General features: G+C 72.3%; 54 protein-coding genes. 20 read left to right on the top strand and 34 right to left on the bottom strand.

The window, feature by feature from the left end:
* Window positions 1-221: 221 nt before the first annotated feature.
* Entirely contained in the window at window positions 222-1,085 is an 864-nt protein-coding gene (locus tag DEU32_RS14810) for an NAD-dependent epimerase/dehydratase family protein (protein WP_114851224.1), read from the top strand.
* Window positions 1,086-1,180: 95 nt separating this feature from the next.
* Here the strand turns inward: DEU32_RS14810 and DEU32_RS14815 are convergent, their stop codons facing one another.
* From DEU32_RS14815 to DEU32_RS14830, 4 genes are all read right to left on the bottom strand, one after another.
* Window positions 1,181-1,369, bottom strand: coding sequence for a zinc transporter permease (locus DEU32_RS14815; RefSeq protein ID WP_114851225.1), 189 nt, complete (start codon window positions 1,367-1,369; stop codon window positions 1,181-1,183).
* A gap of 61 nt (window positions 1,370-1,430) precedes the next feature.
* Window positions 1,431-1,610 carry a hypothetical protein gene (locus DEU32_RS14820; protein ID WP_114851226.1) on the bottom strand — a complete coding sequence of 60 codons (180 nt, stop codon included), beginning with the start codon at window positions 1,608-1,610 and terminating at the stop codon, window positions 1,431-1,433.
* Between the two features lie 46 nt (window positions 1,611-1,656).
* Window positions 1,657-2,220, bottom strand: coding sequence for a M23 family metallopeptidase (locus DEU32_RS14825; protein ID WP_181819309.1), 564 nt, complete (start codon window positions 2,218-2,220; stop codon window positions 1,657-1,659).
* A 309-nt stretch (window positions 2,221-2,529) separates the two neighbouring features.
* Window positions 2,530-3,483 (bottom strand): DNA-3-methyladenine glycosylase, encoded by a 954-nt coding sequence (locus DEU32_RS14830; protein WP_114851316.1) that lies wholly within the window; start codon window positions 3,481-3,483, stop codon window positions 2,530-2,532.
* A gap of 79 nt (window positions 3,484-3,562) precedes the next feature.
* Here DEU32_RS14830 and DEU32_RS14835 point away from each other — a divergent pair, with 79 nt between their 5' ends.
* The 4 genes from DEU32_RS14835 to DEU32_RS14850 all read left to right on the top strand — a co-directional run bounded on the left by DEU32_RS14835 (window position 3,563) and on the right by DEU32_RS14850 (window position 7,339).
* Window positions 3,563-4,591 carry a 6-phosphofructokinase gene (locus tag DEU32_RS14835; RefSeq protein ID WP_058741596.1) on the top strand — a complete coding sequence of 343 codons (1,029 nt, stop codon included), beginning with the start codon at window positions 3,563-3,565 and terminating at the stop codon, window positions 4,589-4,591.
* 202 nt (window positions 4,592-4,793) lie between these two features.
* Complete coding sequence (locus DEU32_RS14840; RefSeq protein ID WP_114851228.1) at window positions 4,794-5,771, top strand: MDR family oxidoreductase; 978 nt, start codon at window positions 4,794-4,796, stop codon at window positions 5,769-5,771.
* A 108-nt stretch (window positions 5,772-5,879) separates the two neighbouring features.
* Window positions 5,880-6,545 (top strand): GntR family transcriptional regulator, encoded by a 666-nt coding sequence (locus DEU32_RS14845; RefSeq protein WP_114851229.1) that lies wholly within the window; start codon window positions 5,880-5,882, stop codon window positions 6,543-6,545.
* Window positions 6,545-7,339: an ATP-binding cassette domain-containing protein gene (locus tag DEU32_RS14850; RefSeq protein WP_114851230.1), complete on the top strand. Its 795-nt coding sequence runs from the start codon at window positions 6,545-6,547 to the stop codon at window positions 7,337-7,339. The genes DEU32_RS14845 and DEU32_RS14850 overlap by 1 nt, the downstream gene beginning before the upstream one ends.
* Before the next feature lie 110 nt (window positions 7,340-7,449).
* On the opposite strand, the gene hemL is transcribed toward DEU32_RS14850, so the two are convergent.
* The 11 genes from hemL to hemE form a co-directional block, all read right to left on the bottom strand.
* Window positions 7,450-8,814 (bottom strand): glutamate-1-semialdehyde 2,1-aminomutase, encoded by a 1,365-nt coding sequence (gene hemL, locus DEU32_RS14855; RefSeq protein ID WP_114851231.1) that lies wholly within the window; start codon window positions 8,812-8,814, stop codon window positions 7,450-7,452.
* Window positions 8,811-9,866: a porphobilinogen synthase gene (gene hemB / locus DEU32_RS14860; protein WP_258554891.1), complete on the bottom strand. Its 1,056-nt coding sequence runs from the start codon at window positions 9,864-9,866 to the stop codon at window positions 8,811-8,813. Before hemB ends, hemL begins: the two co-directional genes overlap by 4 nt.
* Window positions 9,863-10,417, bottom strand: a complete 555-nt coding sequence (locus DEU32_RS14865) for a uroporphyrinogen-III synthase (RefSeq protein ID WP_229666932.1) — start codon at window positions 10,415-10,417, stop codon at window positions 9,863-9,865. The genes hemB and DEU32_RS14865 overlap by 4 nt, the downstream gene beginning before the upstream one ends.
* 285 nt (window positions 10,418-10,702) lie before the next feature.
* Window positions 10,703-11,782, bottom strand: coding sequence for a hydroxymethylbilane synthase (hemC, locus tag DEU32_RS14875; protein WP_373286876.1), 1,080 nt, complete (start codon window positions 11,780-11,782; stop codon window positions 10,703-10,705).
* Window positions 11,779-13,017, bottom strand: coding sequence for a ferrochelatase (locus DEU32_RS14880; RefSeq protein ID WP_180225874.1), 1,239 nt, complete (start codon window positions 13,015-13,017; stop codon window positions 11,779-11,781). Before DEU32_RS14880 ends, hemC begins: the two co-directional genes overlap by 4 nt.
* Window positions 13,014-13,739 (bottom strand): hydrogen peroxide-dependent heme synthase, encoded by a 726-nt coding sequence (hemQ, locus tag DEU32_RS14885; RefSeq protein ID WP_058741589.1) that lies wholly within the window; start codon window positions 13,737-13,739, stop codon window positions 13,014-13,016. Before hemQ ends, DEU32_RS14880 begins: the two co-directional genes overlap by 4 nt.
* Before the next feature lie 70 nt (window positions 13,740-13,809).
* Complete coding sequence (locus tag DEU32_RS14890) at window positions 13,810-14,040, bottom strand: hypothetical protein (protein WP_114851233.1); 231 nt, start codon at window positions 14,038-14,040, stop codon at window positions 13,810-13,812.
* 38 nt (window positions 14,041-14,078) lie between these two features.
* A complete protein-coding gene (locus tag DEU32_RS14895; protein ID WP_114851234.1) occupies window positions 14,079-14,510 on the bottom strand; it encodes a phage holin family protein in 432 nt (143 codons plus the stop codon).
* A complete protein-coding gene (locus tag DEU32_RS14900; protein WP_114851235.1) occupies window positions 14,507-14,761 on the bottom strand; it encodes a hypothetical protein in 255 nt (84 codons plus the stop codon). Before DEU32_RS14900 ends, DEU32_RS14895 begins: the two co-directional genes overlap by 4 nt.
* Before the next feature lie 98 nt (window positions 14,762-14,859).
* Complete coding sequence (locus DEU32_RS14905) at window positions 14,860-16,188, bottom strand: NAD(P)/FAD-dependent oxidoreductase (protein ID WP_114851236.1); 1,329 nt, start codon at window positions 16,186-16,188, stop codon at window positions 14,860-14,862.
* Window positions 16,185-17,327 (bottom strand): uroporphyrinogen decarboxylase, encoded by a 1,143-nt coding sequence (hemE, locus tag DEU32_RS14910; protein ID WP_258554892.1) that lies wholly within the window; start codon window positions 17,325-17,327, stop codon window positions 16,185-16,187. The genes DEU32_RS14905 and hemE overlap by 4 nt, the downstream gene beginning before the upstream one ends.
* Window positions 17,328-17,416: 89 nt before the next feature.
* Here hemE and DEU32_RS14915 point away from each other — a divergent pair, with 89 nt between their 5' ends.
* Together DEU32_RS14915 and DEU32_RS14920 are read left to right on the top strand one after the other, a co-directional pair.
* On the top strand, window positions 17,417-18,727 hold the full coding sequence (locus DEU32_RS14915; protein ID WP_114851237.1) for a glutamyl-tRNA reductase: 1,311 nt from the start codon (window positions 17,417-17,419) through the stop codon (window positions 18,725-18,727).
* 29 nt (window positions 18,728-18,756) lie between these two features.
* Window positions 18,757-19,155: an NUDIX domain-containing protein gene (locus DEU32_RS14920; protein ID WP_258554893.1), complete on the top strand. Its 399-nt coding sequence runs from the start codon at window positions 18,757-18,759 to the stop codon at window positions 19,153-19,155.
* A 16-nt stretch (window positions 19,156-19,171) separates the two neighbouring features.
* Here the strand turns inward: DEU32_RS14920 and DEU32_RS14925 are convergent, their stop codons facing one another.
* Together DEU32_RS14925 and DEU32_RS14930 are read right to left on the bottom strand one after the other, a co-directional pair.
* A complete protein-coding gene (locus tag DEU32_RS14925) occupies window positions 19,172-19,453 on the bottom strand; it encodes a hypothetical protein (RefSeq protein WP_114851239.1) in 282 nt (93 codons plus the stop codon).
* Window positions 19,454-19,553: 100 nt separating this feature from the next.
* Window positions 19,554-20,201, bottom strand: coding sequence for a hypothetical protein (locus DEU32_RS14930; RefSeq protein ID WP_147281491.1), 648 nt, complete (start codon window positions 20,199-20,201; stop codon window positions 19,554-19,556).
* Window positions 20,202-20,345: 144 nt separating this feature from the next.
* Here DEU32_RS14930 and DEU32_RS14935 point away from each other — a divergent pair, with 144 nt between their 5' ends.
* Window positions 20,346-21,062 (top strand): DUF4232 domain-containing protein, encoded by a 717-nt coding sequence (locus DEU32_RS14935; RefSeq protein ID WP_114851241.1) that lies wholly within the window; start codon window positions 20,346-20,348, stop codon window positions 21,060-21,062.
* A gap of 31 nt (window positions 21,063-21,093) precedes the next feature.
* Window positions 21,094-21,510: a GNAT family N-acetyltransferase gene (locus DEU32_RS14940; protein WP_114851242.1), complete on the top strand. Its 417-nt coding sequence runs from the start codon at window positions 21,094-21,096 to the stop codon at window positions 21,508-21,510.
* Window positions 21,511-21,531: 21 nt separating this feature from the next.
* Here the strand turns inward: DEU32_RS14940 and DEU32_RS14945 are convergent, their stop codons facing one another.
* Together DEU32_RS14945 and DEU32_RS14950 are read right to left on the bottom strand one after the other, a co-directional pair.
* The gene (locus DEU32_RS14945; protein ID WP_114851243.1) at window positions 21,532-22,491 is read right to left on the bottom strand and encodes a serine hydrolase; all 960 of its coding nucleotides are present in this window, start codon (window positions 22,489-22,491) and stop codon (window positions 21,532-21,534) included.
* Entirely contained in the window at window positions 22,491-24,503 is a 2,013-nt protein-coding gene (locus DEU32_RS14950; RefSeq protein WP_114851244.1) for a M13 family metallopeptidase, read from the bottom strand. Before DEU32_RS14950 ends, DEU32_RS14945 begins: the two co-directional genes overlap by 1 nt.
* Before the next feature lie 97 nt (window positions 24,504-24,600).
* Between DEU32_RS14950 and DEU32_RS14955 the strand changes: the two genes are divergently transcribed.
* Window positions 24,601-25,938, top strand: a complete 1,338-nt coding sequence (locus tag DEU32_RS14955; RefSeq protein WP_114851245.1) for a uracil-xanthine permease family protein — start codon at window positions 24,601-24,603, stop codon at window positions 25,936-25,938.
* A 107-nt stretch (window positions 25,939-26,045) separates the two neighbouring features.
* Here DEU32_RS14955 and DEU32_RS14960 read toward each other — a convergent pair whose 3' ends face one another.
* Complete coding sequence (locus DEU32_RS14960) at window positions 26,046-26,708, bottom strand: GAP family protein (protein WP_181819310.1); 663 nt, start codon at window positions 26,706-26,708, stop codon at window positions 26,046-26,048.
* A gap of 31 nt (window positions 26,709-26,739) precedes the next feature.
* Here DEU32_RS14960 and DEU32_RS14965 point away from each other — a divergent pair, with 31 nt between their 5' ends.
* Window positions 26,740-28,083, top strand: a complete 1,344-nt coding sequence (locus DEU32_RS14965) for an MATE family efflux transporter (protein WP_114851247.1) — start codon at window positions 26,740-26,742, stop codon at window positions 28,081-28,083.
* Window positions 28,080-29,291: a lipopolysaccharide biosynthesis protein gene (locus tag DEU32_RS14970; protein ID WP_114851248.1), complete on the top strand. Its 1,212-nt coding sequence runs from the start codon at window positions 28,080-28,082 to the stop codon at window positions 29,289-29,291. The genes DEU32_RS14965 and DEU32_RS14970 overlap by 4 nt, the downstream gene beginning before the upstream one ends.
* A gap of 14 nt (window positions 29,292-29,305) precedes the next feature.
* Here DEU32_RS14970 and DEU32_RS14975 read toward each other — a convergent pair whose 3' ends face one another.
* From DEU32_RS14975 to DEU32_RS15005, 7 genes are all read right to left on the bottom strand, one after another.
* Entirely contained in the window at window positions 29,306-29,770 is a 465-nt protein-coding gene (locus DEU32_RS14975; RefSeq protein WP_114851249.1) for a hypothetical protein, read from the bottom strand.
* 393 nt (window positions 29,771-30,163) lie between these two features.
* Window positions 30,164-30,778, bottom strand: coding sequence for a hypothetical protein (locus tag DEU32_RS14980; protein WP_114851250.1), 615 nt, complete (start codon window positions 30,776-30,778; stop codon window positions 30,164-30,166).
* A gap of 1,003 nt (window positions 30,779-31,781) precedes the next feature.
* Window positions 31,782-32,270, bottom strand: a complete 489-nt coding sequence (locus tag DEU32_RS14990; protein WP_114851252.1) for a hypothetical protein — start codon at window positions 32,268-32,270, stop codon at window positions 31,782-31,784.
* A 250-nt stretch (window positions 32,271-32,520) separates the two neighbouring features.
* Window positions 32,521-32,901, bottom strand: a complete 381-nt coding sequence (locus tag DEU32_RS16980) for a hypothetical protein (RefSeq protein WP_181819311.1) — start codon at window positions 32,899-32,901, stop codon at window positions 32,521-32,523.
* On the bottom strand, window positions 32,898-39,725 hold the full coding sequence (locus tag DEU32_RS14995; protein ID WP_114851253.1) for a PA14 domain-containing protein: 6,828 nt from the start codon (window positions 39,723-39,725) through the stop codon (window positions 32,898-32,900). The genes DEU32_RS16980 and DEU32_RS14995 overlap by 4 nt, the downstream gene beginning before the upstream one ends.
* 282 nt (window positions 39,726-40,007) lie before the next feature.
* Window positions 40,008-41,108, bottom strand: coding sequence for an esterase family protein (locus DEU32_RS15000; protein WP_147281493.1), 1,101 nt, complete (start codon window positions 41,106-41,108; stop codon window positions 40,008-40,010).
* Between the two features lie 72 nt (window positions 41,109-41,180).
* Window positions 41,181-42,332, bottom strand: coding sequence for a LacI family DNA-binding transcriptional regulator (locus tag DEU32_RS15005; protein WP_114851255.1), 1,152 nt, complete (start codon window positions 42,330-42,332; stop codon window positions 41,181-41,183).
* An 84-nt stretch (window positions 42,333-42,416) separates the two neighbouring features.
* On the opposite strand from DEU32_RS15005, the gene DEU32_RS15010 reads away from it, so the two are divergent.
* The 4 genes from DEU32_RS15010 (at window position 42,417) to DEU32_RS15025 (ending at window position 46,562) form a co-directional block, all read left to right on the top strand.
* The gene (locus DEU32_RS15010; protein ID WP_258554894.1) at window positions 42,417-43,823 is read left to right on the top strand and encodes an MFS transporter; all 1,407 of its coding nucleotides are present in this window, start codon (window positions 42,417-42,419) and stop codon (window positions 43,821-43,823) included.
* 9 nt (window positions 43,824-43,832) lie between these two features.
* Window positions 43,833-44,528 (top strand): endonuclease NucS, encoded by a 696-nt coding sequence (gene nucS, locus DEU32_RS15015; RefSeq protein WP_058741572.1) that lies wholly within the window; start codon window positions 43,833-43,835, stop codon window positions 44,526-44,528.
* A 121-nt stretch (window positions 44,529-44,649) separates the two neighbouring features.
* Complete coding sequence (locus DEU32_RS15020; RefSeq protein WP_114851256.1) at window positions 44,650-45,315, top strand: HAD hydrolase-like protein; 666 nt, start codon at window positions 44,650-44,652, stop codon at window positions 45,313-45,315.
* On the top strand, window positions 45,312-46,562 hold the full coding sequence (locus DEU32_RS15025; protein ID WP_114851257.1) for a CynX/NimT family MFS transporter: 1,251 nt from the start codon (window positions 45,312-45,314) through the stop codon (window positions 46,560-46,562). Before DEU32_RS15020 ends, DEU32_RS15025 begins: the two co-directional genes overlap by 4 nt.
* Before the next feature lie 114 nt (window positions 46,563-46,676).
* Here DEU32_RS15025 and DEU32_RS15030 read toward each other — a convergent pair whose 3' ends face one another.
* From DEU32_RS15030 to DEU32_RS15040, 3 genes are read right to left on the bottom strand one after another with little or no spacing between them, the layout of a single operon-like run.
* The gene (locus DEU32_RS15030; RefSeq protein ID WP_114851258.1) at window positions 46,677-47,510 is read right to left on the bottom strand and encodes an SDR family oxidoreductase; all 834 of its coding nucleotides are present in this window, start codon (window positions 47,508-47,510) and stop codon (window positions 46,677-46,679) included.
* 38 nt (window positions 47,511-47,548) lie between these two features.
* Window positions 47,549-48,178, bottom strand: a complete 630-nt coding sequence (locus tag DEU32_RS15035) for a nucleoside/nucleotide kinase family protein (protein ID WP_114851259.1) — start codon at window positions 48,176-48,178, stop codon at window positions 47,549-47,551.
* A gap of 52 nt (window positions 48,179-48,230) precedes the next feature.
* Window positions 48,231-49,970 (bottom strand): alkaline phosphatase family protein, encoded by a 1,740-nt coding sequence (locus tag DEU32_RS15040; RefSeq protein ID WP_114851260.1) that lies wholly within the window; start codon window positions 49,968-49,970, stop codon window positions 48,231-48,233.
* Window positions 49,971-50,040: 70 nt separating this feature from the next.
* Between DEU32_RS15040 and DEU32_RS15045 the strand changes: the two genes are divergently transcribed.
* Window positions 50,041-50,409, top strand: a complete 369-nt coding sequence (locus tag DEU32_RS15045; protein ID WP_114851261.1) for a VOC family protein — start codon at window positions 50,041-50,043, stop codon at window positions 50,407-50,409.
* On the opposite strand, the gene DEU32_RS15050 is transcribed toward DEU32_RS15045, so the two are convergent.
* Complete coding sequence (locus DEU32_RS15050) at window positions 50,396-50,737, bottom strand: hypothetical protein (RefSeq protein ID WP_114851262.1); 342 nt, start codon at window positions 50,735-50,737, stop codon at window positions 50,396-50,398. The genes DEU32_RS15045 and DEU32_RS15050 overlap by 14 nt on opposite strands.
* Before the next feature lie 31 nt (window positions 50,738-50,768).
* Window positions 50,769-51,209 carry an NUDIX hydrolase gene (locus DEU32_RS15055; protein WP_114851263.1) on the bottom strand — a complete coding sequence of 147 codons (441 nt, stop codon included), beginning with the start codon at window positions 51,207-51,209 and terminating at the stop codon, window positions 50,769-50,771.
* A gap of 274 nt (window positions 51,210-51,483) precedes the next feature.
* Between DEU32_RS15055 and DEU32_RS15060 the strand changes: the two genes are divergently transcribed.
* The 3 genes from DEU32_RS15060 to DEU32_RS15070 all read left to right on the top strand — a co-directional run bounded on the left by DEU32_RS15060 (window position 51,484) and on the right by DEU32_RS15070 (window position 55,094).
* Window positions 51,484-52,785, top strand: coding sequence for an esterase family protein (locus DEU32_RS15060; RefSeq protein WP_114851264.1), 1,302 nt, complete (start codon window positions 51,484-51,486; stop codon window positions 52,783-52,785).
* Window positions 52,785-53,537: a DUF4184 family protein gene (locus DEU32_RS15065; RefSeq protein ID WP_181819312.1), complete on the top strand. Its 753-nt coding sequence runs from the start codon at window positions 52,785-52,787 to the stop codon at window positions 53,535-53,537. Before DEU32_RS15060 ends, DEU32_RS15065 begins: the two co-directional genes overlap by 1 nt.
* 66 nt (window positions 53,538-53,603) lie before the next feature.
* Complete coding sequence (locus DEU32_RS15070) at window positions 53,604-55,094, top strand: hypothetical protein (protein ID WP_114851266.1); 1,491 nt, start codon at window positions 53,604-53,606, stop codon at window positions 55,092-55,094.
* Window positions 55,095-55,184: 90 nt separating this feature from the next.
* Here DEU32_RS15070 and DEU32_RS15075 read toward each other — a convergent pair whose 3' ends face one another.
* Together DEU32_RS15075 and DEU32_RS15080 are read right to left on the bottom strand one after the other, a co-directional pair.
* Window positions 55,185-55,763 (bottom strand): TetR/AcrR family transcriptional regulator, encoded by a 579-nt coding sequence (locus DEU32_RS15075; RefSeq protein ID WP_114851267.1) that lies wholly within the window; start codon window positions 55,761-55,763, stop codon window positions 55,185-55,187.
* Between the two features lie 82 nt (window positions 55,764-55,845).
* Window positions 55,846-57,165 carry a carboxylesterase family protein gene (locus tag DEU32_RS15080; protein WP_114851268.1) on the bottom strand — a complete coding sequence of 440 codons (1,320 nt, stop codon included), beginning with the start codon at window positions 57,163-57,165 and terminating at the stop codon, window positions 55,846-55,848.
* Between the last annotated feature and the right edge of the window lie 99 nt (window positions 57,166-57,264).

The following is a 57,264-nucleotide window of genomic DNA, read 5'->3' on the forward strand; positions in this document are numbered from 1 at the left end:
GTGGTCGCGCTCGGCGCGATATCCCTGTATGCGCGCCGAACACACCCCACATGGGGGTGGAGAACCAGCTGACTGCGGCTGGTGAGCGCTCCGGGGTTTTCCCGGCTGTTGCATCTGATTCGGGAGCCTACGGACATCGGTTTGGCCGAATTCAGCGACGTTACCGTTCTGTTACCAAACCGGGGGACGAAGGCGCTCGACGGCCGTGGCAAGGTCGAGGGGTGCAGCACACGAAGACCGCCGTCATCGCCGGGTGCGGGGACCTCGGGACCGAGGCCGGACTCCGCTTCGCCGACCAGGGGTACACGGTGGTCGGGCTCCGGCGCCGAGCCGAACGGATCCCGGCGCCGATCACCGGCCGGAGCGTCGATCTGCGACGGGAGGCGCCGACCATCGACGCGGACACGGCCGTCGTCGTCGTGGCGTTCGCCGCAGGCTCCCGTGACGTCGACGAGTACCGCGCGACCTACGTGGACGGGCTGCGGAACGTGCTCGACGGCGTCGAGGCGTCCGGGGCCTCGCCTCGGGTGGTCGTGGTGTCCTCGACCGCGGTGTACGACGAGTCCGACGGCGGCGAGGTGTCCGAGGAGACCCCGGCACGTGCGGGGACACCGACCGCGGGCGTACTGCTCGAGGCCGAGGAGTTGCTGCGCGCCCGACGCCAGGACGCCGTGCTCGTGCGGCTCTCCGGGATCTACGGACCCGGGCGGGAACGGTTGGTCGACCAGGTGCGGGACGGCTCCGCACGACTGGCCCCCGTCGCGGGCGGCTCACCGCACACGAACCGGATCCACCGGGACGACGCCGCCGCGGCGCTCGTGCACCTGGCGGCCGTCCCGGACCCGGCGCCGACGTACCTGGGGACCGACGACGAGCCGGTCCGGCTCGACGACGTCCTCGTGTTCCTGGCCGGCGAGCTCGGCGTGCCGGAGCCGCCGCGTGCCGAGGCGTCCGGGCGGCAGGCGGGCGGCGACAAGCGGCTGTCGAACGCGCTGCTGCGGTCGACGGGCTGGGAACCGCGGTACCCGACGTTCCGCGAGGGGTACCGCGCGGTGCTCGCGGGCGAGGGCGTCCGGCACCCCTGACGTCGCCGCAGCGACGCGCGTCGGTCGTCGCGACCGACGGGAGGCCGTGGCGACTCCGCCACGGGCCTCCCGTCCGTCAGGTCGCGCTCCGGCGATCAGTGCTCGTCGTAGTGGTCCCCGTGGCGAGCGTGGCGGTGGCCGTCGTGCACGAAGTCGACGTGGTCGCCGTGCTCGACGGTCTCGTGCTCACCGCCGTCCTGCTCGTGGTCGTGCGCCGCGACGTCGTGCTCGGCGACGCGGTGCTCGTCACCCTCGGCTCCGGGGGTGGTGTTCGGGTCGGTCATGGTTCCTCCTGAGATCGGTTCTCAACAGGAGGCTACGCCGTGCTCTGGCATCCGTCCGGGATCAGGCGGTGGTTCCCTGCAGCGCGATGGCCTTCCACACGTCGAACTGACGGTCGTTGCCGATCACCGGCTGACCCCAGGCCATGGTCGCGGCCTGGAGTTCCTCCTGGTTCTTGAGCCCCCGGAAGTACCCGGGGCCGACGACTGCGATGCCGCGGTTGGTGGACTGGATGAGCTTCATGGACTTCTCCTCGTGGTGGGTGCTTCGTGCTTCTCGGTGGAGCGGCTCAGGCCGCGACGGTGCCGCTCAACGCGATGGACTTCCAGACGTCGAACTGGCGGTCGTTGCCCTCGACCGCGGGCCCGGCGAGCGAGACGGCGCACGTCTCGAACTCCGCCGTCGGCAGGGCGCGGAAGTACCCGGCGCCGATGATGGCCGCGCCGCGGCCCGGTGACTTGATGAGCGTGAAGTCGTCGTCGCGCGGTGTGGCAGGCGCGGTCGATCCGTCCGACTTCGGGGCGCCGAGGATGTACGGTGCCGGATCGATGAACGTCGAGCTCGACCCGGTCGACAGGCCCAGGTGCAGGTGCGCACCGCTCGAGATGCCCGTCGACCCGACCTTGCCGATGTACTGACCCGCGGTCACCCGCTGCCCGACCTTCACAGCGATGGAGCTCTGGTGGCCGTACCAACTCATGTACCCGTCGTGCTGGATCCGGGTGAGGTTCCCGAAGGCCCATCCTGCGAGCGGCCCCGCGGTCACCACGGTGCCAGACGACACCGCGTGGATCGGTGTGCCCGCACTCGCAGCGAAGTCGATGCCCTGGTGGTACGAGCTCCCACCTTCCACGGGCGGCACCCTCGGACCGAACTCGCTCGAGATCGGGTACGCCTGATCGAACGGGTACCGCCACGACGGAGCAGCCTGTGCCGAGGCTCCTCCGGTCACCGCACCACCGAGCGCCGCGACTCCCGCCGCTGCGCCCGCGTAGGCAAGGACCTGGCGCCGCGTCGGCCCCCTACCGAGTTCCGTGTCGTCCACGGTTCCCCTCTCCGGGGACGACCCCTTCGCCCCCGGAGCCGACGCTAGCGGCGCGGCCTGGCTCGCAGAAGTCGGCAGTCCGACGGACGAACCTGTACCCCCGCTCAGCCTCGGGTCTCAGTGGAACCGGTGGTCCTGGATCGTCATGCGCGGCCCGAACGCCGGCTTCCGGAAGCCCGAGCCCCCGATCAGCCGCACGACCCGCTCCCGGTGCCCACGCCAGGGTTCGAGGAGCTCGAGCATCCCGTCGTCGTCCACCGGCGCCCCGGTGAGCGCCCACCCGACGAGCGCCGGCACGTGGAAGTCCCCGACGCTCGGCGAGTCCGGGTCACCGTGCGCACGCTGCGCGGTCTCGGCAGCCGTCCACCGGCCGATCCCGGGCACCGACTGCAGCCGCTCGGCCACGACCGCTCCCCCGCGGCCGAGCCCGAGGGTCCGCTCGAGCGCCGGGGCGACCCGCATCGCCCGCATCACGGTCGCCGACCGACCGGGTTCGATGCCGGCCCGGTGCCACTCCCAGCTCGGGATCCGGGCCCACTGCTCCGCGGTCGGCTGCACGAACATGCCGTCGGGCGCCGGCCCGGGTGCGGGTTCACCGAATCGCCGCAGCAGGTACCGCCAGGCGCGCCAGGCCTGGCGCGAGGTCACCTTCTGCTCCATGACCGCCGGCACGAGCATCGCGACGACCGTGTTCGTGCGGAGCAGGCGGAGCCCCGGTTGGCGGTGGCGCGCCTCGGCCAGGAAGGGGTGCGCCCGTACGTCCAGGTCGGACCAGTCGTCGCCGCGGCCGAGCAGGTCCGGGGCGTGCTCGACCGCCCACCCGGCGCCGTCGCCCCACGCCGACACCGCGACGGCGTCCGCGCCCGCCCGCCGGACGAGCACCGAGGCCGCGCCGGTCGGCGTGCGCAGGGCGAGCCACGTGTCGGCGCCGACCACCTGGAAGGCGGGGTCGCCGGAGCCGCGCTGCAGGGGCCGGAGGGTCGCGCGGACGTCCAACGCGCCTCCAGGCCGGTAGACCGTGTCCACGCGACCGGCCGCAGCCGACGGGGCGGCGGCGACGGGAGACGGCAGGGACACACGGGGATGGTAATGCCACACCACCGTCGGACATGATGGGACCGTCCCCGCACCACCCGACAAGGGAGTCTCCATGCGCATCGGCATCCTCACCTCCGGAGGCGACTGCCCCGGCCTGAACGCGGTCATCCGCGGCATCGTGCTCAAGGGCATCGCGATCCACGGACACGAGTTCGTGGGGTTCCGCGACGGCTGGCGGGGCGTCGTCGACGGCGACATCGTGCCGCTCGGGCGCAAGGACATCCAGGGCATCGCGAAGCAGGGCGGGACCATCCTCGGCACGAGCCGGACGAACCCGTTCGAGGGGCCGAACGGCGGCGTCGAGAACATCACGGCGACGCTCGAGCGGCACGGCATCGACGCGATCGTCGCGATCGGCGGTGAGGGCACCCTCGCGGCCGCGAAGCGCCTGACCGACGCGGGGCTCAAGATCGTGGGCGTCCCGAAGACCGTCGACAACGACCTCGGCGCGACCGACTACACGTTCGGCTTCGACACGGCCGTCGCGATCGCGACCGAGGCGATGGACCGCCTGCGCACCACCGGCGAGTCGCACTCCCGCTGCATGGTCGCCGAGGTGATGGGCCGCCACGTCGGATGGATCGCGCTGCACTCCGGGATGGCCGCCGGCGCACACGCGATCCTCATCCCGGAGCAGAAGACGAGCATGGAACAGATCGCCGAGTGGGTGCGGTCGGCCTACGACCGTGGCCGCGCCCCGCTCGTCGTGGTCGCCGAGGGCTTCGTCCCCGACCACGAGGACAACGCGCACACCGAGCGCGGGCTCGACGCGTTCGGGCGGCCGCGGCTCGGCGGCATCGGGGAGCGCCTGGCGCCGATGATCGAGGAGCTGACGGGCATCGAGACGCGGGCGACGACCCTCGGGCACATCCAGCGCGGCGGGACGCCGACCGCGTACGACCGGGTGCTGTCGACCCGGCTCGGGCTCGCGGCGATCGACTCCGTCGTCGAGGGTCGCTGGGGCCGGATGGTCGCGCTGCAGGGGACGGACATCGTGCACGTCTCGTTCGAGGACGCGCTCGGGGAGCTCAAGACGGTGCCGCAGGACCGCTACGACGAGGCCGCGATCCTGTTCGGGTGAGCGGCGGGTGCCGTTCCGCGCGCGGGGTGCCGTTCCGCGCGTCGGAGGCCGATCCGCGCATGGTGGGGCGTTCCTTCCGGCCCACCACGCGCGGATCGTCCTCCCATCGCGGACGCGATGGGCCGGAACGACGGGTGATGGGCCGGAACGACGGGCGATCGGCCGGGACGACGGACTGGAGGATCGGGGTAGCGTCCGACGCATGACGCGCGCAGTCCTCGTCTCCCGTTCCACCCCGCCCGCCGTCACGCAGGTCGACGTGCCCGAACCCGACGAGGGCGAGGCCCTCGTCGACGTCACGTACTCGAGCGTGAACTACAAGGACGGCCTCGCCCTCGCCGGCAACCCCGGCGTCGCCCGGGTCGACCCGCTCGTCCCGGGCATCGACGTCGTCGGCACGGTGTCCGCGCTCGGCCCCGGGGTGCACGACGTCGCGATCGGCGACCGGGTCGTGTGCAACGGCGCGGGCCTCGGCGAGACGCGGCACGGCGGCTGGGCCGAGCACGCGGTCGTCCCGAGCGGGGCCCTCGTCGTGCTGCCGGACGGCATCGAGGACTCCTTCGCCGCCGCGATCGGCACGGCGGGCTTCACGGCGATGCTGTCGGTCCTCGCCCTCGAGCGGCTGGTCGCGCCGGACGACGGCCCGGTCCTGGTCACCGGCGCCTCGGGCGGGGTCGGCACGGTCGCGATCGCACTGCTCGCGGCGCGTGGGTACCGGGTCACCGCCTCGACGGGGCGCACGACGAACGAGGCCTCGCTCCGCAGGCTCGGTGCGACCGAGGTCGTCGACCGAAGCACGCTCGCCGAGCTCGGGAAGCCCCTGCAGCGGGCGACGTGGGCGGGCGCGGTGGACAGCGTCGGCGGCGCGACCCTGGCGAACGTCCTCGCCGCTACCCGGTGGGGCGGCGCCGTCACGGCGTGCGGTCTGGCGCAGGACTCGGCGCTCCCGACGACCGTGATGCCCTTCATCCTCCGCGCGGTGTCGCTCCTCGGCATCAACTCCGTCGAGGCCCCGCTGCCCCTGCGGCAGCGGGCGTGGGACCGGCTCGCGACCGACCTCGACCCGGCGCTCCTGGCGGACGTCACGCGCACGGTCGACCTCGAGCACGCGATCGGCGTCGGCGCGGACGTCGTCGCCGGGCGGGTGCACGGCCGGACGGTGGTCGACCTCCGCGCCTGAGCAGCGTCGGCGCGGACGTCGATTCGGCTCGCAGGTGATTTGCCAAACGCTTGCGCACTGACACGCTAGGTTTGGTACACGGCACACACCGGACCCGTGAGGAGCACCATGCCCGTCCCCAAGTCGACCGTCGACAACTCGCCCCGCAAGCTCCTGCGGGACGTGGTGCTCGAGAAGATGCTCGCCGCGATCCAGGACGGCACCCTGCAGGCCGGTGAGCGCCTGAACGACGACGAGCTGGTGTCCTGGCTCGGCGTCAGCCGCACCCCGATCCGCGAGGCGATCGCGAAGCTCGTCGACTACGGCCTGGTCGAGATGGAGGCGAACCGCTACACCCGCGTCGCGTCACCGACCCGCGAGCAGTTCGACGACGCGCTGCAGCTGTACTACGGCTACGCCGAACTCGCGGCACGCTGGGCGGTCCCCCGCCTCGACGACGCCGCGTCGAAGAAGGCCCTGAAGCTCCTCGACGAGCTGGCCCGCCGCGCCGCCGCCGAGGACCCGAAGGTCTTCGCGACCCTCGACGAGCTCCTGCGCTTCTTCGTGGCGAACACCGGCAACGCGCTCATGGGGCAGCTCGGCGAGTCGCTCATCGTCCGCACCCAGTTCGTCATGCTCACCGAGCCGCAGTTCATGTTCTGGGACGCCGGCTCGGGCATCGACACCCTCGCCGCCGCGGTCCGCTCGAAGGACGGCGACGCCGCCGGCGCGGTCATCCGGGCCCTCGGCACGGCGCTGTTCGCCCACCTGCGCGAGGTCCGCACCCCGGCATGATGGAGGGCGTGACCGACGCCCTCCTCCACGCCACCGGTCTGCGCGTCACGCGCTCCGGCCGCGACCTGCTCCACGACGTCGACCTGACGGTCCGGAGCGGCGAGCACTGGGCGCTGCTCGGGCCGAACGGCGCGGGCAAGTCGACGCTGCTCGCGGTCCTCGGTGCGACGAGCCACCCCTCCGCGGGCACCGTCGACGTGCTCGGCCGACGGCTCGGACGCGTCGACGTCCGGGAGCTCCGCGAGCACATCGGGCACGTCGACCCCCGACACCGGGTGACGTCGCCGCTGACCGTGCTCGAGGTCGTGCTCACCGGCGTCACCGGGACGACCGACCTGATGATGCGGTGGTCACCCACCGCCCAGCAGCTCGCCACCGCACGGGGTCACGTCGCGGACGTCGGCCTGGAGGCACGGGTCGACGCACCCTGGCCCGTCCTGTCCCAGGGTGAGCGGGGTCGTGCACTCATCGCCCGCGCGCTGATGTCCGAGCCACGCCTGCTGCTCCTCGACGAGCCGGCCACGGGACTCGACGTCGCCGCACGGGAGCACCTGCTCGACACCGTCGACGCGCTCCGACTCCGGCGTCCCGGCCTCGGCAGCGTGATGGTCACCCACCACCTCGAGGACCTGCCGACGTCGACCTCGCACGCGATGCTGCTCCGGGACGGGGCCGTCGTGGCGCAGGGTCCCGCCGATCGGGTCATCACGTCCTCCGCGGTCTCGCACGCCTTCGACTTCCCGCTCGCCGTGGTGCGGACCGAGGGCCGCTGGCACGCCCGCCGGGCGGCCTGACCACCGATCCCGCCCCCCGCAAGACGCAACGTCGGCGAGTTCGCGCAGCGGAATGTCGCTGCGAGAAACCGCCGACGTTGCGTTCTGCGAACGCCGCCGTCGATCGGCCCCTACGCCGTCGCGGCAGCGGCCGCCTTCGCCGCTGCCGGCAGCGCCTCGAGTACGCGGCTGACGGCACGGTCGTCGTGCGCGGCCGTGACGAACCACGCCTCGAACACGCTCGGCGGCAGGGTCACGCCGGCGTCGAGCATCGCGTGGAAGAACGGCGCGTACCGGAAGGCCTCCTGCGCCCGGACGTCGTCGTAGTTCCGCGGCGCCTCGTCCAGGAACGCGAACGAGAACAGGTTCCCCGCGTGCTGCACGGTGTGCGCCACCCCCTCGGCGGACAGCGCGGCGCTCGTGGCCTCGGCGATCGTCGCCGCGGTCCGGTCCAGGTGCGCGTACACCTCGGGCGTCGCGGCCCGGAGCGTCGCGGTGCCGGCGGCGACGGCGAGCGGGTTCCCGGACAGCGTGCCCGCCTGGTACACGGGGCCGAGCGGGGCGAGGAAGTCCATGACCTCCCGACGGCCGCCGAGGGCCGCGAGGGGCATGCCCCCGCCGATGACCTTGCCGAACGTGACGAGGTCCGGCTTCCACCCGATGCCGTCCGGCACGGTGTTGGACGCCTCGAGTCCCCACCAGCCGGCGGGGCCGACCCGGAAGCCGGTGAGGACCTCGTCGACGATCAGCAGCGCGCCGTTCGCCTTCGTGATCTGCGCGAGCGCCCGGTTGAAGCCGCGCTCCGGGGCGAGGACGCCCATGTTCGCGGCGGCGGCCTCGACGATCACGGCGGCGATGCGCTCGGAGTGCTCGTCGAACGCACGGCGCACGGCGTCCAGGTCGTTGTACGGCAGCACGAGGGTCTGCGCGGCGGTCTCCGCGGTGATGCCCGCGCTGCCGGGGAGCGCGAGCGTCGCGACGCCCGAGCCCGCCTCGGCGAGCAGGGAGTCCGAGTGCCCGTGGTAGTGCCCGGCGAACTTCACGAGGAGGTCGCGGCCGGTGTACCCGCGCGCCAGACGGATGGCGGTCATCGTCGCCTCGGTGCCCGTGGACACCATGCGGAGCTTCTCGATCGGCCCGTCGCCGTCGACCTGCACCCGCTGCTTGACGAGCTCGGCGAGCTCGGTCTCCCCCGGGGTGGACGCCCCGAAGGACAGCCCGCGGGACGCCGCCTGCTGCACGGCCTCGACCGTGCCGGGGTGCGCGTGCCCGAGGATCGCCGGACCCCACGACGCGACGAGGTCGACGTACTCGCGCCCCTCGGCGTCGGTGACGTAGGCGCCCTTCGCGGCGGTCAGGAAGCGCGGGGTGCCCCCGACGGAGCCGTACGCACGGACGGGCGAGTTCACGCCGCCGGGGATGCTGTTCTTCGCTCGAGCGAAGAGCTGGCCGTTCGCTCCGGACTGCGCTGCCGTGGTCGCCGTCGTGGTGGTCATTCGGGGGCCTTCCCGGTCGAGGCGACGCCGGACACCGCCGCGGTGCTGCCGGTCGTGCGCAGGCCGGCCTCCTGGTTGAGCTGGCGCGCGACGTCCACCGCGAAGTAGGTGAGGATCGCGTCGGCACCGGCACGCTTGATGCCGACGAGGGCCTCCATCGCCGCGGCGTCGCGGTCGATCCACCCGTTCTGGGCGGCTGCCGTGATCATCGCGTACTCGCCGGAGATCTGGTACGCCCACACGGGGACCTCGGAGACGTCGGCGGTGCGGGCGAGCACGTCGAGGTAGCTCATCGCGGGCTTCACCATGACGATGTCAGCGCCCTCCTCGATGTCGAGCAGGACCTCGCGGAGCCCCTGCCGACCGTCGGCGGCGTCGATCTGGTAGGTCCGGCGGTCGCCCTGCAGGGTCGACGCCACGGCCTCGCGGAACGGCCCGTAGAACGCGCTCGCGTACTTCGCCGAGTACGCCAGGAGCGCGGTGCCGCTGTGCCCGGCGCTGTCGAGGGCGTCGCGGGCGGCGGCGATCTGGCCGTCCATCATGCCGCTCATGCAGACGAGCTCGGCGCCGGCCTCGGCCTGGGCCACCGCCATGTCGCGGTAGCGCAGGAGCGTCGCGTCGTTGTCGACGGAGCCGTCGGCCGCGAGCACACCGCAGTGGCCGTGGTCGGTGAACTCGTCGAGGCACAGGTCGGACTGCACGACGAGTGCGTCGCCCACCTCTTCCTTCGCGATGCGGATCGCGACGTTGAGGATGCCGTCGGGGTCGGTCGCGCCGGACCCCTCGGCGTCCTTCGTCGTCGGCACGCCGAACAGGTTCACGCCGCCGATGCCCAGCTCCGCGGCCTCGTTCAGGGCGCGGCGGAACGAGTCGAGGGAGTGCTGCTGCACGCCCGGCATGCTCGAGATCGGGATCGCGGATGCCGTGCCCTCGCGGATGAACATCGGCAGCACGAGCTCGGCGGGGTGGAGCCGGGTCTCGGCGACGAGTCGTCGCATGGCGGGGGTGGCGCGCAGCCGACGGGGGCGGACCTGCGGGAAGCGTCCGGTCACGATGACCTTCCTGTTCTGGGGTTCGGGTGGAGGGTCTCGACGACGGCGTCGAGGAGGGCTGCTGCGGACCGACCGCGGGCGACGACCTGCACGGGCAGCCCGGCTGCACGGGCGGCGTCTGCGGTGGCGGGTCCGATGCACGCGACGAGCGTGCGGGGATCGAGGGGGGTCATCCGGCGGACGACCTGCTGGGCGACGCTCCCGCTCGTCACGAGCACGGCGTCGGGTGGCGGGACGAGCACGACCGGGTCGTCGCCCGTCCCCACGGTACGGTACGCGACCACGTCCGACACGTCGATGCCGCGGGCCCGCAGTCCGTCGACGACCGTGGGTGCGGCGATCTCGGAACGCGGGAACAGGACCGGCCCGGCGGTGTCCGGCAGTGCGGCCACCAGCCCCGCGGCGGACTCGTCGTCCGGCACCAGGTCGACGGGCCAGCCGGCCTCGCGGGCGGCGCGGGCGGTCGCCTCGCCGACGCAGGCCACGGCCACCCCGGCCGGGAGGCGCATGGTGCGTCCGGCGACCACACGGACGGCCGTCGCACTGGTCACCACGAGCCACGGGGCACCGGGCGCGACCCCGTCGTGACCGGTGCGGTCCGCGGGCCGCGCGCCGAGCCTCCTGTCCGGATCCGCCCCGAGGCGGGCGAGGGCCGCGTCGAGGGCTGCCGGGTCCGCCGGCGGTGCGTCCGTGATGAGCGGGACGACGACGGGCTCGAGCCCGCGTGCACGGGCCGCTGCGGCGACCTGGTCGCCCCACGCACCCCCGCGCGGGACGAGGACGACCGGGGGCCGTGCCTCGTCCGCGACGTGGGTGCTGTCGTCCGTGGTGACCGCCTACTCCGCGGGGGTGGCCAGGCCGGGCCCGGCCGAGTGGTCGCCGTCGGCCGGCTCTCGTGACACAGACGAGGCGAGGTCGGCCAGCTCGGCCGCACCGTTCTCGAGCAGCTCCGCGGCGACACGACCGGCGACCGCGAGGGCCTCGTCGAGCCGGTCCTGCGCCGAGCCGTCGAGGTGGGCGGCGTGCGACGCCGTGCGGTACTCGGACCCGTCCGGGCGGTAGACCGTCGCGGAGACGAGCAGCAGCTCGGCGTCCACGACCGCCGTCGCACCGATCGGGGCGGAGCAGCCGGCCTCGAGCTTCGCGAGGACCTCGCGCTCCGCCGTCACCGTCAGGCGCGTCGGGGCGTGGTCGAGCTTCCGGAGTGCGGCGAGCAGGTTCTCGTCCGTCTTCGCCGTGCTGGTCAACACCTCCGTCCGGATCTCGACCGCCAGCGCACCCTGTCCGGGCGCACTCGGCCAGAAGCCGAGGTCGAGGAGCTCCGTCGCGGCGTCCAGCCGGTCGATCCGACCGAGACCGGCGGCGGCGAGCACGACCGCGTCGAGGTCGTCCTCGACCCGGCCGAGCCGGGTGTCGATGTTCCCGCGGATGTCCACGACGTCCAGGTCCGGCCGCTTCGCCCGGAGCTGCGCGACCCGGCGGGGCGAGCCCGTGCCGACCTTCGCGCCCTCGGGCAGGGTGTCGATCGTCGCGGCGTTCCGGGCGACCAGGACGTCACGGGCGTCTGCACGCTTCGGCACCGACGCGATCGTCAGGCCGTCGTACGGCGCCGTCGGGAGGTCCTTGAGCGAGTGCACGAGCACGTCGACCTCGCCCGCGACGAGCGCCTCGCGCAGGGCGCTGGCGAACACGCCCGTGCCGCCGAGGCTCGCGAGCGACGCACGGTTCGTGTCGCCCTCGCTCGTCACCGTGACGAGCTCGACGGGCCGACCGGCGGCCTTCGCCAGCCGGTCGGCGACGTCCTGCGACTGCGCGACCGCGAGCCGGCTGGCGCGGGTGCCGAGCCGGATCGGGGCGGGGCCGTCGGACGCTGCCGAGCCGTCGGTCGTCGTCGGCGCGCTGTCCGCGTCCGTCACGGTGCGACGCCGGCCGCCGCGGGCTTGAACCCGGCGCGGACGTTCTCGCAGCAGCCCGGACGGCACACGTCGTACCAGGGGCCGATGTCGGTCAGGTGCGGGCGCTCGCTCGTCGGCGTGCCGTTGACGCGCTCGAGCACGAGGTCGACCAGGCCGGACACGTACGCCGGGTCCACACCGGGCGTCTGCGTGCGGAGCGACCAGAAGCCGAGCTCACCGGCGGTCTCGGTGGCCTCTTCGTCGAGGTCCCACATGACCTCCATGTGGTCGCTCACGAAGCCGAGCGGGACGATGAGCACGGCGCGGGTCGGGCCGCCCTGGAGCTCGTCGTTCATGTAGTCGTTGATGTCGGGCTCGAGCCACGGCTGCGACGGGGGGCCGGAGCGCGACTGGTAGACGAGCTTCCAGGCCGGCTTCGACGTGCCACGCAGGTGCGCGTGCTCGGGCTGCTCGAGCAGTTCGTTCCACGCCTGCTCGAGGACGACCTCGGCCACGGCGAGGTGCTGCGCCTCGTACGCGCCGTGGTCGTCGAACCCGCGGAAGTCCGGGCCGGACTTCGCGGCGTCCGAGGACGGGATGGAGTGCGTCGAGAACAGGACGTGCAGCTCGGTGGCGACGTCGAGTCCGTCGTTCTCGGCGATCGCGCGGGCCATGCCGTCGCGGACGCCGTCGACGAACGGCCGGACGAAGCCCGGGTGGTCGAAGAACTGGCGGACCTTGTCGACCTGGATCGTGTCGATCAGACCGGTCTCGGTGAGCACGCGGGCGTAGTCCTCGCGGTACTGGCGGCAGCTCGAGAACGACGAGTAGGCGCTCGTGGCGATCGCGATGAGCTTCGTGAAGCCCTTGTCGGCGGCCTCGGTGAAGGCCTCTTCGAGGTAGGGCGCCCAGTTCCGGTTGCCCCACAGCACGGGCAGGTCGATGCCGCGCTGCGCGAGCTCGGCCTCGAGCGCCGCCTTGAGGGCACGGTTCTGCGCGTTGATCGGGCTGACACCGCCGAAGTGCCGGTAGTGGTGCGCGACCTCCTCCAGCCGCTCGTCCGGGATCCCGCGGCCGCGGGTGACGTTGCGGAGGAACGGGATGACGTCGTCCTGGCCCTCGGGACCACCGAAGCCGGCCAGCAGGATCGCGTCGTACGCGGTCGGGACCTCGACGTGCTCGGGGCCGTCGGCCGCGGCGGGCGTCGCGGCGAGGACCGTGCCCCGCCCGTTCGAGATCTGACTGGTGTCGGTCACGACAGCACCTCCGGCAGTTCGGCGGTCGTCACCCGACGACCGGTGAAGAAGGGGACCTCTTCGCGCACGTGCAGGCGCGCCTCGGTGTAGCGCAGGTCGCGCATCAGGTCCACGAGGTCGACGAGCTCCGGGCTCTCGAGCGGCAGGATCCACTCGTAGTCGCTCAGGGCGAACGTCGCGATGGTGTTGGTGAGCACCCGGCGGTACTTCGCGCCGGCGATGCCGTGGTCGCGGAGCATCTTCGAGCGCTCTTCCTCCGGCAGGAGGTACCACTCGAACGACCGGACGAACGGGTACACCGTGATCCAGGCCTCGGGGTCCTTGCCGCGCAGGAACGCGGGGGTGTGGCGTTTGTTGAACTCGGCCTCGCGGTGCATGGCCATGACGTGCCAGACCGGTTCGGCGTCCTGGAACAGGCCGGTGCGACGGACCTCGCGCAGGACCGCCTGGATCGCCTGGGCGTCGTCACCGTGCAGCCAGATCATGACGTCGGCGTCCGCGCGGAAACCGGACACGTCGTAGAACCCGCGGATCGTGACACCGCGCTCGGCAGCAGCGGCCACCACTGCGTCGAGTTCGGCGACGGCGTCGTCACCCGGACGGTGGACCGGGCCGAGCGGCCGGCGGAAGACCGCCCACAGGGCGTACGCCGTCAAGAGGTTCGGGTCGATGCCCGAGGAAGGGTCTGTCTCGTGTGCGGGGGACTGCACGTCGGAGCTCATGGGTCCTTGTCCTGTCGGTTGCCTGGGTCGTGGCTGCGCGCCGCGTCCGGAGGACCACCGATGGGGCGGTCTACCGCCGTCGGAGCACCGCTACGACGATACTCCCGACCACTGCCACACCGGCTGCGAGCCCCGCCAGGTAGGGCACGGGCTTCTCGTCGATCCCCCGCTTGACCTTCGACGCGGCGATGCCGAGCTGCTTCGGGACGTTGAGCTTGTCCTCGATCGCGTCGAGGGTCTCGAAGAGCTGGTCGCGGTCCGCCTGGACGCGCTTCGCCAGGTCGTCGTGCTGGTCCGTCACGGTTCCTCCGTCGGGGGTGCTGGTCGCGGTCGTGCTCGTCAGGACCGGATGCCGGGTCGGCTCGAGGGCTTGTTGCCCATGCCCTTCACCGCGTTGATGTCGTCCTTGACGCTGTCGATCGTGCGCTTCGGGGTGAGCGGCAACGCCTTCTGGAAGCGCTTCCACCCGATCAGGCCGAGGATCCCGGCGACGATCAGCATGACGACGGCGACGATCAGCGCGGCGAGCCACGCCGGCATCACGACGGCCAGGCCCATCACGGCCGCTGTGAGCAGGACGCCGATCGCGTAGAGCAGGACGACCAGGGCGCCGATGAGCAGCCCGGCGGCGAGGCCGATGATCTTCGCCTTGCCGATGAGCTCGGCCTTGAGCAGGTCGATCTCGCCCTTGACCAGGTTCTTGACGAGCTTCGGGACGTCCCCGACCAGACCGAACAGCGAGCGGGACCCACGGGAGCGGGTGTCGCTCATGAGGTGCGGGCGTCCTTCTTCTGACCGACCTTGCGGACGACCTTCTTCGTCTGCTCGCCGACGAACTCGGCGACGTCCGGGGTCTTGTCCTGGATGAAGTCCTCGGCGACGTGCACGCCCTTCTGGACGCCGTTGCTGTTCCAGATCTTGCCGCTGACGGTCTTGATCTGCTCGTACCGCGCCCGTCCGGCTCGCGATCCCAGGACGTACCCGAGTGCGGCGCCGGCGACGAACAGGAGCTTGCCTCGCATGTGCGAATCCTCCGTGGTTTCGGTGTGCGGTGGTCATGCGCCGAACGGAATACGTCCGGCGTCCCACCACAGTAGCCCTCGGGGGGTCCCCGGTCCGCTCAGGATCCCAGGACGCGCTCAGCGGACGCCCGGGCCGCCGCCACGATGCCCGCGAGTCCGCGGCCGCTCGAGGCCTCGCCGATGCCCTCGACGCCCTCGGCCAGACCGGCCGCCGTCAGGTCCGGCCCGTACCAGCGGACGCGGGCCGCGCCGGCCACCCGGTCCGGGGTCACCGGCACGCCGAGCAGGGCGGTGGCGTCGCGGGTGGCGCGGGTCCCGACCGCGTCGTCCGGATCGACCGGGAGGCTCGTGGCCACGCCCGCCGGGTCCGTCGCGTCGTCGTGCGGTGCGGTCGCGTAGCTGAGGCGCAGGACGTGGCGCCCGCCGGCTGCCTCGGCGAGCCACGGCCACTTCGCGGTCGCGTGCGTCAGGGCCTTCGCGCTGACGCCGTCGGCCTCCGGGTGCACGAGCATCCCGGTGCCGCGCGGCGCGGCGTCGAGCTCGGGCTGGTCGACGACGAGCGTGACGAGCTCGATGCCGGTGCGGTCGGGAGCGGCGGTCCGCATCGGGTCGGCGGTGGACGACAGCACGACCTGCGCCGGGATCCGCTCGCGGGTGCCGCGGGCGGTGACGACCTCGACCGCGTGCCGCTCGACCGCGGTCGCCCGTGTGCGCATCCGGACCTCGACGCCGTACGTCTCGGTGTCCGCCACGAGTTCGTCGACGAGCCGGACGATGCCGCCGCGGATGCCCTGGACCGCGGAGCCGGCGGCGGCACGGGAGCGCAGGGCCAGCACGGCGCGGGCGAGGGACCCCTCGCGCTGCAGAGCCGCTCGGAGCCCGGGGGCGACGCGGTCGGGGTCGAGCTGGTCCGGGTGGGTCGAGTACACGCCGCCCGCGACCGGCACCACCAGGTCGTCGAGCACGCGCTCGCCCATGCGCTTCCGGACGAGGGCGCCGAGCGACGTCGCCTTCGCGCCCACCGGGGACGGCAGCAGCGAGTCCATCTGCGCGCGGAAGCCCCCGCCCTGGCCGATCACCGCGGTGACGTCGGCGGCCATCGGGGTCCCGGGGATGCCGAGGAACCCGGTCTGCGGGATCGGGGCCGTGCGGCCGTCGCGGGTCATCAGCCAGGCGCCGCGGGGGTCGGGCGACACGATGTCGTTGCCCAGGCCGAGCTCGGTCGCGAGCCGCGCGACGGCGTCGGTCCGGGTCGCGAACGACTCCGCGCCCATGTCGAGGTCGAGGCCCGCGACCGTGTGCCTGCGGAGCATCCCGCCCAGTCGGTCCCCCGCCTCGACGAGCACCACGTGCGCTCCGCCCTTCGCGAGGTCGCGAGCGGCGACCAGGCCGGCGACCCCGCCGCCGACCACGACGACGTCGGTCACGCGGCGGTCTCCTCGCCGTCGCCAGCGGCGTCGGCCGCGCCGCTCCCGAGCGAGTGGACGAGCTCGACGACGCGGGTCAGCACGGACGGGTCGGTCTCCGGCGGGACACCGTGCCCGAGGTTCACGACGTGCGCCCGGGCCGCCCCGCCGCGGCGCACGACGTCGCGGACGTGGGCCTCGAGCACCGGCCACGGGGCCGCCAGCATCGCGGGGTCGACGTTGCCCTGCACGGTCACGCCCGGGCCGACGCGGCGGACGGCCTCGTCCAGGGGCACGCGCCAGTCGACGCCGACCGCGTCCACCGCGAGCGTGTCCGCCGGCTCGCCCATCGTCGTCATCTCGTGCAGGACCTCGCCGCTGCCGACGCCGAAGTGGATCCGCGGGACCCCGAGGTCGGCAACGTGCGCCAGCGCCGTGGCGGAGTGCGGGGCGACCGAGGCGACGTAGTCCGCACGCGAGAGCGAACCGACCCACGAGTCGAACAGCTGCGCGGCGGACGCCCCGGCGGTGACCTGCGCCCGGAGGAACGCCCCGGAGACGCCCGCTGCCCAGTCGAGCAGCCGGGCCCAGGTCTCGGGCTCGGCGTGCATCATCGTGCGGGCGCGGATGTGGTCCTTCGACGGGCCGCCCTCGACCAGGTAGGCGGCGAGCGTGAAGGGCGCCCCGGCGAACCCGATGAGGGGCTTCTCGCCGAGCTCCGCCACGGTCCGCTGCACGGCCTCGGTGATCGGTGCGAGCGCCGCCGGGTCGAGCGGCTCGAGGGCGTCCACGTCGGCCGCGGTGCGGATCGGCGAACCGAGCACCGGCCCGCGCCCGGGGACGATCTCGACGTCGACCCCCGCGAGCTTGATCGGCACCACGATGTCGCTGAAGAAGATGCCGGCGTCCACACCGTGGCGGCGCACCGGCTGCAGGGTGATCTCGGACGCGAGCGCCGGGTCGAGGCACGCGTCGAGCATCGCGGTGCCGACCCGCAGCTCCCGGTACTCGGGCAGCGACCGACCGGCCTGCCGCATGAACCACACCGGGAGCGTCTCCGGCCGGTCCCCGCGGAGCGCCCTGACGAGCGGCGACCCCGAGGTCCGACCGGTCACGAGCGGGTGAGTGTCGGGCAGCGCAGGGGTGGTGGCGTCGGTCACCGGACGATTCTCCCATCGGTCGCGGGGCTGTCCATGAGCACGCGGTCAGCGAACAGCCCGCGCAGCGATCGCGGGTTACGATGGAAGACGTGCTCATCTGTCTCACGGCGTCGCACCGCAACGCCAGCTTCGATCTCCTGGAGCGACTGAGCATCGGCGCACCGACCGCCGCGAGCCGTCTGGTGACGGACTCCGACGTGCTCGACGGAGCCGTCGTCCTCGCCACCTGCAACCGCTTCGAGGCCTACCTCGACATCGCGGGCGGCGACCGCGACTCCGCCGTGTCGGCCACCGTCGACGCCGTCGCGACCGCGAGCGACCTCGTGCCCGCCGAGGTCGCCGAGTCCGTCCAGGTCCTGGGCGGCGGGGACGTCGTGCAGCACCTGTTCGCCGTGTCGAGCGGGCTGGAGTCCGTCGTCGTCGGCGAGACCGAGATCTCCGGCCAGGTCCGACGCGCGCTCGAGGACGCCCGCGCGAACGGCACCACGACCTCCGAGCTCGAGCGGCTCTTCCAGGAAGCCGCGCACACCTCCCGCGGCGTCAAGACCCGCACCCGCATCGGCGCCGCCGGACGCTCGCTCGTCCGCCTCGGCCTCGAGCTCGCCTCCTCGCGCATCACCGACTGGGCGCACACCCGCGTGCTGCTCGTCGGCACCGGCAGCTACGCCGCCACGACGATCGCCGCGCTGCGCGACCGCGGTGCCGCGAACATCCAGGTCTTCTCGCCGTCCGGTCGCGCGCCGTGGTTCGCCGCCAAGCACGACCTCGTCGCCGCCACCGACCTGCGCGGGGCGATCGCGTCGAGCGACGTCGTCATCACGTGCACCTCGAGCGAGGTCCCGGTCGTCGAACCGGCCGACCTCGACGACGGACAGCGCCGGATCGTCATCGACCTCGGGCTCCCCCGCAACGTCGACCCCGACGCCGCGGACGTCGACGGCGTCGAGCTCCTCGACCTCGAGACGATCAGCATCCACGCGCCGATCGCCGAGCTGAACGCCGAGTCCGAGGCGCGCCAGATGGTGGACGACGCCGTGTCGCGCTTCCGTGCCCAGGCGCTCGAGCAGTCCACGACCCCGGCGCTCGTCGCGTTCCGGAAGCACGTCTTCGACATCCTCGACGACGAGATCGAGCGGGCGAAGCGCCGTGACGCCGACCCGGAGTCCGTCGAGCAGACCGAGCGCGCACTCCGGCACCTCGTCGGCGTCCTGCTGCACCGCCCGTCCGTCCGCGCCCGCGAACTCGGCCGTGCCGGGCGCGGCGAGGAGTTCGTCGGCGCCCTCGACGCCCTCTACGGCGTCCACCCCGAACCCGAGGCCGAGCTGCCGTCCCCCGTCGTCCCGCTGGCCGACCGGACCGCACCCGTCGCGGACCGGCGCGACGAGGCGGACGCGAGCTGAGCCTCCTGTCCGGCCCGCCCACGCTGCGCGTGAGCGCGGTGCTGCTCGTCCGTGACCGGCGCGTCCTGATGGTGCGTGCGCGCGGCCGCGACGTCCTCTACCTGCCCGGTGGCAAGGCGGAACCGCACGAGACCGACGTCCAGGCCGCGCTGCGCGAGGCCGACGAGGAGATCGCGGTGCGGCTCACCGCCGCCGACCTCGAGCCCTTCGGAACCGTCACCGAGCCGGCGCACGGACAGGCTCCAGGGACGATCGTCGCGATGGCGCTCTTCCTGGTCCGGCCGGGAGGCACGTCGGACTCCGCCACGCCGGTCGCCTCCGCGGAGGTGGACGAGGTGGAGTGGGTCACGTCCGCGGACGCGGACCGGTGCCCGCCGGCGGGCATCGAGACGCTCCGCCGGCTGGTCATCGCCGACCTGGTCGACTGAGCCCGACCGCTGCGGGCTACTGGTCCTTGTCGGTGTAGTGCCCCGCTGCCTCACCCAGGGTCGGCTCGGCCTCGCCCGGGATGTCGGACTCGACGTACTCGCCCTCGTCGCGGCCGTCACCGGCGCCCTGGGGTCGGGTCTCGCCGGGGATGTCGCTCGACACGAACTCGCCGGCGGGCTCGTTCGACGTGACGTGCTCGTCGCCGGGGATGTCGCTGTCGACGAACGCGCCGGCGCGGGGCTCGACGCCGTCCGCGCGGCCCTCGTCGCCGCGTGCCTGTTCGTGCTTGCCTGCCATGTCCGACCTCCGTCGCTCGTGTGGCGTGGCTGGTGCCTCGTCGTCGCGAGCATGCTCGGCGCGGCTGGACACTGCCCGAGACCCGTCCCCGCGTCGAGGGTCAGGCAGCGGTCACCGGGATCGTGACCCAGTCGCCGCCCCACGACGAGTACGGACCGACGGTCTGCTTGACGAAGACCTGGTCACCTGCGTGCAGACCGGCCAGGACGGCGGAGTAGTGGCCGCCGGCGTCGCCGGTCAGCCAGCGCTCCTCACCGTTCGGGAGCGAGACCCAGAGCGCGCCGTCCGGCTGCGCCTGGACGGACAGCTCCGCCTCGGGGCCGCGCTGGACCGCAGTGCCCTCGGGGACGTACGCGTGGGCCAGGAACTCGAGGCGCACGGCTGCGCGCTCGGTCCCCGCCGCGCCGTCGACCTTGATCCAGGCGATGCCGCCCCCCACCGACGCGGCGTCCGCAGTGCAGGTGATCGTTCCGCCGGCCTCGACCTCTCCCGAACAGATGTCGCGTCCCCCGAAGGACATCGTGTAGTGACCCGCCACGGTGCTCGTCGCCGTGATCTCGGGCACTCGGTCGTGGGTGGTCCACTCCAGCGGACCGGTCTTGACGGCACCGGACACCGTGGTGATCGCGACGGGCTCGCTCGCAGGGGCCGGGTCGCCCCAGGCGAACGCAGACGTCGGGACGGCGACGGTGGCGAGCGTCGCGGCGCCGGCCAGGGCGAGGGCGGCGCGACGGATGGGCTGTTTCACGGTGATCCTCCTCAGGATGTTCACGGTCGGCGACCATGCTGGCCGAGCGCGGCTGTCGATATTCCGTATGTCAGGTGATCCAGAGGACGGAGCAGCTGGACGCTCCCCGAGATCCGTCCCCCAGACCGGGTGTTGCGTTGCGGCATGCAGCGCAACGTGAAGACGATCGTCGTGTCCACCGTCACGGGTCTGCTCGCCCTGGGCGTCCTCGCCGGGTGCTCGTCCGGCGGGAACGCCGCGCCGACCGCGACCAGGACGGTCACGGCGACGGCGAGCGCACCTGCCGCGACGCCGACCTCGGGCGGGTCCGGTGGGGCAGACGGTTCCGGCGGATCGTCGGCGGCCGCGGGGTCCTCGGGTTCAGCGGACACCGCTGGCTCGTCTGGGTCCTCCGGCTCGTCCGGGTCCTCGGCCGACGGGTCGACCTGTCCGGCGTCGTCGCTCGCCGGCGGCACCGAGGCCGGCAGCGGTGGTGCCGCCGGGAGCACGATCATCCAGATCACCCTGCGGAACACCGGCTCGACGACGTGCACGCTCCAGGGCTGGCCGGGCGTCTCGTTCGTGGGCGACGGCGACGGGACGCAGATCGGGGCCGCCGCAGCGCTCGACCGGTCGTCCGCGCACCCCACGGTGACGCTCCGGCCGGGCCAGATCGCGGTCGCGCCGTTGAAGATCGCGAACGCGGAGGACTTCTCGAACGCGGCCTGCTCGCCGGTCGCCGCGGACGGGTTCCGCGTCTACCCGCCGGGGTCGAAGGAGTCGCTGTACGTACCGGCCCGCGGCTACACCGCCTGCGCCGAGTCGAGCGCAGCCTTGCTCGACGTCCAGGGGCTCGTGCCCGAGGGTCAGGCGGCCGACTGAGCCCCACCCGCCGATCTGTCACGATGGCCGGGTGACGTCGATCTCCTCGGAACGGCCGACGACCGACGAACTCGTCGACCTGTACGACGCCGTCGGCTGGACGGCGTACACGCGTGACCCGGCGGTCCTGCGTCGTGCGGTCGACGGCTCGCACCGCGTGCTCGCCGCGCGGGATGACGACGGCGTCCTCGTCGGACTCGTGCGCGTCGTGTCGGACGGCGCCACGATCGCGTACGTGCAGGACCTGCTGGTCCGCCCGGCGGCGCAGCGGACCGGTGTGGGCGGGGCGCTGCTCGACGCGGTGCTCGAGCGGTACGGGCACGTCCGGCAGACCGTGCTGCTCACGGACGCCGAGCCGGGACAGCGCGCGTTCTACGAGTCCCGCGGGTTCACCGAGGCACACGACGTCGAGCCGTCGTCGCTCCGGGCGTTCGTCCTGCTGCGCTGAACCCCTGCGGGCGGTCGGCGATCAGCGGTAGGACGGGGCGTGCACGACCTCGAGCACCTCGGTACCGAGTGTCCGGAGCGCCTCCACCACGCCGAGGCGTCGCTGGAGCGAGTCGTCGTCGAACGTCACGGTGACGGCGTAGCTCACCGACGACCCCGGCCCGCGGAGGATGCCGGCCTCCGCCCGCACCCCCGTCGACGACCCCGTGACGACGACCGCCTGCAGGCCGTGGTCGAGCGCCCGGTGCGCCAGGGGGTCGAGGCCGAACGAGCCTGCGACGAGGGACAGGTCGCTCGCGAGGGACAGCCAGCCGAGCACCCGGTTCGACACGGCCTCGTCGACGACCTCGCCGAGCGCCAGACCCCGCATCAGCCAGGCGAGCTCGCCGGTGGGCGCCACCGAGGCGTCCGGGGCGTCGTCAGGACCACGACGGTCCCGCACGCGGTCGATCAGGGCGGTCCGCTCGATCCCGAGCCCCTCGGCCCGCTCGCGCACGGCGTCGATGCCGACCGTGGAGAGCAGCGCGTTCATCGCCCAGGAGTCGGCCGTCGCCCCGACGAGCGTCGCGAGGTCGGGGACCTGCATGGTCGGCTCCTGCAGGAACTGCCAGAGGCCAGCACCCGTGGCGGTGTCCCGCGCCATGCGCTGCAGCCGGTCACCGTGCAGGCGGCCGTCCTCGAGCTGCGCAGCGGTCTCGATGAGGAGCAGGACGCGTCCGAGGCTCGCCACGGGCTGCACGAGCGTGTCGTCCACCGCCAGCAGGGCCTTGCCGGTCGAGGTGTCGATGACGGACGCACTGACGGACGCACCGTCCCGGGCCAGCGCACCCAGTGCCTCCAGGCCGGCCGCGAACCGCTCGTCCGCACCACCGCGGTGCCGTCCGCGCGCACGGACGCCGACCGCGGCGTCGACGTGCTGTCGACGCCGCGGACGGCGTGTGGAACCCGGTTCGGAGGACGCGGACGCGTCCGGTTCGGTCATCACCAGATCGCGACGCGCTCTGCCGGGTCGAGGTACATGGCGTCCTGCTCGGTCACACCGAAGGCCTCGTAGAAGCCGTCGATGTTCCGCACGACCTGGTTGCAGCGGAACTCCGTGGGCGAGTGCGGGTCGATCGAGAGCAGTCGTGCTGCCTCTTCCGGGCGGATCGCCATCCGCCAGGCCTGGGCCCAGCTGAGGAAGAACCGCTCGGCGCCGCTGAGGCCGTCGACCACGGGCGGCTCCTGGCCGTCGAGGGACAGCAGGTACGCCTTCCACGCGATCGACAGGCCGCCGAGGTCGCCGATGTTCTCGCCGATGGTGAGCGCGCCGTTGACGTGGCCGTCCGGGACCTCGGTCGGGACGAGGGCGTCGTACTGCGCGATGAGCGCCTTCGTGCGGTCCTCGAACGCGGCACGGTCGGCCTCGGTCCACCAGTTCTGCAGGCGGCCGTCCCCGTCGTACTGCGAGCCCTGGTCGTCGAAGCCGTGCCCGATCTCGTGGCCGATGACGGCGCCGATCGCGCCGTAGTTCGCGGCGGCGTCGCGGCCCGCGTCGAAGAACGGGAACTGCAGGATCGCCGCGGGGAACACGATCTCGTTGAAGCCCGGGTTGTAGTACGCGTTGATGGTCTGCGGGGTCATGAACCACTCGTCGCGGTCGATCGGCTGACCGATCTTGCCGAGCTCGCGGTCCACCTGGAAGGACGCGACCGCGCGGACGTTGCCGAGCAGGTCGGTCGGGTCGACGGCCAGCGCCGAGTAGTCGCGCCACTTCACCGGGTAGCCGATCTTCGGCGTGAACTTGTCGAGCTTGTCGAGCGCGCGGGCGCGGGTCTCGTCGGTCATCCAGTCGAGCGCGGTGATGCTCTGGCGGTAGGCCTCGACCAGGTTGGCGACGAGGTCGTCCATCTTCGCCTTGGACGTCTCGTCGAAGTGCTCCTGCACGTAGATCCGCCCGACGGCCTCGCCCATCGCACCCTCGACCAGGGAGACGCCGCGCTTCCAGCGCTCGCGCTGCTTCGGCGCACCGGTGAGGGCCGTGCCGTAGAACGAGAAGTTCGTCGCGGACAGCGCGCTCGTCAGGTAGGCCGCGGATCCTCGGACCACCTGCCAGCGGAGCCAGTCCTTCCACGCCCCGACCGGCTCGCGGTGCAGGAGCGCGACCAGCCCCGTGATGAACGAGGGCTCCCGCACGACGACCGTCTCGAAGGCGCCGGCCGGGGCGTCGATGGCGTCCACCCAGTGCTGCAGGTCGGTGCCGTGGACGAGTCCGGCGATCTCCGCCCAGGGCATCTTGTTGTAGGTCTTCTGGCTGTCGCGGGTCGTCACGTTGTCCCAGTGCTCCGCGGCGAGCGCCGTCTCGAGCGCGATCACGTGATCGGTGCGCTCCGCCGCGTCGTCGAAGCCCGCGAGCGGGAACATCGCGGCGACGAACTCGCGGTACTTCGCGCGGATGTCGGCGAACCGGTCCTCGCGGTAGTACGACTCGTCGGGCAGCCCGAGGCCGGACTGCTCGAGGAACACGACGTACGACTCGGGGTCGCCCGGGTCGTTGTCGACGAAGAGCTGCAGGAACCCGGGAAGCCCGAGCCGTTCGAAGCGGCCGACCATGCGGACGACGTCCTCGACGGAGTCGACCGCGTCGACCTCGGCGAGCAGGGGCTCGATCGGCTCCGTGCCGAGCGACTCCAGGTGCTGCTCGTCCGTGAAGGACGTGTAGAGGTCGCCGACCTTCCGCTCCTCGGTCCCCGGAGCGGCCTGCTGGGAGCGCTCGACGATCGCGCGGACGGCTTCCTCGGCAGCCTCGGCCAGCACCGTGAACGAGCCGTACCGCGCCTTGTCGTCGGGGATGGGCGTCGCGTCGATCCACGAGCCGTTCACGTGCCGGTACAGGTCGTCCTGCGGTCGGACCGCGGGGTCGAGCTCGTCGGTCGTGATCCCGGAGCCGAGGGCTCCCGAGGTCTGCGTGGTGCCCGTGCTCGGGTTCCCTGGCGTGGGTGCGACGTCCGTCATGCGTCCACGATAGCCACCACCACCGGCTCGGCACCCGGTCAGTGGCCACCCCTGTGGACGACCCCACAGGGTGCCGGCGGCCCGGTACGGTCATCGCATGGGACTCGGCTGGAAGCTGCACGGGGACGGCGCGACCGTCTCCGCCTCGACGATCGTGGCGCCGGACGAGCGCCTGAGCTGGGGGCGGACGATCGGCCTCGGTGTCCAGCACGTCGTCGCGATGTTCGGCGCGACCTTCCTGGTCCCGCTGCTGACCGGCTTCCCACCGTCCACCACGCTGCTCTTCAGCGGTGTCGGGACCCTGCTGTTCCTGCTCATCACGGGCAACCGGCTGCCGAGCTACCTCGGTTCCTCGTTCGCCTTCATCGCGCCGATCGCGGCCGCGACGAAGATCGGCGGCATCCCCCTCGCCCTGTCCGGCATCATCGTCGTCGGCGCCCTGCTCGCGCTCGTCGGCCTCGTGGTGCACCTGGCCGGTGCGGGCTGGATCGACCGGCTCATGCCACCAGTGGTCTCCGGTGCGATCGTCGCCCTGATCGGGTTCAACCTGGCGCCGGCCGCCCGCGACAACTTCACGAAGGCACCCCTGACCGCGGTGGTCACCCTCGCGGCGATCATCCTGGTGACCGTCCTGTTCAAGGGGCTCGTCGGCCGCCTGTCCATCGTGATCGGTGTCGTCGTCGGCTACGTCGTGGCCGCACTGTCCGGGCAGGTCGACCTGTCGAAGGTGTCCGAGGTCCCCTGGGTCGGCCTGCCGACCTTCACGGCGCCGGCCTTCGACCCCGGGCAGCTCGCCGTGTACCTGGGCTTCGTGCCCGTCGTCCTCGCGCTCGTGGCCGAGAACGTCGGTCACGTGAAGGGCGTCGGGCAGCTGACCGGACGCGACCTCACGCCGCTGACCGGACGCGCGCTCATGGCGGACGGCCTGTCGACGGTGCTCGCCGGCGCCGGGGGCGGTTCGGCCACCACGACCTACGGCGAGAACATCGGCGTCATGGCCGCCACACGGGTCTTCTCCACCGCCGCGTACTGGGTCGCGGGCATCGTCGCGATCCTGCTCGGGCTGTCGCCGAAGGTCGGGATGGTCATCTCGTCGGTCCCGGCCGGCGTGCTCGGCGGTGCGACCACGGCGCTGTACGGCCTGATCGGCGTCATCGGCATCCGCATCTGGGTCGAGAACAAGGTGGACTTCGCCAAGCCGAAGAACCAGCTGACCGCGGGCATCGCCCTGATCATGGGCATCGCCGACTTCACGTTCTCGTTCGGTGGCGCGACCTTCGGCGGCATCATCGTCGGCACCGTCGCGGCGATCGCCGTCTACCACCTGATGGACCTGGTCGGCCGGGCACGGGGCACGGAACTGGTCGCGCCGAAGGCCTCGGACGCGGCGCACGCCGCGACCGGCGCGGTCCCGGCGGAGCCGCGCGCGGACTGACGCACGGACCACCGGACGGGAGGATCGTGGCCAGCCCGCCACGATCCTCCCGTCCGGCGTCCCGCCAGCCCGTCAGCCCACCTGCCCGCCTGCCGGGACCGGCCGGGTCAGCGGAGGCCGGTGAGGCCGACCACCAGCTGGACCACCGCCAGCACGACGAGCACCACCACCAGGCCGACGGTGCCCCACCGCTCGATGCCCACCCGCAGGGCGGACAGGGGCCGGTGCGCACGCGGACCGGCGGCAGCCGCGAGGACGACCGGCGCAGCGACCGTCGAGGCGGCGACGACCACGAACAGCACGGCCGCCACGACGGCCTGCCCCGGCGCGGGGTCAGCGTCGCCGAACGCCAGTCCCGCGGTGAGCGCGAGCACGAGCGCCTTGGGGTTGCAGAACAGGAGCAGGCCGAGGCCGAAGCCGTGACCGGTGCCGAGCCGCTCGACGGCGTCCGACCACCGGGCACTCGACGGACGCCCGTCGGGCAGGCGCCGTGTCGTCCACTGCCAGACGGCGAGTCCGGCGAGCACCGCGGCGGCGGCGAGCGCCACGACGGCCTGCACCGACGACCCGCCGGCGGTCTCGAGCGGGAGCCGCTCGCCGACGAGGACCGCGACCACGAGCGCCACGGCCACCGCCGTCGCCCACCCGACCAGGCAGGCGATCGCGGGTCCGTACCCGCGGCGGTGCCCGAGCAGGAAGACGACCGACGCGATCGGCAGGGGGCTCAGGGCGATCCCGACGGCACCGGGCACGAGGGCGGTCAGGTCCACGGTCGGAGCGTACCGCCACCAGAATGGTGCGGTGCCCCGTCCTCCCGCGTCCGCCGAGCGCCCTGCTCGCTCCGAGCAGCGCGGGGTCGACCGGGACATCGTCCGGCTCGCGGTGCCCGCCCTCGGGGCGCTCGTCGTCGAGCCGCTCTTCCTGCTGACGGACACCGCGCTCGTCGGGCACCTCGGGGCGACCTCCCTCGCCGCGGTCGGCCTGGCGGGCGCCGTGCTGCAGACCGTGACGGGGCTCCTCGTCTTCCTGGCGTACTCGACGACCCCGGCCGTCGCCCGGGCCCTCGGTGGTGGGGACCGTCGCGGCGCGGTGCACGCCGGTATCGACGGGATGTGGCTCGCGCTCGCGCTCGGCGTCGTGCTCGCGCTCGTCGGGTGGCCGCTGGCCGGGCCGCTCGTCGACCTGTTCGGCGCCTCGCCCGCGGTGTCGGCGGCCGCGACGGCGTACCTGACGGTGTCGCTGATCGGCCTGCCCGGGATCCTCGTCGTGACCGCCTCGACCGGACTGCTGCGCGGTCTGCAGGACACCAGGACCCCGCTCGTCGTCGCGACCGTCGGCTTCGTGGCGAACGGGCTGCTCAACGCCGTGCTCATCTACGGCGCGGATTGGGGCGTCGAGGGCTCGGCGGCCGGCACCGTCATCGTGCAGTGGGCCATGGCGGCGGTCTACGTCGGCATCGCGGTCCGCGCAGCCCGGGCGTCCGGTGCGCCGCTGCGGCCGGGAGCGTCCGGCGTCGCACGCGCGCTGCGGTCGGGGGCGTGGCTGTTCCTCCGCACCGCCTCGCTGCGGGTCGCGATGCTCGCGACCGTCGGGACCGCGGCGGCGCTCGGGACCACCGGGCTCGCGACGACGCAGGTCGGACTCACCGTCTTCTCGACCCTGGCGTTCGCGCTCGACGCCCTCGCCATCGCCGGACAGGCCCTCGTCGGGCACGGCCTCGGCGCGCGCGACCCCGACCGGGTACGGCTCGTCACCCGGCGGCTGGTGCTGCTCGGCATCGCCGGGGGCGTGCTCCTCGGGCTCGTGACGGTGGCGGTGAGCGGCCTGCTCGGACCGGTGTTCTCCGACTCCGCCGCGGTCCGGGACGCGCTGCCCGTCGTGCTCGTCCTCATCGCGGTCGGGATGCCCGTCGCGGGCTACGTCTTCGTGCTCGACGGCGTGCTCATCGGCGCGGGTGACGCCCGGTACCTGGCGATCGCCGGCGGGGTCAACCTGGTCGTGTACCTGCCGCTCCTCTGGTGGGCGGGCGGCACGCTCGCGGGGCTCTGGGCGGCGTTCACGCTCGGGTACATCGGGGTCCGGGCGGTGACGCTCGGGCTCCGGGCGCACCGACGAGGCTGGATCGAACAGGCGCTGGCCCGGTGACGCGCTCCGGGGAAGGGACCGCGGTCGCGTCCTCCGCGGTGCTCGCGACGGTCGGCATCGGGGTGCAGGGGGTCGCGAAGCTCCTGGTCACGGTCGTCGTCGGCCGGGTGTTCGGCACCGAGACGCTCGGGCACACCACGGCCCTGCTGTCCCTGTCGGTCTTCGCGGCGCTGCTCTGGCCGAACGCGGCGGGGAACACGGCGTCGCGGTACCTCGCGGTCGCGCTCCGGGCCGGCCGGTCGGACGCCGCGGTGAACCGACTGCTCGGGGCTGCGACGGCGGTGTCGAGCGTCGTGCTCGCCGCGCTGACCGTGCCGATCGCCGTCGCGTGGGGCAACGGGCCGTGGACCGTCGTCGGCGGCGTCGCGGTGGTGGTGGCCTACGGCCTCTACTGCCACGCGCGGGGTGCGCAGCTCGGCTACGGTCGTGCGCCGCTGACCGCGCTGTGGGACACCGTCACGAGCGTGCTCGCGCTCGGGCTGCTCGTGGCCGTCTGCGTCGCCCGGCTCGAGGCCCTCGTGCTGCTCCCCCTGGCCGTCGGCTACACGGTGTTCGCGGTGGCGTGCTGGCCGCGGGGCAACCGGGCCGCCGGGCCGCCGGAGCCGACGACCGGGGTGCTCGGCTTCGCGCTGTGGAACGTCCTGGCCGTGACCACCGCGAACGGCCTGCTCCAGCTGACGATGATCGCGGCGCAGGTGAGCGTCTCCGCGCGCGAGGCCGGGGTCTACGCCGCCGCGTTCACGCTCGCGACGCCCGCCTCGATGCTCGGGCAGGCCCTGGGGCAGGTGCTCGTCCCCGCCTTCGCGCACCGGACCGACGGCGGGTCGCTGCGCTCCCGCGGCGCCGCCGTGCTCGTCGGGGGCTTCGCGGGCGGGACCGCGGTCGTGTTCGGACTCGTCGCCCTGCTCGCCGGGTGGTTCCTGCCGCTCGTCTACCCGGCCGAGGGGGCGGCAGCCGTGGCGGACCTGCGGTACCTGATGGTCGGCGTGTGGGTGTTCACGGTCGGGCTCGTGCCGGCGGCGCTCCTGCTCGCGGCCGGTCGGTCGCGGGCGGTGGCGCTGGCCTCGGTCGCGGGGTTCGTCGTGGGTGCGGTGCTGATGGCCGTGCTCGCGCCGGTCGCCGGGGTCGCGGGTGGGACGACCGGGTTCCTGGTCGGCAGCGCGGTGAACCTGGTCGCGGTGCTCGGACTCGGGCTGCGGCGGCGCTGAGCACGGCTGCCCCGTCAGTCGAACGTCGGCGTGGTCGCCGAGCACCGCACCGGCTCGCCCGGCGCACTCGAGGTGTCGGAGGCGATCTCGCGCCCGCCGTCGAGCAGGATGTGGCAGGTAGCGGTCGCCCCGGCGGCGGGCGTCGCCCGGACCGAGGCCCGGTCCTCCGCGAGCACGACGAGCTCCCGCGTCCAACGCGATCCGCCGTCCGACGCCTTCCGGGTCTTCCGGTCGCCGAGGTCGACCTCGCGAGGCGCGTCCCCGCGGCCGTCGGCGCCCTCGACGTGGACGTCCGCGAGCGTCGCGCCGACGGGCTGGTCGACCGTCACCTCGTACGTCACGGCCCACGCGTCGCCCAGCTGCTGGTGGACGACGCTGCAGCCGGTCAGGAGCCCGATGGAGGCGGCTGCGGCGACGAGGGCGGTGGAACGACGGACGGTGGTGCGCGTGCTGGTGCTGGTGCTGGTGCTGGTGCTCATGCTCCGAGCCTGTCCGGTCGGCGCCCGGGGATCGTCCGCCCGCGGTCTCGACGGGGTCGGCCGACGGGACGACCGTCGGTCATCCCCGCGACGGGTCCGCTTCATCGGCGGCCGAGGGGACCCTCGATGGTGCGGAGGGCGCATCCTGGTCATCCACGAGCGGAGCGGGCGGTCGTCGCGGAGACCGACGGCATCGGGGGAGCAATCATCGAGAGCACTGGGCGCGACAGGCTTCTTGACCACCTGCGAGCAGCACCCCCGGAAGTGTGATCCAACGTGGTACTCAGCCCCAAGGGGATGATTCCGGCCGCGGGCCGAGGAATCAAGGCCTTGCGCTTCTCAACTCCCGGAAAACATCCGGCATAAGATACATCCTTGGCGAAACTCGGCGCGCTATCTTCGTCTTTCTGGTTCGCCTGGACCGCGATCCTGTTCGATCGAGCGGCAGAGCCGGTCGACGGCGTCCCGTCCGTCGGGCACGTTGAACACACTGGTGCTGTGCGCCACCGGCACGGTGAGCACGCACTGCCGGAACACGAGTTCGACCGCAGCGACGCGGTTCGCCGCGTGGCGCACCGAGGTCGCCCGCGGCATGAGGTCCTCGCCGTGCGACTCGACGACGAGGACCGGGCGGGATCCGCCGCGCCACAGCGAGGTCCGATCGGGCTCGAACAGGAGCGTCGCGGTGTACAAGCGCCGCAGCTCGTCCTCGAGCCGGAGTCGCCGCCGCACCTCGGGCGTCACGATCACGTGCACCAACGCTGCCCCAGGATGCGCCTCCCGGAGGCGCCGTCCCCGCCGCCGCGCGACAGCGGAGAGGAGACCGAGCAACACCACGGCGACGGGCGCGCCGAACACGACGGCGAGGGAGACCGCCGCATCGATCGGGTCCGTGGCGAGATCGCGTAGCTCGCTGAGGACGAGGACCGGGAATCCGACGGCGGCCGCCACGACCCCCGCGCCGAACGGGGCGAACGCTCCTGGACGCTGCTCGTCGCCGGCAGTCACCCGCACTCCTCCCGTTGCACAGTGCCGAACTCACATGAGTTGGCAGAGTCCTCAGCGCTATCAACGCACATCTTGTCGAACGCGGTGCTCGCGGCGCGCAGAACCATTGTTCACAAACCTACGCGAACGCTCTCCTTTTCCCTGCGCGTTGTAGCATTCCTAAGCACGCTCTTGGTAGCACTGCGGATAGTGACCTGCCGACCGCATGATCACTGTACTCACGGCATCCGCTTCGGGGGGCTGAAGTGCTTCCTCAGATACTTGAGAAATCGCCGGTCCTTGCGAGGAAGACTGGCGCGTATCCGCTCGTCCATGTCGGCGAGCCACTTGTACGCCCGTTCTATGTCATCCGCCTCTACGGACCAACGAAGAGGGAGATCTCTCCGCATGATCTGAAGGACGTCTGCGCTGCCATCCGCCTGAGGAGAATGCTCAGCAGGGAGCAAGATCGGGGCCCCGTTGTCGAGCGATATAGGCAGGTCTACCGCGATCACGCGATAGTGTTCCGGATCCGCATCCCCACACATGGAATCGACGGCTTCAACGACCACCCAGTGGCCCCGAAAGGGGCCACTTTCGTACTGTGCGACAACAACGCCGTCAGGCCACTCACTCGGCATCGACGAACTCGCGAAGCTACTCAAAAAAATCTCCGAGTCCCGTGCATCACGTGCACGTTGCGCATCTGGGCACCCTGTCCATAACCATTCCTGCCTGACATGATGTTCGATTTCCACACACCGGCGTGCTTAACAGGCGCCCTGTATGCCAAGTCGCCGGAGCGCGAAACCCGATACCACCCCCTTCCATTCTTCAGTGGCAATTTCGAAGTGCCTCGACCCAACGCTGCCCTCATGCCAATCCGCGTCCCCATAGCTCAGCGCTGCGGCGTCCACGACGACCTCAACAACTCCGCAGACCAGGCCTTCTCGGCCGGTCGCCCGGCACAGACGAACCCCGCCAACCTCGACCCTCACTGGTCTCTCGGGCTTGATCCTGGTCGTCACGCATGCGCGGCACCCTCCAGCCAAGCAGAGATCTCCCTTGTCTGCTGTGCGGCACGGGTTGGGCCGCACAACGTCCCCAATGGATGGCGCAAGCGGACTGACCCCTCGTCATCCCTGATGCCGAAAGCCATCACCTTGAGGAATCGGCCACTTCCGTCGAGGTTCCCGGCGTTCAAGAAGCCTTCGTAACTCACGACCCGGTAACTCGTTATCGCAGCACGATTCCATCGTGATGTACGGAACCAGCTCCGAACAACAAGGACCTGCCCGTTGATGTAGATACCCATGAACAGGCTCCTCATCAGGAAATACCCCATGGCGGACACCACAACACCGAGGATCATCCCGGCCGGAAGAGTGCGCGGCACCGCGGTGCCACTGAGGAGATTCAGAAGGATGACGGACAACGTAGTTGAGTAGAGCGGCAACGCAATCCATCGGGCGGTGTTGCCTGAGTGAGCGACGCGTCGCATTACCTTCTCCATCGGTTCAACTCGTTCGAACTGTCGCCCGGTGTGCTTGAGGCGGGGCCACTGCCGGTACGTCAGAGGGACGCTTCGGAGTCTTTACAAGGTTGCAGCTCGGGATTCCGTCGTCTCTCGTGGATGCGGGACCAGGTCGAGGCGCCGATCCGTCGACAACGCCCTCCCCTTCCCGCCCCGTCACAGCCTCACCGGGCTGCCCCTCGAATGCTGCGATGAATGTTTCAGTTTCGCGAAACAGCATGGTGGGACCTTATTGGAAAACGAAAGAAAGGACAATCAGGATACCGATCAACGCCACACTCCCATAGATCAGATAGATCACCCCTTGATCCGTAGGATTTATCAATCCAAGTACGTAATCGTAGAGCCTTCCTGACCTCGTGATCGCAGCCGAATGCTTGCCTTGTGATGCCCCCGCCTCTTCACGCGACGTGTTACTGCGGCGAGCGTTGACAACCACTCCGTTACCAATAAACAGGACCAGCGACATGAGACCCAGAATAATCACTATAGATAGCATGATCTTCGAGTCAGTTACCCTCTCGATGCCGACCATTGCGACAATGCCGGCATCAGTCGCAGCAACTATCCAGCCGATTACCTCGAGTCGAGATACCGGAACCTTCTTCACCATTTTCTCCTTGCCGCACGCTGGGTTGCGTGTGCCCTGCGAATGAGCGCAGATGTTCCCAACCAAGTTTTGGTGCGCGCCGACGAACGAGTCGCCCTCATTCCGAACGCGCCGCGAACATTTCGAAGTTTCAACGCACGGGCAACCTTCGCATTTGCCACTCCCTTGAATGCTGCACCTGCACCTTCGACTGCCCCAAGCGCGATGTGCCTTCCAATTGGGTCTCTGTGGTGGTTCACGCGCCAATTCAACGCCCCCAGCCCTGCTCCAAGCGCCGCACCGAGTGCGATGCAACTGAACGGGTTCGTGCAGGCGACGGCGAGCACTAGGCCTATAGCGATCGTGCGAACAGTTGAGTTATCAAGTGCTCGCTTCCCCCATTTCAGGGCATCCTTGCCGAACTGCTTCCAAGAGTACTGTCCGCTCAGATCGAATGCGTTGATTGGGTCGTTGACGTACGCGTAGGCGTTGTCGGTGCCGCCCTCCACAGGGTCGACCTGCAGGAACCGCCCCAGCGCAGCGACGTACTGCCGTGCCCCCATTTCGATCGTGGCAATGGACCCGAGGTGTTCGGTGAGTTTCTGGTGCTGCCCGAGCCAGCCGTAGTCCGCGTTGCCTTGCTGCGTGTCCGGCCCGGACTGGTTGGCCGGCACGGTCCCGAACAGTCCGGTGGTCGGGTCCATAACCTGACCGAACGGTTCGTACACCGGCAGTGTCGTGCCTGCGAGCTGCCCGGCGGCATCAGCCGTGGCGATGATGTCGCCGTGGATGTTCGGGTACGACCACACGGCGCTCGTCCCGCGGAGCTCGACCGTGACGCCACCCGCGAGCGGAAGGTCCCACTCGGTCAGCTTCGATGAGCCGTCGTAGACGAAGTCCGGGGTGTCGCCGTCACCGGTGAATCCGTACCGGGTCACCGTCTTCGTTCCGTCCGCTGCCTGTTCGGTGCGCTGCACAATGCGGTTCGCCGCGTCACGCACGTACGTGACCTTCGACCCGTCGTCGAGGACGGTCTGCACATGCCGGTCTTGCCCGTCGTACACGAGCGTCTCGTCCGCCAGGGTGGTCGTGTTCCCGTGCGCGTCGTACACCAGCTGCGAAGCCGTCAGCGACTGGTTCACCGGCGTTGCTCCGGCAACCGGGTTCGTCACCGTCGTCCCGAGCAACCGGTCCGCTGCGTCGTAGCAGGACGCGACCTGCGCCGCCGCGCCTACCTGGTTCCCGGAAGCGTCGAGGAGCTGATCCGACGAAGACGTCCGGTTCCCGTTCTTCCCCGCCGCAGCGACCGCACCCGCCTGCGCGCACGCGGCCTGACCGAACCCGTACGTCATCTGGTGCCTGGGGATGGCCGCAGCCACGAGCCGTCCGGCCGTGTCGTAGGAGTACGTCGACGTGTTCGACGTCGCACCGAGCGCGGTGGTGTCCTTCAGGACGTCACCGGACTGAGACCGGACGACCTGATCGGTGAGCTGCGGCTGGTTGTTCGGGAACGACCACGCCAATCCGGTCAGCTGCCCAGCGCCGTCCTTGGTCACCGTCGCGGACGTGCCGTTGCCGGCGTTGCCGTCCCCGGACGGGTACGAGACCGACGTGACGTCACCCTGCTGATACGTGGGTACGGCGACGACCTTGCCGTCAGCGGTGAACTGCGTCACCTTCGAGTCGATGTCGTACGACTGCCCCGTCGAGTGCTGCACACCGTCCGCCGTCACCGCCAGCGTCGAGGTGACGCGGCCCGCCTGGTCGTAGGACGTGGTCGTCGTCGTGCCCCACACGTCGACGTACTTCGTGACCTGGCCGAGGAGGTTCGACACGGTGGTGATCTTGGACCCGTTCGGGGACCCGGCGACGCTGTCGTCGGTCACCACGGTGGTCAGACCGTCCGCTGAGAACGACGTCGTCTCGGTGGTTCCGGGCTGACCGCTGAACGCCGAAGTGGTGTCCTTCACCACGCGTCCACGGGCGTCGTAGACGGTGCAGGACCAGTCGTCGTCCCCGGACTGCTTGGTGCCCGCGGTACGACCCCAGATGTCGTAGAGGTACGAGGTCGTGACCGCGCTCCCGGTCGCCGGGGTGGCTCCGGTGGTGGTCTTCAGCTGTCCGTACTGCGGCGTCGACACGTCCACGCCGCAGATCTGCCCGTCCGTGGTGCCGTACGCGGCCTTGATCGTTTCCGTGTCACCGAAGTACGCGTTCGTCGAAGCTGCAGCTGCCTGGGCCGGCAGGGTGCGCGTGAGCTGGCGGAGGTAGCCGGAGTTCTGGGGCTCGTAGCTCGCCGTCTCCTTCAACGCGAGTCCTGACGGGTCGGTGATCGTTGCGGTGGACATCCCGAGCCACGGCTTGTCGAACACCGTCGCGGACGTGGAACCACTGATCTGCGATGCCGAGATGCCAGCGACACCGGTCGGCGCCTGATCGTCCGTCTTCGACGTCGTGGCCAGGCCGTAGTCGGGCGTCAACGCGGTTCCCGGGATCACCGTCGTGGTGCCGCCGTTGATCTTCCACTCGAGCGCCAGGGATGCGTCGACGGTGACCTCGCGGTACTGCAGACGGATCTTGACCGACTGCCCTCTCGCAAGGGTCACCTTCTGGTTTGCTGCGGTCTCCGTCGCGGAGTGGGGGCCCCAGTCGTCGATGAGCGGTACGTCGTCAACCCAGAGCTGGGCGCCGTCGTCGGACTTGGTCAGGAACGTGTAGTCCGCCTTCGCCGGGTACGCGCTGGTGTCCGGGATCGTGATCAGCCCGGTCAGGCGGACGGAGAAGTTGTCGGTCGTGAAGCCGGCGCCGGCTGCTGCCGGGCTGCCCTTGGCCCAGGTCTGGTTGATCGAGCCGTCACTGTTCCCGACACCGAGCCCGTAGGACTTCGGCGCTCCCGCGAGGCGGTCGTTGTCGTACCAGGTCGCGTTCAGACCACGGAGCGGATTACCGCTCGCGTCCTGGTCGTATCCGGTGCTGGAGTGCGCAGTGGTCGGGCGGCATGCGTCGGTGGGCTGTTGGTCGTCCGGGAAGCACGACGCCGGCGCGGGCCCGTAGCTGTCGGTCGGACGGTCCTGCTGGTTGTAGATCGTCGTCGTCTTCCGACCCTGCGGGTCGGTGGAGGAGATCACCTTGTCCGGCTCTGCCCACTTCTGCGAAGCCGTCAGCCCGGACGGGCTCGTGGTGGTCAGCTGCCGCCACGCGGCGTCGTAGGTCACGGTGGTCGCGTGGGTGCCGGACGGCAGTCCCAGCGCGAGCACGTCGACGAAGGACGTTCCGGTTCCGTACGTGTAGGTCTTCGCCGGTCGGGAGGCGCTCGTCACCCCGTCCGGGGCGGGCAGCGTCACCGAGGTGGCCTTCCCGTCCTGGTAGGTGATGGTCGTGGCCGTGTTCTGGTCGATGGCGCGACTGCTGTCGGCAGCCAGCCAGTCGTTCGCAGTCGCGTCACGCAGGAGCGTCAGCTTGCCGGCGTCGTAGCCGAAGTCGGTCTGTTCGTTGCCGGGATCGAGGATCCGGGACAGGTTGCCGCTGGTGTCGTAGAAGAGCTGCGTGGTGTCCTGCTTCCCGGCGGCGTGGTCCGGGTAGACGATGCGGCAGAGCATGTTCGCCGGCACCTGACCGAAACCGGTCGGGACAGGGCACGCCAGTCCGCTGGAGTCGGTGTCGGCGGCGCTCAGGCCGACGTCGGTGGCCTTGTCACCCGCGTAGGCGAACCGGATCTGCCGGCCGTAGGAGCCGTCGGACTTCTTCGACAGCGGGTCCGTGAGCCGGTCGATCATCCCGGTGCCGCCGCGGTAGGTCGAGAACGGCGTCGCACGCTTGATCGCGTCCCCGGCACTCGTGACGGTGGACACACGGCCGGAGGCGTTGAAGACGGTGACGGTGCCGTCGTCGTCGGTGAAGGTGACCTGCCCGGACTGGTCGAGCGCGACCTGGCCGTACTCACCCGCCGGCGGCTTGTAGCCGGTCGACGAGCCCGACCCGCCGGTCCGGGTGTAGGTGTGGGCCGTCCCGGTCGTGTCAGTCAGCACCACCGTGTTGTCGGCGACACGAACGCTCGCCCAGTCACCGGCATCGCCCTCGAGCGCCGTCGACGACGACCAGCCGGCCGGCATCGACTCGACCTGACGGGAGAACCAGTCCGACAGGACGGGCTTCGGCTTGCCGTCAGGACCGAGGTAGGAGAGCGCGACGCTCGCGCCGCCGGTGTGCTCGAAGTACTCGAGCTGGAACGGGACCGCCTTCGTCCCGGGGGCGATCGCGGACGATGTGTCCTCCGCGTTCGACACGGACCACTTGTCGAGGATCTTCGTGTTGTTGACCCAGAGGCGTGCGCCGTCGTCGTGCGCGACGGAGAAGGTCAGCTTCCCGCTGGCATCGAGGACGCTGGACGGGATGGTCATGTACCCGGTCCACCGGACCAGGAAGTCGTCCTTTGGGACGGACGGAGCCGGGGAGCCCTGCCCCCAGTTGAACGTCGGCGACGGGTCGTTCCGTACGAGCACGGGCGTCTTGCCCGTGAACGAGTAGTCCGGTGCTGCGCCGGATGCGGGGGTGTCGTCGAAGTACGACCCGGTCAGCCCACCGAACGATGCCTGCTGCGAGTTGTAGCTGAACGCCATCCCCATGTCGCCGCCCAGGGTCGACACGGTCGGGGAGGAGAACCGCATGCCGACGTTACCGTTGGCGAGGTTCACCGTCACCGGGCCAGCGGTGTCCGTCGGCGCGGGGCCTGCCTCGCCGATGCGCTGGTTCACGGTGAAGCTGCTCACCCAGTTGACCGGAGGCTTGTCGTAGGTGTCGTCCGTTCGGACGGTCCAGGAGTACGCGCCACCGTCGTGCAGGCTGTTCGCCGGTACCTTCCAGGTGATCGGCTGACCGGCTGTCGGGGTGAACCAACCGGAGGACACCACGGTGCCGGAGCTCGCATCCGATCCGGTCGCGACCGTGAAGTTGACCTTGAACGGATCGACCTCGGCGTCCGAGATCGCCGGGACCGTCAGCTCGGGAGTGAGGGTCGTCGAGACGGTGTCGTCGGTCGGTGATGATCCCGCCTGGCTGGACAACGGCGCGTTGTTGGTGGTGAAGGAGAACACCGACGACTCGGACTTCGTCGACGTGCCGTGCACGCCGTTGTAGCCGTCGCGGATGAAGCCCTTCCAGTAGTACTTCGTACCCGGCTTCAAGGTCCCCCACGGGACCTGGACGGTCTGCGCACCCCAGCCCGAGTCCCACACCGTGCCGACGTCAGGGTTGCTGTTCGTGCTGACGTGGTACGCGTAGTCCAAACCGGTCTTCTCGGGGTCGGTTCCCGAGATCGCGAGCTTCGGAGCCAGTGGCCCCCGTTTGCCGTTCGCGGGCGAGGGTGCGATCGATCCACCAGCCGTCGGCAGGTCCTTGTAGTCGACGATCAGCGCAGCATCGATGGTCTTGTAGGTGTACGCACCTGGCGTCTCCTGACCGCGCAGCATGAAGTACACGCCCTTGGTCTGCGAGCGGACCCACGAGGCGACCGAGTCCGCGACCCCGCTGTCGCCCGCCGATCCGGCATCGCTGATCGGCCAGACACTCATCTGCTGCCCCACACCGCCGTAGCCGAAGCTCGTCGCCTGGCTGACAGACCCGGCGTACGAAGTGGTCGTCCCAGCGTCATGCAGGTAGCCGTCGACGCGTGCGTTGATGATCTGCTTGCCGAAGAACTGCTCGTAGTTGAAGTGCGCGACCGTCCGCCAGTACTTGTCGCCGCCGTCCCGGGCATTCCCGATACGGATGACGCCGTCGGTGATCGAAGCGCCGTCCGACTTGTACGCGTGCTGGTCGTTCGACCAGGACGTGGCCGACGTCGGGTCGACGTGCACCGGGAACACCCGTGCCGGGTCCTCCAACCACGTCCGGCTCGGGGCCATCGTGATCGTCCAGCCGTCACCGTCCTCCGCCAGCGTCGTCGCGACAGCGGTCGATGCCGGCTCACGCACGTTCTCGACGCCGGACGAGTCCCACATCTGCGGCTGCGGAACCGCGAACTCGACCGTTCCCGAGTCCGACCGGAACACCATCGTGCCGTCGTCCTCCGTGGTGGCTGCGAGGCCCTTGCCGCGCACGTGCCACGTCCACGAGTCCCGCGCCTTCGTCGGCAGCTCCGCCAGGACGAGCTCCTCCTTCACGGTCCCGTTCGTCACCGTGTAGTGCAGGTCCGTGTCCGGGAAGACGTCACGGTAGGTGACCTCGTCACCCGCGCCGCCCTTGTTCGTGTGCGACAGCGAGCTGTCCGCCGCGTCCTCGAGCGAGTACGCGAGCGTGAACCCGTCGTGGTGCATCGTCAGGACGTCCGAGCCCGACGCGTTGTCCGCGAACACCGGGTCCAGTGGGTGGTCGTCGACGACACCGGTCCCCGCCGACGTCACGTCCACGTCCGTGTTCACCGGGACCCACTTGCCCCGGTCGTCCTTGATGTTCTGCGGGACCTGCGAGATGACCGCGGTCTTCGAACCGTCGGTGTTCTCGTAGGTGTCCTTGAACGTCGATCGCCCGACGAGCTTCGACGTGTCCGGATCGAACGGCGAATCCGGCGCAGCAGGCTGCAGGTCGCCGCCGAGTGCTTTCGTCCGGTCGTCCGCGGTCGCCGTGGGCGCCTGGTCGTAGGCGATCTTCGGAGCGTCGACGACCCCGTCCGGGACAGTCGGCGTCGGAGCGGGGACCGCGTCCGAGGTCACCGCCGGCAACGAGGTCACCGGCCGGTCGTCGACCTCCGCCGCCTGCGCCGGCACCGCGACCAGGACCTCAGCGACCAACGCGATCGTGGTGATCACCGATGCGAGCACTCCGGCCCGCGCGACTCGTCCCCTCATGGGACTCCCCTACTGCTCCGACCGGCCCAGGACCGGTCACCTCCGCTCCCCCACGGGAGCACGGAGACTGAGCGTAAGGACAGTCGCGCTCAGCTGATCCATCGGTTCTGCCCCCCGTTCGGGGACGGTGGAACGACCGGGGTACGCCGAAGCCGCACCGCGCCGTGCGGACAAACAGCAGAACCGCGAGCACTACCACCGCGGTACCGGTTTCGGGGTACGACCGCAGACTGAAGCTCCACTCAGACTGCGCTGCTCGTGCGCGCAGTCCCGGCGCCGGGGTCACGGACCGGGGGCCAGCCCGATCCTCGGTACGAGCCACGCCATCCCCGCCGCGATCGCCGCCCGCGCAGCGAGCCAGTTGTGCTTCACGCCGGGGACCACCCACGTGGTGACGTGCATGCCCGCAGCTGCGGCGTGCGCGGCGACGACGGGCATCGCGGGCCCGTACCGCCCGTCGAGCTGCGCCGCGGTGAAGAACGCCGAGCTGTCGCGGTACGGACCGTGTGCGGCGAGCAGGGCCTCCGGCTGGGCCGCGCGGTACGCGGCGGCGTCGCCGGAGAAGCCGCGGGCGATCGACTCCCCGGGGCTGCCGAGCGTCGGGCCGAGCTCCCCGGACACGTCGATGATGTTGCCGAAGCGCCCGGGGTCGCCGGCGCCGAGCTGGATCGCGCACGTGCCGCCCTGCGAGAACCCGCCGATCGTCCACGCGGACGCCCCCGTCTGGACGCGGAGGTGCGACGTGATCCACGCCGGGACGTCCTGCTCCAGGTACGTGCGGCTGTTGCCGAGCGGGCCGTCGACGCACATCGGGTTGCCGGAGTCCGGGCCGAGCTGGTCCGGCACGACGACGATCGGCGCGAGCCCGGCGTGCAGCGCTGCGACCGCGTCCATCGTCTCGGTGAGGTGCCCGCCCGTCTCCAGGTCCTCGGGGCCGGAGCCGCGGGACTGACCGGGGAGCAGGACCACCACCGGGAGCGCCGGCGGGTCCGGCACCAGGGCGGCGGGCGGCAACCAGAGCAGCCCGGGCCGGGCGGTGAAGTGCGACCGCGTCGCCGGGATGGTCACGTGCAGGAGACGCCCGGCGGTCGGCAGGTCCGTCCGCGGGGCCCAGGTGTGCGCCAGGTCCAGGGTCGCCGGGCCCTGTGACGCCGACGGGTGCTCGGCGAGGGGGATGCCGTCGGACCCCGCCGGGTCGGGGAGGACGGTCGGTGTGGGCGTGACGGCCGGGGTGGGCGTGGCCGTCACGGTGACCGCGGCGGTGGGGTCGGCCGACGCCCGGCTCCACCAGGTCGCGCCGACCCCGACGTTCACGACGGTCAGGGCCAGGACCACGACGAGCACGGTCCAGACCGTCCTGCCGGGGCGTCGAGCGTGCTGCACGGCGCTGAGCGTACGGGCCGTCACCCGACGGCACGGCCGACATCGTGCCCGCGGTGCTGAGGGATTCCCCAGTCAGCTCCGAGCGGGGCCGGCCGTGTCGCCGATCCGCAGCTCGGACCGGAACGCCGCCGGACGCGGCTCGCCGCCCTCGAGCATCGCGAGCGCGGCCCGGGCCGCGGCACGGCCCTTCTGCTCGAAGGGCTGCACGAGCGTGGTGAGCTGCCGGATCGGCGAGCGGTGGAGCAGGCTGTCGTCGACCGTGATGCCGTCGAAGCCGACGACGCTGACGTCCTCCGGCACACGGAGTCCGGCGTCGAGTGCGGCCGAGATCACCCCGACGGCGAGCAGGTCGCTCTGCGCCACCACCGCGGTCGGGATCGCGGCCCCGGAGGCTGCGCCGGCGAACAGGGACTGCCCGGCGATGCGGCCCTCCTCGACCGAGCTGCCGGCGGCCTCCACCGCGGGGGCGTCCCCGTACACGCCGCGGACCCCACGGAGCCGCTCGAGCGTGGTGTGGGCGACGCCCTCGGCCTCGCGGGCGGGGTCGACGAGCCCGCGACGGCGGCTCCCGTCGAGGGGCAGCGTCACGATGGTCACGGCGGTGTGCCCGAGGTCGCGGAGGAACGCGGCGGCTCGGCGCGAGGCCTCGCGGTTGTCGAGGTGGATCGGGACCGCACCCTCGATCTCGTCCGCCTCGATCGCCACGACCGGGATCTGCCGGCGACGGAGCACGGCGACGGCGGGGTCGATCCGGACGTTGCAACCGACCAGGACCACGGCGTCCATCGGCGCGTCGACGATCGGGCCGGTGCCGCGTTCGTCGTCGAGCGGGCTCCGGACGAGCAGCAGCGACGCCCCCGCCTCGCCGGCGACCTCGGCGATGCCGTCCAGGGTCAGGACGTTCACGGGATCGCGGAACGCGTCGCTCAGGCGCTCGTCCATCACGACGCCGATCACCCCGGACCGACCGCGGCGCAGCGAGCGCGCCCGCGGGTCCGGTCCGCCGTAGCCGAGCTCGGCGGCCGCGGCGAGCACGCGGGCCTTCGCGTCCTCGGAGACCGGTCCGGCACCGCTGAAGGCGAGCGACGCCGTGGACGGGGCGACCCCGGCCGCGCGGGCGACGGCGGCGAGGGTCGGGCGGGGCCCACGGCTCGCCCCACCGTCGGCGCCGGTCCGGGACGCTCCGGTCCCGGTCGCGCCGGGTCCTGTTGCCGGTTCGTCCATCGCCCGTTAGCGTAGTCACCGAACAGGGTCGAATCGATTCGACACCACCGCGACACGCACCAGCACCGACCCGGAAAGCCCGACATGACGACGACGTCCGCCCGCACCGCCCCGACCACCCGCGTCTGGATCGTCGCGGTCTTCGTGGCCTTCACGCTGTCGGGCCTGGCGATCGCGACCTGGCTCGGCCGCATCCCGAGCGTCCGCGACTCCCTCGGCGCGACGACCCTCGAGATGGGCCTGCTCGTCCTCGGCATGGCGGTGGGCTCGATCGGCGGCCTGACGTTCGCCGGGCACATCGTGTCGAAGCTCGGTGCGCGCCGCGGGGTCCAGGTGGCCTCGGTCTGCCTGGCCGTCGGGCTGACCTTCGCCGGCTTCGCGGTCACGTACGGGTGGGGCTTCGCCGCCATCTGGGTCGGTCTCATCGCGTTCGGCTTCGGCAACGGCCTGGTCGACGTGTCCATGAACGTGTCCGGTGCCGCCGCCGAGAAGGCCGGCGGGCGGACGATCATGCCGCTCTTCCACGCGGCGTTCAGCGTCGGCACGCTCGCCGGCGCCGGGCTCGGGGCGCTGACCGAGGCGCTCGAGGTGCCCGTGGTGCTGCACTTCACAGTCCTCGGCATCGTCACGTGCGTGGTCATGCTCGCGGCCGCGTCGCGCTTCGGCGACGAGCACCGGTTCGAGGAGCACACGTCGACCGCGACGAGCCCGACCCCCGTGCAGCTGACCCGCTGGCAGGTGTGGGCACAGCCGTCGACCCTGCTGATCGGCGTGATCGTGCTCGGCATGGCGCTGGCCGAGGGGTCCGCGAACGACTGGCTGCCGCTCGCGATGATCGACGGTCACGGCCTCGACAACGCCGCGGGCTCCGCCGTGCTGACTGTGTTCCTCGCCGCGATGACCGCAGGGCGCATCGCCGGCAGCCCGCTCATCGACCGCTTCGGCCGCGTGCCCGTGCTCCGCGTGAGCGCCGCCGTCGCCGTGGTCGGTCTCGGGCTGCTCATCTTCGTCGACGTCATCCCGATCGCGATCGTCGGGGTCGTGCTCTGGGGCCTCGGCGCGAGCCTCGGGTTCCCGATGGGCATGTCCGCCGCGGCCGACGACCCACGCTCGGCCGCGCTCAAGGTCAGCGCCGTGGCGACGATCGGGTACGTGGCGTTCCTCGCCGGTCCGCCGCTCATCGGGTTCCTCGGCGAGCACATCGGCCTGCTCGGTGCGCTGCTCGTGGTCTTCGTGTTCATCATCGGCGCGGGCCTGGCGTCCGGGGCAGCACGCGAGACGGGCACCGCGGCCGAGACGCTGCGCCGCCGACGTGCGCAGTCGGCCGGGCGTGACCGCACGACGGGCCGCAGCGGGGACGACGGGGACGACCCGCGCCTCCAGGCCGGAACGCCCACCCCCGGAACGGAAGCCCGCACGCTTACCCCCGCGACGGAAGCCGCCGCACCGACCGCCGACCGGGCGGAGAGCGCGACGCGCGACCACCGTTAGGATCGCCGGGTGCGTCTCGTCATCGCCCGCTGCTCCGTCGACTACGCCGGACGCCTGTCGGCCCACCTGCCGCTCGCGACCCGTCTGCTCATGCTCAAGGCGGACGGCTCGCTGCTCGTCCACTCGGACGGCGGCAGCTACAAGCCGCTCAACTGGATGAGCCCGCCGTGCTCGATCGAGATCGGCGAGCCGGACGAGGAGCAGGCCACCGCCGGCATCACCCAGGTGTGGACGGTGACGCAGAAGAAGACGCAGGACAAGCTGATCGTCAGCCTGTACGAGGTCCTCGCGGACGAGTCGCACGACCTGGGCGTCGACCCCGGTCTCGTGAAGGACGGGGTCGAGGCGCACCTGCAGCAGCTCCTCGCGGAGCAGATCGAACTGCTCGGCGACGGCCACACGCTCGTCCGCCGCGAGTACATGACCGCGATCGGACCGGTGGACATCCTAGCCCGTGACGACGCGGGCGCGAGCGTGGCCGTCGAGATGAAGCGCAACGCCAACATCGACGCGGTCGAGCAGCTCACCCGGTACCTCGAGCTCATGAACCGCGACCCGCTGCTACGGCCGGTGCAGGGCGTCCTGGCGGCGCAGACGGTGGCACCGCAGGCGCGGACCCTCGCCGAGGACCGCGGGATCCGCGTCCTCGTGCTCGACTACGACGCGATGCGCGGCATCGAGGGCGGGCACACGCGCCTGTTCTGAGCGGAGCGACCGGGCGCCGCGGCCCACGTCCGTCATCGGGACGGCTCCCGTCCGTCGTCGGTGCGGGCACCGGCCTGGAGGCACGGGTCACCCCCGACACGCCGACTAGGCTGGGCCGGACATGACGCGCCCCTTCACCGCCATCCTGTTCGACCTCGACGGCACCATCAGCGACTCCGCTCCGGGGATCCTCGAGAGCATGACGCACACCTTCCGCACGGTCGGCGTGCCCGTCCCGGACCACGCGACGCTCATGTCGTTCGTCGGCCCGCCGATCATGGACACGTTCCGCACGGCGATGGGGATGGACGAGGCGCAGGCGGAGCACACGCTCGCCGTGTACCGCGAGCACTACCTGTCGCACGGGGCGCTCGACTCGGCGATGTTCCCCGGCATCGACGTCGTGCTGCGCACCCTGCACCAGGCCGGACTGCCGATCTCGACCGCGACGAGCAAGCCCGAGACCCCGGCGACGTACATCCTCGAGCACTACGGGCTGACCGGGGACATCGACGTCATCACGGGCGCGAGCGACGACGAGGTCCGGAGCGCCAAGGCCGACGTCGTCGCCGAGGCACTGCGGCGCCTGGACGCACGCGGCTTCGACGTGAGCCGGCCCGTGCTCGTCGGCGACCGCCTGCACGACGTCGAGGGCGCAGCGGCCAACGGCGTCCCCGTGGTCTTCGCCGAGTGGGGCTACGGCTCCCCGGCCGAGGCCGCCGGCACCGTCGCACAGGCCGCCACCCCGCTCGACCTGCTGCCGATCCTGCTGCCGGACGCCGCGTGACGACCGCGGCCCGTCGGGGACTCCGCGGCGCGGCCTGGGTGCTGCCCGCCGCGATCGTCCTGATCGCACTGAACTTCCGCGGGCCGATCGTCGCCCCCGCGCCGGTGATCGGCGACGTCCGTGTCGACCTCGGGCTGACCGCGACGGTCGCCGGCCTGCTGACGACCATCCCCGTCCTGTGCTTCTCGCTCGCGACGCCGTTCGCCAGCTGGGTGATCGCCAAGGCCGACCCCGAGCGCGCGGTGTCCCTGTCGCTCGTCATCGTCCTCGCGGGCACGGTGCTCCGCTCGGTGCCCTCGGCGACGGCGCTGCTCGTCGGCACGGCGGTGATCGGCATCGGCATCACGATCGGCAACGTCGTCGTGCCCGTCGTCATCCGGCGGGACACCTCCCCGGAGCGCGTCGGCCTGGTCACGGGCGTGTACACGTCGGCGCTCAACGTCGGGTCGATGATCACCTCGCTCGGCACCGCACCGATCGCCGCCGCGTGGGGCTGGCCGGTCGCCATCGCGGTGTGGGCCGTGTTCGCGGTGGTCGCCGCCGCGGGGTGGACCTACGCCGTCGGCACCCGCGCGGCCTGGCTCCGACCGGAGCGCACCGAGCCGGTCCCCGCCACCGGACCCGTCGAGCTGCTCACCGAGACGGGGTCGATCCGCACGGTGTCGACGAGCGGCGCTCCGACCGTCCGACCCGCTCGACGGCTGATCACCTGGGGGCTGACACTCGCCTTCGGTGGGCAGGCGTTCTCGTACTACGCGCTGACCGCGTGGATCCCGACGCTCCTGCACGACGAGATCGGGTTCTCGGCGGAGTCGTCCGGCGCGAGCTCGTCGGTGTTCCAGATCCTCGCGGTCGTCGGGGCGCTCGGGGTCCCGGTGCTCGCGACGCGCTGGCGGCCGCGGGCGATCATCGCCCTCGTCGGCACGCTGTGGCTCGCGATGCCGCTCGGGCTGCTGTTCGCGCCGCAGCTCTGGCTGCTCTGGTCGGTCCTCGGCGGGGCGGCGCAGGGCGGCGGCATCACCGTCATCTTCATCATCATCGTGCGGATCGTCACGAGCGACGACGACGCCCGCCGGATGTCCGCGTTCGTGCAGGGCGGCGGGTACCTGATCGGCTCGGCCGGGCCGCTCGTCGCCGGGAGCCTGCACGGTGCGACCGGGGACTGGACGGCGCCGCTCCTCGTCGTGCTCGTGGCGGTGCTGACCCTCGGGGTGGTCGGCACCCTCGCCGCCCGTCGCGTGACCTGACCCGCGCCGGGCGGGAGCCGTCGCGCCGGACGCACCACGTGCCTCCCGGCCGACCTGACGCGTCCATGGAGCAGCAACTGTCGGGTCGGAACCGCAGCCGCGCCCGGGACCGCGTCAGCGCGCCTCGAGCACCTCGCGCAGCGTCATCGGCCGCCGGCCGGTGACCCGCTCGACGTCCCCGGAGACCGGCGCGAGCACACCCTCCGCGATCGCCGTGTACGTGCTCACCCACGCGTCCGCCTGCCACGGCTCCGGCTGCCACTTCGCCCGCGACGCGTACGCCTCGTCCAGGGTCTCCTCGTGGTAGCTGACCGGGCGTCCGCGGACCTCGGAGACGATCGCCGCGGCCTCGGCCAGGGTGATCGCGACCGGCCCGGTCAGGTCGTAGGTGCGGTCGAGGTGCGCCGACGGGTGCAGCAGCACCTCGGTCGCGACTCGGGCGACGTCCGCGCGCGCCACCGCCGCCATCGCACCGTCGCCGGCCGGACCGCGGATCACGCCGTCCTCGCCGACCAGGTCCTCGACGAAGTCCAGGTAGAACGAGTCGCGCAGGAACGTGTGCGCCATCGAGGTCGCGCGGATCGCCTGCTCCGTGGCCCAGTGGTCGCGACCCAGGGTGAAGGTCGCGTCGGCCGCGGCACCGGCGAACGACGTGTAGACGACGTGCTGCACGCCCGCCGTCGCGGCCGCGCCGACGAAGGCGCGGTGCTGGGCGAGCCGGTCCTCGGCCTCGGCGCCGGACACCATGAGCAGCAGGTCGACGCCCTCGAGGGCCCGGCGCGACGCGTCGACGTCCGCGAAGGACGCGACGGCGACCTCGGCGCCGGGCAGCTCCGGTACGCGCGACGGGTCGCGGACGAGCATCCGGAACGGCGTGCCCGCCGCGGCGAGCGCGCGGGCGACCGCGCCCCCGATGTTGCCGGTGGCCCCGGTGATGGCGATGGTCATGGTCGCTCCCGTCGTGTCGGTGGTCGTGGGTGCCGGACTCAGGTCCGCACCGTCCTGGAGGCGCGTGGCAGCGTCGCCGCGACCCTCGCGGCGTTCACGCCGTCGACCTCGAGCGCCCAGGCGCGGGCTGCCGCGCGGTCGCGTCCGTGCCGCACGTGTCGTCCGACGAGGCGGTCGACGCGGACGTCGTCGTCGACGACGACCGCCCAGGTCTCGGTGAGCAGGGTCCGCAGCGCGGTCCACGGTGCCTGGTCGTCGAGCAGGTAGTTGCCCTCGGTGACGACGAGCCGGGTGGCGCGCGGGACGGCGATGCTGCCGGCGACCGGCTCGTCGACGCGGCGGTCGAAGTCCGGCGCCCAGACGACGTCCTCGTCGGCGGCGACGAGTCGGCGCACCAGGGCGACGTAGCCGTGCGCGTCGAAGGTGTCGATCGCGCCCTTGCGGTCGTGCCGGCCGAGGGCGTCGAGCGCGGCGTTCGCCAGGTGGAAGCCGTCCATCGGCACCTGCACGGCGGTGCCCGGGCCGTGCGCGGCGTCGACGGCCGAGACGACCCGGCGGGCGAGCGTCGACTTGCCGGCTCCGGGGGCGCCGACGATCCCGAGGACGACCCGGCCGGGTGCGGCGGCGAGCGTCACGGCGTGGGCGACGGCGGCGTCGGGGTTCGTCACGTGGTCATCATCGCAGCCGTGCGTCGCCACGGTCCGTGCTCGCGGCGCGCGGTCAGTCACGGTCGCCGAACAGGCCCATGCCGTGCTTCGTCAGCACGTCGTAGGCGTCCCCGAAGGTCTCCGGCACGGGCGCCTCCGGTTCGTAGCGGGCGAGGAGCAGTCCGAGCAGCCCCTTCGCCGGCGCCGTGATCGGCCGGTCGCGCTCGGCGCCGCGCGGTCGACGTCGGCGGGCGGCGGCCTCGGGGTTGGTGGGCATGTAGGGCGGGGTGACCTCGGGCCAGAGCTGCGGCTGTCGGGGCACCGTGCGGTTCAGGACGTTGTGGATCCCCTCGGCCTCGGCGTCCCGGTGGGTGAGGGGCTCGAGACCGTGCTGCTGGCACAGGGTGTGCGCGATCGACCCGTGGTGCATCGTGGCGTTCACGATCGTGCCCGGGTCGGTGTACGCCGAGACCACGAAGGTCGGGACCCGGCCGCCGAGCCGGTCGAAGCCGAAGCCCATCTCCCCCGGCTCGGGATCACCGGACGGCGGTGTGGCGGTGGGCGGCGGGACGTGGTCGTAGATGCCGCCGTGCTCGTCGAACGTCACCACGAGTGCCGTGTTCACCGCGTTCGACCCGTTCGACGAGCCAGCGTCCCGGATCGCGCCGTAGACCTCGGCGAGCAGGGCCTCGGCGGCGCGGACGTCGCTCATCGCACTGTCGAACGTCGCGCCGTCCGGTTCCGCGACGACCTTCGGACGCGAGACCGGCGGGTGCATGTCGTTGTGGTCGAACATCATCCGCGGCTCGACGAAGGCGTAGTCGGGCAGGGTGCCGTTCGCCGCGTCCTCGTGGAACTGCGCCATGCTCCGGAAGTTCGTCCTCCAGTACCGCTCGATCGACGGCGCGTGCAGGAAACCGGTGAGCGAGACGACCTGGTCGGCGTCGAAGTACACGCGCCAGCTCTTGCCCGCGTCCTCGAGCCGGGTGAACAGCGTCGGGACGTCCGGAGCGTCGAGCCACTTCGCGGGGCCGTCCGGCTGCCCGTTCGTGACGAACCCGTGCGAGGTGCTCGCGTGGAGGAACGAGCGGTTGCAGAAGGTCTGCGACGGGACGGCGCAGAACCAGTGGTCGTAGACGGCGAAGGACTTCGCCAGGGTCGAGAAGACCGGGAGCATCGCGGGCGAGAAGCCGCCCATCACGCGCTCGTACTCGTCGCGGGTCGGCTCGACACCGCGCTCGAGCCGGTAGTTCACGACGTAGTCCCGGACGAAGCCGGACATGGTGGGGCGGCTCGTGTCCGCCGGGGCGTTGTACGGGGCCGCGTAGCCGTTCCGCCCGGGGTCGGCGTTGCCGGGCGGGTCGACCGTGCCGAACCACTGCGTGTTGACGTGCGGGTAGAACTCTCCCGGGTCGGGGTCCGGCTGGCTCATCACGACGTCGGTGCTGCCCTCGTAGACGTGCGCGGCGACGACCGTGCCGTCCGGGGCGGTGTTCTCGTGGGTCCCGCGCTGCAGTCCGGCGAACGACTGACCGGGGCGGAGCTCGGCGTCGGTGTACAGCCGGCCGAGCACGTGGTCGAAGCTGCGGTTCTCGAACATGAGCACGACGACGTGGTCGAACCCGGGCTCGGCGCGCTCGGGGAGCGGGGCGAACCCGTAGCGCTCGGCATCGGTGCCCCGGGCGGCGGCCACGCCGGCGCCGACCGCTCCCGCACCGACGGCGGCACCCGCGGCACCGATGCCCGCGCGGCGGAGGAACGCCCGACGGCTCGTGCGGGCGTCGTCCGGGTCGTCGCGCTTCCCTGCGGCCATGCGACGTTCCTACCACCGGAGCGTGCGCGTCCGCGATGCGCGGCGGTGGTCGCGGTGGTTGCCTGGGCGCATGGTCGATGCGACGACGGCGTTCAGCGGGTTCTCGGTCCGGGACGTGCCCGAGGCCCGGGCGTTCTACGAGGGCGTGCTCGGCGTCCCGGTCAGCGAGGAGCACGGGATGCTCACGCTCCACCTCGGCGACGGGCACGGCGTGCTCGTCTACCCGAAGGGCCCTGTCCACGAGCCGGCGTCGTTCACCGTCCTCAACTTCCCGGTGCCCGACGTCGACGCGGCGGTCGACGAGCTCGCGGCGGCCGGGGTCCGGTTCCTGCAGTACGACGGGGTGACGGACGAGCGCGGGGTGAACCGGCAGGGCGGGCCGCTCATCGCGTGGTTCACCGACCCGTCGGGGAACGTGCTGAGCGTCATCGAGCAGTGACGCGGTCCCACCGCTCGCGGACCGGGCCGGGCGGCAGGACGGCGTCGACCTCGTCGTGCAGGGCGGTGATCGCGGCGAGGTGGTCGGGCAGCAGCAGGTCCCACGGCACCGGGGCGACGTCGAGCAGTGCCGGCAGCGTGTGGTCGCGTCCCGGCGCTCCCCACTGCTCGGCGACGGCGTGCACGAGGACGTCCCGCTCGAGCCGGACCTCGCCGAGCCGGTCGAGCAGCACGGCCCGGGCAGGGTCGTCGACGGCGTCCCGGAGCTGCCCGAGGAGCGCCCGCTCGTCCCAGAGCCGGGCGGACAGGTCGGTGGCTGCGCCGCGCACGTCCGCTCCCCTCGGTCGCCGTGCCCGAACGCTACCGGAGCAGTGCTCCGGCCCACCCCAGTGCGATCGGGACGACCAGGCCGTGCCGCCGGTGCGGGAGGTCGGCGATCGGGACCCAGGCGGCCTCGTCCGTCGTCCCGTCGGTCTCGTTGCGGAGCTCCCCACCCGTGATCGTCGCCCGGAAGACGACCTGCACGGCCTTCATCGGACGCCCGGTGTCGTGGAACCGACGCTCCTTCGGCACGATGTGGTGCCGGATCCCGAGCAGGGCGCCGCACTCGGCGTGGTAGCCGGTCTCCTCGTGGATCTCGCGGACGACGGCCTGCTCGACGGTCTCGTCGAACTCGACACCGCCGCCGGGGAGCGTCCACGTCCCGGCCTCGGGCACCCGGAGCCGGGCGAGGAGCACGCGGTCGCCGTCGGTGACCACGCCGTAGGCGGCGAGCCGGGTGTCGTAGTCGGTGTACTCCATCTGCCGACTGTGCCACCGACCCCGGACAGCCGGAGCGGGACGCGCCGCCGCATCGCCCGCGGGGACGGTCCGTCGTGGCCGTCCGGCCAGCGCACCACCGTCGGCCGACCACGCAGGGTGCGGGATGACTCAGGATCAGCCGCGAAGCCGCCGCAGACCGGGCGTCCGGTGCCCTTCGGGACACCTCGGGTCGCTACGGTGCCGGTGACCCCGCCGATCCCGCGGCCCGCCGCGTCGGCGCCGCGTGGAGCCTCCCGACCCACCGGACGACCCGATGACGACCCTCCCGCTGCTCTCCGCGCACCTGCTGCTGCCCCTCTACGCCGTCACGGTGCTCGTCGCCCTCGGGGTGGTCTTCCTGCTGCGGCGGTCCTGGCGGCCGTTCGCGATCGCCCTCGTCGCCGGGGCACTGGCCGGGGCGCTGCTGTCGTGGTTGTTCGGCGACGTCCTCGACGTGCTCGGCATCGCGCCGACGTGGGTCGACCGGATCTGGACCGGGGTGGTCTGCGCGCTCGTCGGGGTCGCCGTCGTCGGGCTCGTCCGAGCCGGGACCCGGGCGCGCGGGCGGCTCGTCGTCCGGGTGCTCGCCGTGGTGCTCGTGCCGCTCGCGGTCCTGTCCGGCGCGCTCGCGATCAACCGCGACGCCGGACTGTTCCCGACGGTCGCGGACGCCCTGGGCGAGTCGCACGTGCCGCCGCTCCGACTGCCCGACGACCCCGCGCCGCGATCGGGGACGATCGACGCCGCCGACTGGCACGCCCCGGCCGACCTGCCGGAGCACGGCCGCTACGGATCGGTCCGCATCCCCGGGGACGTCTCGCACTTCCGGGCCCGCCCGGCGATCGTGTACCTGCCCCCGGCCGCGCTCGTCGACCACGCCCCGGAGCTGCCGGTCGTCGTGATGCTGTCCGGGCAGGGCCCCGGTGCGGCTCCCGCGAACATCATCGAGGCCGGCCGGATGGTCGAGCGGCTCGACCGGATCGCGGCGCGGCACCACGGGCTGGCCCCGATCGTCGTCATGCCCGACCAGCTCGAGGCGGCGTCGAACAACCCGATGTGCCTGGACGGCCCGCTCGGCAACAGCGCGACCTACCTGACCCAGGACGTGCCGACCTGGGTGAGGGCGAACCTGCACGCGTCGACCCGCGCGTCGGACTGGGCGATCGCGGGCTTCTCGCAGGGCGGCACCTGTGCGCTCCAGCTCGGGGCGACCTTCCCCGACCGGTTCGGCTCGTGGATCGACGTCTCCGGGCAGCGCGGGCCGACGCTCGGCGACGAAGGTGACACCATCAAGCGGGGTTTCAAGGGCGACCGAGCGGCGTACGAGGCCGCGCAGCCGCTCCGGATCCTGGCCGACCGGGCGCCCTACACCGCGTCCGCCGCCTTCATCGCGGCGGGGGCGGACGACAGCCGGTACGGGCCGATCGTGCCGGTCGTCGCGCAGGCCGCACGGGCCGCCGGCGTCGCCGTGACCCAGCGCCTGGTCGAGGACGGCGGGCACGACTGGCACACCGCGGGGACCGCCCTGGCCGAGGGCGTCGAATGGTTCATGCGGCGGACACACCTGGCCCGCTGATGCCGTTCACCGTCAGCCACGCGGTCGTCGCCCTGGCCGCCCGGCGCCTGCCGGTCCCGGTCGCCGCGGTCGCCGTCGGGTCGATGGCACCCGACGCCGTGCTCTTCGCGCCGGTGCTCCCGCCGTACGAGGCGGCACACTCCTGGTGGGGCATCCCGACGATCGACCTCGCCGTGTCCCTCGTGGTGCTCGCCACGTGGTGGTTCCTGGTCCGTCCGGCCTGGGCGCCGGTCGTGCCGGGCGTGCGCGACCGCGTGCCCCGCGCCTGGTGGTCGCGCCCGACGCTCGACGTCCGCACGGTGCTGGTCGTCGTGCTCGCGTGCGTCGTCGGCAGCGTGACGCACGTGGTGTGGGACGGCTTCACGCACGGACACGGCTTCGTCGTCCAGGCGTGGCCGGCGCTCCGCGAGACGTCGATCGGCGGGTACTGGCTGCCGTTCTTCCTGCAGGACGCCTCGAGCGTGCTCGGACTCGCCGCCCTGCTCGTGGCGGCGGCGGTCTGGTGGCGGCGGACCGCTCCGGTGCCCACGGCCCTGCCCAGCCGGGCCGAACGGGTGGTGGTCGTCGTGGTCGCGGCGGTCGTGCTCCTGGCGACGGCGGCCCAGGCGGGGAAGGTCCTGCTGCAGGGCGGCGGTGCCGGGGGCGTCGTCGTCGCACTGTCGTTCCGCGTCCCCGTCTTCGTCGCGCTCGGACTCGTGTGCGGCGCCGTCGTCCTGCTCGCGGTCCGTCACCGCGACCGGACGGCACCCTGACCGCTCCCCGATCGCTCCCCCGGACTGGGGAGCGGGCGAGCCGTCGGGTGCGTGCCAGCATGGCGTGTGCCCGAGCAGACCCACCCCGTCCCGATCGTCCACGCACCGACCATCGGACCCGTCACGGCGCGGCTCGTGTTCGGGGCCGGGACGTGTGACGAACCCGTGTTGCTCGCCGGAGTCGCACACCTCGTCGAGCACCTGGTCGTCCGTGCCGCGCTCCCGATCGCCGCGCCGCACAACGCCGTCACCCAGGACCGGATCACCGTGTTCGAGGTCGTGACGACCACCACGGAGGAGGCCCTGGACCTGGTGCGTGGTCTCGCCGCTGCCGTCCGGGCCGTGCTCGACGTGTCGGAGGAGACCGTCGAGCGCGAGCGCCGGATCGTCGCCCGCGAGGACCCCCTCCGCGCCGACGAGATGGTCCCGTCCGTGCACACCGCGCGTTTCGGTCCCGCCGGGCCGGGGCGATCGGGTGCCGGTGCCGCTCCCGTCGCGGGGATCACGCCTGCCGAGGTCCGGCGCTGGGTGGAGCACCACCTCGTCGCCGGGAACGCCATCGTGTCGGTCGCCGGCGGAGCCGTGCCGCCCGCCACCGTCGACCTCGCGCTGCCGCCCGGACCGCCGGCCGCACCGCTGCAGCCGTGGACGGGCCCGATGCGGACGGGTGCCCTCGTGGAGTCCCCGCTCGATGGCATCGCAGCGTCGGTCGTCGTCCCGGCCCGCGTCGCGCCGCTGCTCGAGGCCGTCCTCGAGCACGAGGTGTTCGACGCGCTCCGGATGGAGGCCGGCGTCGCGTACGCGATCGACTCCCACTCGGTCGCGCTCGACGGCGAGCGCTCCGTGGTCGTCGTCACCGCGGACCCGGTCGAGGCGGACACCGAGGCGGCGGCGACGGTCGTCGTCGAGACCCTCCGACGCCTGGCGGCGAGCGGGCCGAGCACGTCGACGACCGCGCGCATCGACGCGGCCCGCGCGGTCAACGCGACCGATGCGGCGTTCCGCGCGGACCTCCGGGTCTCGGCCGAGGTGCTCATGCGGCTCCGCGGCCTGCCGACTCCTCAGCCGGTGGACGGTCCGGTCACCCCGGCCGAGCTCAGCAACCTCCGGAGCGCCCTCGCGGACGCGCTCGGGACCCTCGTCGTGTGCGTCGACCAGGACGCCGACGCCGACTTCGCCGCCCTGGCGGAGCGACACGGCCTGGACCACGTCGACGCTGCGCCGGGTGTGCCGGCCCCCGAGCGGGTGTGGTTCCCCCCGCGTCCGGGTGCTGGACGGAGCGTCCACCGCACCGCGCTCCTGCCCGCGTTCGCCGACGCGCACCTCGAGGTCGACGGCACCCGGGTCACGCTGCGACCGCGCGGGCTGCCTGCGCGGATGGTCGACCTCGCCGAGGCCGCGGTCGTGGGCCGCCGCGGCGACCTCGGCGTGACGGTGGTCGACGGGGCCGGCAACACCCTGCACCTCCGTGCAGACGAGTGGTGGCGCGGCCGTCGCATGGTCGACGCCGTCGTGCGGGCGACGCCACCGCACCTGGTCCGGGCCTTCTCGGCCTGACACCAGCAGGCCTGACGCCCGCAGGCCTGACGCCCCCCGGCCCGGTGCCAGCAGGCCCGGCGCCCGCACCGACGCCGCGACACGGGGTCCTCACGCCGCGACGTCGACCGCCCACCCGGCCCGCATCCGCGCGACCGCCCGGTCCCACCCGCCGAGCAGGTCGGCGTCCTCGCGCAGCATCGCCTGCAGCTGCAGCCCCTCGTAGAGCGCCACGAGCTGTTCCGCAGCGTGTCTCGGGGACGCACCACGTGCCTCCCGGCCGGCGACCACGTCGCGCACCAGCGCGAGCGTGACGTCCTCGAACGACCGCGTGTACTGCGTCCGGAACCACCCCGACGCCGGGTGCCGGGGACCGGAGGCGGCGCTCAGCAGCGCGATCCGGAGCCGCACGAGTCCTGGCTCGCGCTGCCCGGCCTCGAGCCGCGCGCGCAGGTAGGCGACGGCGCCCTCCTGCTCGGCCACCGGCCACAGCGCCCGTTCGGTGGCGGCGGCCCAGCGGTCGACGACCGCGACGACGAGCAGGTCCCACGTGGGGAAGGCCCGGTGCACCTCGGCGACGTCGACACCCGCGTGACAGGCGACCTCGTCGGGACCGACGGCGTGGAAGTCGGTGGTGCGGAAGGCGTCGACCGCGGCCGTGACGATGCGGGCGCGGAGGTCAGCGGACATGCGTCGATCCTGCCCACGGTCGGCCCGGGACGCGACCGCCCGTTCGGGGGCGGACCGAGCAGGCAGCACCGGACGGCTCCGCCTACCCGCGGTCGAACGCGATCGTCTCGTCGTCGGCCGCCGTCACCCGCCCGGTCCGGGCGAACTCCGCCCACACCGCACGGAGCGCCCGCCCGCGACGGTCGACCTCCGGCCAGTCCCGCTCCGGCACGAAGCGGCTGCCCACCCAGGCCTCCCGCCCGCCGAGCAGCATCGGCACGTCGCTCATGTGCACGGCCCCGGTCGGCGTGGCCGTGGCCCCGCGGAGCAGTCGGTACGCGACGGCGTTCCCACCGGCGGCCCGGTGCCGTGCCGCGAACCGACGGACGTCCCGGCCGTAGACGACCTCGGACAGTGGCCGGACGACGAGCCACCGCAGCAGCGACCGCGCGGGACGCCACCGGGCGAGCGTCCGGACGCCGGGGATCATCGGCACGTACATGCCGGTCTCGTCGGACCCGGAGCCGACGAGGACGTCGACCTCCGGGGCGACTGCCCGCCACGCCCGGTCCGTGACGCGCTCGGCGGGCAGCGGCGCGTGGCCGTACTGCGTCCCGAACGGCATCGCCCCGGCCAGGCCGAAGACCCCGCCGGCCCGTTCGCCGCGGACCTGCCGGTCGAGCACCTCGTCCAGGGGGGTGTCCGGCCCGATGGTCCCGACGGCCCGGAGCACCGCCCGGGTCATGCGCGCGCGACCCCGGGACAGCCCGAGCGGGGCGCTCTGCACGATCGCCCGGCGGAACAGCCCGCGTGCGCCCTCGCTGATCATCAGGTGCGCTGTCGCGTCGCCACCGGCGGACTGACCGAACACCGTCACGGCGTCCGGGTCACCGCCGAAGGCCGCGATGTTCTCGTGCACCCAGCGCAGGGCGGCGATCAGGTCGAGCAGCCCGAGGTTCGCGGGGACGGTCTCGCCGTCTCCGAGGAACCCGAGGACGCCGAGCCGGTAGGTCACCGTCACCACGACGACGCGCTGTTCGGTCACCAGGTCCCGGGGGTCGTGGATGGGCAGGTCGCCGCCGCCGATCACGTACGACCCGCCGTGGATCCACACCATCACGGGGAGTCGCTCGTCGGGTCGGACGTCGCTCGGCACCGTGACGCTCAGCCGCTGGCAGTGCTCGTCCACCTGCAGGTCCATCGGCGGCAGCAGCTGGTCGACGGCCGGCGAGCTCCGCTGCGGCGCGACTGGCGCGGGCGTGGTCGCCGGGTACGGCTCGGTGGTCGCCGGGACCGGCTCCGGCGCCGCGAAGCGCTCGGCTCGCGCGTAGGGGATGCCGAGCGCGCGGGTGACGTCGCCGTCGACGACGGCGGTGAGCGGTCCGGCAGGGGGATCGAAGGAGCGTGTTGCGGGAGACGGCACCGGCTCACGCTACCGACGTGACCGGGGGACGCAACGGGAGGCACGGTGCATGCTGGCACCGTGCCTCCCGTCCGCGGGGTGGTCGCGTGTCGCGACGGG

The organism is Curtobacterium sp. AG1037, from assembly GCF_003349855.1.
Classification (GTDB): Bacteria; Actinomycetota; Actinomycetes; order Actinomycetales; family Microbacteriaceae; genus Curtobacterium; species Curtobacterium citreum.

Bases quoted from the DNA above. Each gene is read 5' to 3' on its own strand.
- DEU32_RS14895 (WP_114851234.1), bottom strand. From the start codon at position 14,510: ATGAGCGACACCCGCTCCCGTGGGTCCCGCTCGCTGTTCGGTCTGGTC.
- DEU32_RS14925 (WP_114851239.1), bottom strand. From the start codon at position 19,453: ATGGCAGGCAAGCACGAACAGGCACGCGGCGACGAGGGCCGCGCGGAC.
- DEU32_RS15065 (WP_181819312.1), top strand. From the start codon at position 52,785: ATGCCGTTCACCGTCAGCCACGCGGTCGTCGCCCTGGCCGCCCGGCGC.
- DEU32_RS14840 (WP_114851228.1), top strand. From the start codon at position 4,794: ATGACGCGCGCAGTCCTCGTCTCCCGTTCCACCCCGCCCGCCGTCACG.
- DEU32_RS14815 (WP_114851225.1), bottom strand. From the start codon at position 1,369: ATGACCGACCCGAACACCACCCCCGGAGCCGAGGGTGACGAGCACCGC.
- hemQ (WP_058741589.1), bottom strand. From the start codon at position 13,739: ATGAGCTCCGACGTGCAGTCCCCCGCACACGAGACAGACCCTTCCTCG.
- DEU32_RS14900 (WP_114851235.1), bottom strand. From the start codon at position 14,761: ATGCGAGGCAAGCTCCTGTTCGTCGCCGGCGCCGCACTCGGGTACGTC.
- DEU32_RS14950 (WP_114851244.1), bottom strand. From the start codon at position 24,503: ATGACGGACGTCGCACCCACGCCAGGGAACCCGAGCACGGGCACCACG.
- DEU32_RS15020 (WP_114851256.1), top strand. From the start codon at position 44,650: ATGACGCGCCCCTTCACCGCCATCCTGTTCGACCTCGACGGCACCATC.
- DEU32_RS14975 (WP_114851249.1), bottom strand. From the start codon at position 29,770: ATGAGCACCAGCACCAGCACCAGCACCAGCACGCGCACCACCGTCCGT.
- DEU32_RS15075 (WP_114851267.1), bottom strand. From the start codon at position 55,763: ATGTCCGCTGACCTCCGCGCCCGCATCGTCACGGCCGCGGTCGACGCC.
- DEU32_RS14945 (WP_114851243.1), bottom strand. From the start codon at position 22,491: ATGACCGAACCGGACGCGTCCGCGTCCTCCGAACCGGGTTCCACACGC.
- DEU32_RS14990 (WP_114851252.1), bottom strand. From the start codon at position 32,270: ATGGAGAAGGTAATGCGACGCGTCGCTCACTCAGGCAACACCGCCCGA.
- DEU32_RS14835 (WP_058741596.1), top strand. From the start codon at position 3,563: ATGCGCATCGGCATCCTCACCTCCGGAGGCGACTGCCCCGGCCTGAAC.
- DEU32_RS15045 (WP_114851261.1), top strand. From the start codon at position 50,041: ATGGTCGATGCGACGACGGCGTTCAGCGGGTTCTCGGTCCGGGACGTG.
- DEU32_RS14850 (WP_114851230.1), top strand. From the start codon at position 6,545: ATGGAGGGCGTGACCGACGCCCTCCTCCACGCCACCGGTCTGCGCGTC.
- DEU32_RS15010 (WP_258554894.1), top strand. From the start codon at position 42,417: ATGACGACGACGTCCGCCCGCACCGCCCCGACCACCCGCGTCTGGATC.
- hemL (WP_114851231.1), bottom strand. From the start codon at position 8,814: ATGACCACCACGACGGCGACCACGGCAGCGCAGTCCGGAGCGAACGGC.
- DEU32_RS15005 (WP_114851255.1), bottom strand. From the start codon at position 42,332: ATGGACGAACCGGCAACAGGACCCGGCGCGACCGGGACCGGAGCGTCC.
- DEU32_RS14955 (WP_114851245.1), top strand. From the start codon at position 24,601: ATGGGACTCGGCTGGAAGCTGCACGGGGACGGCGCGACCGTCTCCGCC.
- DEU32_RS14935 (WP_114851241.1), top strand. From the start codon at position 20,346: ATGCAGCGCAACGTGAAGACGATCGTCGTGTCCACCGTCACGGGTCTG.
- DEU32_RS15030 (WP_114851258.1), bottom strand. From the start codon at position 47,510: ATGACCATCGCCATCACCGGGGCCACCGGCAACATCGGGGGCGCGGTC.
- DEU32_RS15040 (WP_114851260.1), bottom strand. From the start codon at position 49,970: ATGGCCGCAGGGAAGCGCGACGACCCGGACGACGCCCGCACGAGCCGT.
- DEU32_RS14820 (WP_114851226.1), bottom strand. From the start codon at position 1,610: ATGAAGCTCATCCAGTCCACCAACCGCGGCATCGCAGTCGTCGGCCCC.
- DEU32_RS14845 (WP_114851229.1), top strand. From the start codon at position 5,880: ATGCCCGTCCCCAAGTCGACCGTCGACAACTCGCCCCGCAAGCTCCTG.
- DEU32_RS15055 (WP_114851263.1), bottom strand. From the start codon at position 51,209: ATGGAGTACACCGACTACGACACCCGGCTCGCCGCCTACGGCGTGGTC.
- DEU32_RS15060 (WP_114851264.1), top strand. From the start codon at position 51,484: ATGACGACCCTCCCGCTGCTCTCCGCGCACCTGCTGCTGCCCCTCTAC.
- DEU32_RS14995 (WP_114851253.1), bottom strand. From the start codon at position 39,725: ATGAGGGGACGAGTCGCGCGGGCCGGAGTGCTCGCATCGGTGATCACC.